Here is a 56,162-nt window from a genome sequence, read left to right on the forward strand (position 1 = left end):
GCCCCGGAAAGGTTTTGACCGCGCTGTAGGCCAACACAAGGTTCACGGTGATGATCACCCCAAAGGCCATCACAAAGATCGCCAGAGCGTGTTTCCCGGTAAATTTACGTTCAGCCATGATCAATCCCCTCGTCCGTTGAAGGTGGTGTCTTTGTAAGCGCGTTCACCGCTGCTCAGGTCCTCAACCCAGATCCGAACGGGGGTCGTATCAGCCCCGGCGGGTCCGGCGTCCCGGGACGCGGTAATATAGACACGCGTCAATTGTGCCGTATCGGCGGTGACATTCACAGTATCAATCGTGGTGCCCTCAATCTCCAGCTTCAGTGCCGGGTCTCCGGCCAGAGACAGTTTGAACAGCCGATCCTCGCCATGCTTGTTGCGCAGGCGCACATCATAGGTGTTGCGTATGGTGCCGTCGGACATAGTCACGTAGATCGGGTTACGCTCGGGCGCCACAGTCAGATCTATGTCCGACCGAATGAACAACGCGAATAACAGCGCAAAGCCTACCAGCGACCAAAGCGCGGTGTACATGATCGTCCGCGCGCGAAAGATGTGCTTCCAGACGCTTTTCGGCGGATGACCGGACCTCTCACGGGTTTCATCGCTCAGCGCCATGTAGTCGATCAGACCTCTCGGCTTGCCGATCTTGGCCATCATGTCGTCACAGGCATCAATGCACAGCGCACAGGTGATACACTCAAGCTGCTGCCCGTCCCGGATGTCGATCCCCACCGGGCAGACATTCACACACGCCATACAGTCGATGCAGTCCCCAAGCTCAGAATCCGCGTCCCGCTTACCTTTGCCCCGTGGTTCGCCGCGCCATTCGCGATAGCCGACCACCAGCGTGTCCTCATCCATCATCGCCGCCTGAATGCGCGGCCAAGGACAGGCGTAAATGCAAATCTGTTCGCGGGCAAAACCGCCAAAGAAAAACGTTGTGGCTGTCAGGATCAGCATCGTCGTATAGGCCACCGGATGCGCGTTTCCGGTGACCAGATCGCGTGCCAGCGTCGGGGCGTCTGCAAAATAGAACACCCAGGCCCCGCCTGTGGCCAGACCGATCAGAAACCATGCCATCCATTTCGACAGCCTGAGACGCGCCTTGCGGAAGTCGAGTTTTTCCTGACGATGCAGCCTCAGCCGGGCATTTCGGTCACCTTCAATCCAGCGCTCTACAAGAATAAAGAGGTCCGTCCACACGGTCTGCGGGCAGGCATATCCGCACCACACGCGGCCCAGTGCAGAGGTGAACAGAAACAGCCCCAGCCCGGCCATGATCAGCAGACCGGCGACAAAGTAGAATTCGTGCGGCCAGATCTCGATCCAGAAGAAGTAAAACCGACGATTTGCCAGATCCAGCAACACCGCCTGATCCGGCAGGCTGGGTCCGCGGTCCCAGCGGAACCAGGGCGTTACATAGTAAATACCCAGCGTGACCACCAGAATGATCCATTTCAGGTTACGAAACGGCCCGGATACGCGTCTGGGAAAGATGGGTTCACGCGCGGCATACAGGCTGGGGGCTGGTTCGGAATCGCTCACGGGCTGGCTCCAGATCTGGCTCTTCTGAGTGTGCTTTCTTCCAGATCACAGGCCTACAAACTTTGACATGGGTCAAAACGCGCATCGTACAGACACCTTTTATTTGTCAGCCGGCGCGTGCCATCCGCTTTAACCAGCTGACAAAAACCCTGACCGTGGGCCTGAGCGCCGTTTTTGAGGTTAAAACATGGTACCCGCCCAAGCCCGGCTCGGCGTAAAGCTCGACGATGCGCCCGGCCTCGATATCGTGCTCGACAAAATGCCGCACGGTGACGGTCACGCCCTGTCCTGTGCGCAGGCCATCCAGCACCAGATTGCCAGGCAATTTGGTGCGACCCGCGCCCCGATCCGGGACCGCGCCATGTTGCTCGAGCCAGGTGGTGGCCTCGGTGGTTCCGATTTCCTCCAGCCAAGGCAGTTTGGCCAGCTCAGACGGGGACCAATCCGATTTTCCTCCAAGCAACGCGGGGGCCGCCACGATCACCATGGGCGTCTCTAGCAACATATCCGATTGAACACCTGCCCAACCGCCCAATCCATACCGAATGGCCACGTCCACGCCCCCCGGCCGCAGTTCTACGAGTTCCGGCGTGGGATCAAGAACCAGATCCACCTCGGGGTGCGTCGCGCGAAAAGTCGGGAGGCGCGGCATCAGCCAGGATGCCGCAAATGATGAAGTCAGCGAGATATGCACCGGTCGATCCCCTCCGGCGCGCGTCAGATCCCGCACAGCGGTCTCAATCGCGTTGAACCCAAGATGCAAGGCGCGAGCCAAATGTTCCCCGTCCGCGGTCAGCGTCAATGATTTTCCTGAGCGGTCGACCAGCGAAACACCCATATGACTTTCCAGCACCCGCAATTGCTGACTTATTGCAGCGTGGCTGACATTCAGAGCTGCGCCGGCTTCGACGACGTTGCGCCTTTCCGCAAAGGCTGCAAAGGCCCGAAGGGATGCCAAGGATGGCAGAGTCAGCCAGTCCATATGTAATTCCTGATTACATGACCTAATGCCAATTGAGTCGCATCCGCGACGTTAAAGGTCAATCCTGAACTCAGTGATAGCAGCGTAGAGGAGAAAGACCATGCTGACCGTCTTTGCCCGATCCTTCATGACCGCGACCCGCATTAACCCACCCCGTCTCCGCGACCTGCCCGACCCAAAGGCCAAGAAACGGCGCTGGCTGCCCATGGGTCACTGGTGGTTGGAAAAACGGCGCGAGATCGATCTGAATGATCTGTGAACAGCGGAGTAGAAGCGGGGTTCTGGACCAATCGACGTCAACGGCCTAACTTAGCAAAAAAGACACCGGCTGTTCTGGAAACGCGCGAACAGATGGAACAGCCGGTGCCTCAACCTTCGGGCGGCAGACCGCCCGGAGGTATTCTTTTGTCTTTACTGACCGCCACCCAACTGGTGGACGTAGGCGGACACGGCGCGGATTTGCGCCTCGGTCAGGCGGGTATCCCAGGGCGGCATCACGCCAAAGCGGCTATTGGTCACCGATTCAGTCAATGCTTCCTCGCTGCCGCCATAGAGCCAGATCGCGTCGGTCAGATTTGGCGCACCCTGAAAGATGTCACCCTGACCGTTGTCACCATGGCAAACAGAGCAATTGTCTTCAAAGACAACCTGACCCGCCTGCGCCGCCGCATCATCGGTTTGTGCATTGGTCAGCGACATTACGTATTGGACGACCTGAGTGATCTCTTCAGACTCCAGGATGTCGCCAAAGGCCGGCATCTCGGAATAGCGCGTCTCATCGCTCTCCTCGCTCCGGATTCCGTAGCTGACGGTTGTCACGATGTCATCCAGCGTACCGCCCCACAGCCACGCGTCATCCAGCAGGTTCGGGAAACCCGACGCGCCCTGCGCACCCGAGCCATGGCACTGTGCGCACCAAGTCCGGAATACCGCGCCGCCTGCGTTAACTGCGTATTGCTGCAGTTCGGCATCTTTGGAGATGTCATCCAGCGGAGTTTCGACCAGTTTCGCGTTCCATGGCGCGTTGGATTCCTCGAACGCGACCATTTCCTCCTGAACCAGTGCCCGTGAAGACCAGCCCAGAACACCGGCGGTCGCCGACTGCACCAAGGGCCATGCCGGGTACATGATCGTGTAGATCACAGCCCAGATGATGGTGGCGTAGAAGGTCCACAGCCACCAGCGGGGCATTGGGTTATCGAACTCCTCGATACCGTCCCAGGTGTGGCCGGTGGTGTTTGGATCACCCGGCTGTTTTTCAGGTGTCTTGCTCATTTCCTCGCCTCCTCGGATTCGGCGGGTTTGTCTTGATGCCGGAACGGGATGTTGGCGGTGTCCTTGTATTCCTTGCTGGCACCGGGGCGGAAAACCCAGATCACGATACCAATGAAGAACAGAAACAAGAGCAGCAGCATCCAGCTATCCGCGAACTGCCTGAGGAATGTATATTCTTCCATCACACCCTCCTTTACCGGTTTGCAACCGGGGTGAAGGTCGAGAAGTCGACCAGTGTACCCAGCATTTGCAGATAGGCGATCAGCGCATCCGCTTCGGTCAGTTCGGGTTGACCATCAAAGTTGCGCACGTTGACCTTCTCGCCGTAGCGTTCCAGCAGACCGTCAAAGTCGCTGTCCGGGTCGGCCTGAGCGCGGAAGTCCGCTTGTGCGTTCTCCAGCATCTCATCGGTATAGGGCGTACCGACCAAGGCATTTGCGGCCATGATGTCACCGATATACTCACCATCCAGGATACGGTTTTCGAGGAAGCCATATTTCGGCATCACCGACTCCGGCACCACGGATTGCGCGTCCCGCAGGTGGTCCACATGCCACTGATCCGAGTAGCGACCGCCGACACGTGCCAGATCCGGTCCGGTGCGTTTGGACCCCCATTGGAACGGATGGTCATACATCGACTCGGCTGCCAGCGAATAGTGGCCATAGCGTTCGACCTCATCCCGCATCGGGCGGATCATCTGACTGTGACAGACATAGCAGCCTTCGCGCAGATAAATCTCACGACCCGCCATCTCGAGAGGGGTGTAAGGGCGCATGCCCTCCACCTTCTCGATTGTGTTCTCAAGATAGAACAGCGGGGTGATCTGAACGATGCCACCGATGGTTACGACCAGGAAGCTGAAGATCAGCAGGAGGGTCGCATTGGTCTCGAGGATTTTATGTTTGTCGAGAATTGCCATTGCTCCGGCCCTCCTTATTCAGCCGGGACCGCGACGGTCAGGCTGGCCTCTTTGGCCGGCGCTTTCCGCACAGTCATCCACAGGTTGTAGCACATGATCACTGCACCAGCGACGTAGAGAACACCGCCCAGCGCACGCACCACATACATCGGGAACTTGGCCGCCACGGTGTCGGCGAACGAGTTCACCAGGAAGCCGTTGGCATCCACTTCACGCCACATCAGGCCCTCCATGATACCGGTGACCCACATCGACGCGGCGTAGAGCACGATGCCGATTGTGGCGAGCCAGAAGTGCCAGCTGACCATCGGCAGCGAGTACAGGCGCTCGCGCTTCCACAGGACAGGCACCAGGAAGTACAGCGCGCCAAAGGTGATCATACCGTTCCAGCCCAGCGCACCTGAGTGTACGTGGCCAATGGTCCAGTCGGTGTAGTGGCTGAGGCTGTTCACAGCGCGGATCGACATCATCGGACCCTCAAAAGTGGACATGCCGTAGAAGCCGACCGAGATCACCATCATCCGGATGATCGGGTCGGTACGCAGCTTGTCCCATGCGCCCGACAGCGTCATCAGACCGTTGATCATACCACCCCAGGACGGCATCCACAGGACGACCGAGAACACCATGCCCAGCGTCGAGGCCCAATCAGGCAGCGCGGTATAGTGTAGGTGGTGCGGACCGGCCCAGATATACAGGAAGATCAGCGCCCAGAAGTGGATGATCGACAGTTTATAGCTGAACACCGGACGTTCGGCCTGTTTCGGGATGAAGTAGTACATCATGCCCAGGAAGCCCGCAGTCAGGAAGAAGCCGACAGCGTTGTGGCCGTACCACCACTGGATCATGGCGTCTTGCACGCCCGACCAGACGATAACCGATTTCGAACCCCAGATGCTGACCGGGATGGTCATGTTGTTGACCAGGTGCAGCATGGCAACGGTGACGATGAACGCCAAATAGAACCAGTTTGCCACATAAATGTGGGGTTCTTTCCGCTTGACGATCGTGCCGAGATACACGGCCAGATAGGCCACCCAGACGATAGTCAGCCACAGGTCAACATACCATTCCGGTTCGGCATATTCCTTGGACTGCGTTCCGCCCAGAACATAGCCGGTCGCCGCAAGTACGATGAACAGCTGATAGCCCCAGAAAACGAACCAGGCCAGGTTGCCACCCCATAACCGCGCGGCACTGGTGCGCTGCACGACATAGAACGAGGTCGCGATCAGGGCGTTACCCCCAAAGGCGAAAATCACCGCTGAGGTGTGCAGCGGACGCAACCGCCCGAAATTCATGTACCCTTGCGCCCATTCGAAGTTCAGCGCCGGGAAGGCCAGCTGAAACGCAATAAAGGTTCCTGCCAGAAACCCTATCACCCCCCAGAAGGCTGTCGCGATCACGCCATAACGGATCACGTCATCCATGTACTCCGCTGAGCGGTCGACACTGGTATCTGGCTCGTCGGTGTTTCGAAGCGTCCAGATGAACAACCCACCGGCGATTAACATCACCAGTAGAGCGTGCACCTGATACGCCAAATCCCGCGCATAGTTGGTTCCAATCGCGGCGAACACCACGACCAGACCAAGCGCGATCAGCTTGATGTAATTCGACATATTGCGTCCCTTTGCCATGCCCCGCACGATTCCACTGTCGCGCAGAACTTTTTTGACTGTCTGTTGTAATGTAGAAATGCGGCTCGGGCTGCTTTGATCTGAGTCAAGACAACAGCCCGATTTCTGTGACACGCATAAATGACTGAATGGGTTACCTGGTCACACGAAACCAAATGCCCGAATTATGAGGTCGAAATGGCGTACAAATCTCTTCTCACGGTCATGACCGAAACCAAGGCGGCTCGGGCGGCACTGGCTCAGATGGCAGCGCTGGCCGACGCGCAGGATGCCCATGCCGAAGCGCTCTGCCTCGGTGTCGATCGCAGTCAAACGGGATATTATTATGCTGGCGCAAACGCCCTGATCCTTCAGGAGACCCTAAGCCGGGCCAAGGCCGAGGCGGATGAGGTGCTGACTTTCGCTAAGGACTACCTGGGTAAAACCGGTGTTCGGTGGTCCGCAGAAAACGGCGTTGCACAAATTGCTGATATAGGGCGCCACGTGGCACACCGGGCACGTTTCTCTGATCTTGTTGTGCTACCGCACCCTTATGGCGAGGAACGCGGGGCTGAGGCCGAGCCCATTGTTGAGGCCGCCATGTTCGAGGGTCACGCGCCCGTTTTGGTGGTTCCGGATGATGCAAAGCCCATTTCTGTGCCGCAGACCGTCATGATCGGCTGGAACGAAAGCGTTGAGGCGATGAGAGCGGTTCGACGTGCCCTGCCGTTCCTCAAACAGGCAGAGTTGGTGCGCATCGTGGTGATTGACCCGCCGCGTCACGGGCCGGATCGTTCCGACCCGGGCGGTATGCTGTCGCAAACGCTGGCACGGCACGGGGTGAAATGCGAAATTGACGTGCTGAGCAAGACGATGACCCGTGTGTCCGACATCCTGAACCGCCACGCATCCGACACTGAATCGGATATGATCGTCATGGGCGCTTATGGCCATTCCCGGTTCAGAGAGGCCATCCTGGGAGGCGCGACACGGAACATGCTCGAAAAATCAGCCGTACCCGTTTTCCTGGCGCACTAGCGCTCCGAAACGCCAAGCATAAAGCCGCCCTATTGGGCGGCTTTCGTGATTAGCCGCGCCTGACCAAGCCGATCAGAAACAGCAGGATCACGGCACCAACGGTCGCGAAAAAGATCGATGACAACAGCCCGCCACCGACCGCGAACCCCAATGCCGGGAAAATCAACCCGGCCAGAAAGGCGCCCACGATACCGACAATGATGTTGCCGATCAGGCCAAAGCCGCGGCCTTCCATGATCTTGCCGGACAGCCAACCGGCGATTGCTCCGATCACCAACATCGCCAAAATACTACTGAATTCCATGCCCTGCTCCCGCAACCCTGTTCATGCGGGATCAGTAAATCACGGCCTGGGCGTCAGGTCACGCTGCAACACGGTCAGACCAGGAAACCACCATCCGAGTCATCACCAGCTTCTTCCATCAGGCGCCCCATATCCGGGATCGTCACATGACGCTTACCCTGCAGAGAGATCACACCATCCTTTTTCAACGCAGATATCTGACGGCTGACGGTTTCAAGTGTCAGGCCCAGGTAGTCCGCCATCGCCTCACGCGTCAGCGGCAGATCGAATACAATAGGACCGACAAGGCCCTTCTGACTGACCGAGGCATCCCTGCGCGCGATGATCGACAGAAGGCTTGCGATTTTTTCCCGCGCAGTCTTGCGTCCCAGAACCAGCATCCATTCGCGGGCCGCATCCAACTCGTCCAGAGTCATTTCCAAAAGGCGGTGCGCAATGTGCGGCGTGTTGTTCATCAGGTCTTCGAACGGTTTCTTGCGGAAACAGCACATCACCACATCCGTGGTGGCCTGCACATCGTAGGGTGCCGATTCCCGTCCCGGACGGCCAACGAAATCGCTGGGCAACAACAGGCCAACCATCTGGGTCCGGCCATCCTCCATCGTCTGTGTAAGGGATGCGATACCGGACACGACCGAGCCGACGAAATTCATCTGATCGCCCGACCAGATGATTGTCTGCCCCGCCTCGAAGCTCCTGTAATACTTAACACTTTCGAGCTCTTGGAGTTCGTCTTGTTCGCAGCGCGCGCACACGGCCCGATGTCGAATCGGGCAGTCCTCGCAATTGGCGTGGTCAAACTGAACTTTTACTGTCATCCGCGTTTCCACTTGATCTCTATCAAAGTCGCACTGTCATTTCCGAAATAAGGGTATCGCTATGATAGTGAAACCACAATTGGCCAAGCTCGGACTATTTGACGCGAAAGTGCCGCGCTACACGAGCTACCCGACCGCGCCCCACTTCAGTAATGACGTGGGCGCCGACCTGTTTGGGGACTGGATTTCCGGCATCAAACCCGGCAGCGCAATATCTCTCTACATCCATGTCCCCTTCTGCCGCAGGCTATGTTGGTTCTGCGCCTGCCGAACCCAGGGCACACAAACGGACAACCCGGTCATAGCTTATGTCGATGTACTGAAGGCTGAACTGGACCTGCTGGCCGCGCGGTTGCCGGACGGCGTCAAACTGTCGCGCCTGCATTGGGGTGGCGGCACGCCAACGCTTTTGAACCCGGACCTGATGCGCGATCTGGCGCGACACGTTCTTGGAATCGTCCCGATGGGGCCGGACGCGGAGTTCTCGGTCGAGATCGACCCCAACGAAATCGACGAAGCCCGTCTGGACGTTCTGGCCGAAGCTGGAATGAACCGTGCCTCAATCGGGGTTCAGGATTTCGACGATGAGATCCAAAAGACCATCGGCCGCATTCAAAGCTACGATACGACCCGTGACGCGATCGACATGATCCGGGCACGCGGCATCACCAGCCTGAACGCGGACATTCTTTTTGGCCTGCCCCATCAGACCAAGACAAGGATGACGGAAAGCGTACAGAAACTGCTGTCGCTTAACCCCGATCGCGTGGCGCTGTATGGCTATGCACATGTACCGTGGATGGCGAAGCGGCAACAGTTGATCCCATCGGATGCCCTTCCGACACCCGAGCAACGGCTGGACCTTTTTGATACCGCGCGTCGCCTGTTCATGTGGGACAACTATGCCGAAATCGGTATCGACCATTTTGCCACTCAGGATGACGGGCTGACACACGCCCTGCGCGCAGGTCGACTGAAACGGAACTTCCAGGGGTATACGGACGATCAGGCCGAAGCCCTGATCGGTGTCGGCGCAAGCTCGATCTCGCGTTTCCCACAGGGCTATGCGCAGAACGCCCCGGCTACGTCCGCACACACCAAGGCAATCCGCGACGGGCAGTTTTCGACCGCGCGCGGTCATGTGTTCAAAGGACAGGACGTCTTGCGCGCCCGGCTCATCGAAGCGTTGATGTGCGATTTCCAGATCAGCTCCGCCGAAATCCTGCGTGATCACGACATTACGGTCGAAGAATTGCAGGAGATGTATCAGACCGCCAACGCAACCTTTGACGGATTGTTGCGGATCACCGAAGATGGGCTGTACGTCCCGCATGAGGCGCGCGCTCTGACCCGTATGATTGCCCGCAGCTTTGATGCCTACGACCTGAGCAAGGCCGGTCACAGCTCGGCGATTTGACCAAGGCGGGTCGAACGGTTATCCGCCCGACCCATTCCAAAACTGAACGGGGGCTTGACGTACGCCGTGGGTTGTCCCCACACTTGCAGGGCGGGCGGCAGGCCGTTCCGCACGCGAGGCAGGGCAATTGACAGGCCGTCCGTGCCAGCGCATCTGCGCAGGGCAACCTTTTTCGTGCAGCCGTTCTGCAACCTGAAAGAGGGACAGCATCTATGCGCGTTTTCACCGTCCTCGGCCCCAGTCAATCGGGCAAATCTACCCTGGTCGAGGCCATCAGCCGCCTCGACGGACGCCCCACAACATTCGACATATCCGGAACCGTGCACTTGCACGGTTTTTCTTACTTGGGTGAGCCCTGGTGCGCTGTCGACGTCGATGGCGGCGGCGATGCGCTGGCCTATGTCGGCCCGGCCATGGCGATCTCGGATGCCGCTGTCGTAGTGGTTCCGCCGGACCCCGACGCTGCTGTTTTGTGCGCGCCTTACCTGCGGTTGGTCGAAGAAGCCGGTATTCCCTGTTTCCTGTTTATCAACCGGATGGACAATCCGAATGGTCGCATTCGCGACATCATCGCAGCGCTGCAGACCTATTGCACGCATCATATCGCACTGCGTCAGGTTCCGATCCGCGAAGGCGGCGCGATCATAGGCGCCGTCGATCTGATCTCGGAACGCGCGTGGAAGTATCAGGAGGGGCAGCCCTCTGCCCTGATCGAACTCCCCCAATCCGTCGAGGACCGTGAACAGGAAGCCCGCACGGAGCTTTTGGAAACCCTGTCGGATTTTGACGACCATCTGCTGGAGCAACTAATTGAAGACAAGCAGCCCCCGAGCGACGAAGTCTATGACCTTGCAGCACAGGTCTTGCAAAACCACCAACTGATCCCGGCCTGCCTTGGTGCGGCAAGTCACGGAAACGGCCTTACCCGTCTGATGAAGGCCCTGCGGCACGAGGCCCCTGAATTCGATATCGCCGCAGGTCGGGACGAGGCCGCAGACAATGCCCGCGCCATCGCGGGTTTTGCGGATGTCAAAAAACATATCGGAAAAATAGTCGTATTGCGGGGCCTGGGTGACGGCGTCAAGGCGCACGAAGCCCTTGGAGGGGAAACGGTCGGCAATCTGACGACGCTGGATGCAAAAACCCAAATCAGCGCGTTAGAGGCGGGACAGATCGGGCTCGCGGTGAAATCCGATCATCTCAATCCCGGGTATCTCTATGACAGCAACTCGGCCACTCCGCTTCCAGAATGGGCAGCCTCGCACCCGGTGGCCCATCGGCAGGTGGTTTCACCGTCGCATGAGCGCGACGACGTGCGCCTTTCGAACGCCTTGTCCCGCATGGCTGAAATCGACCCGGGGCTGCATTTGGCACAGGATGAACTCAGCGGCCACTCGGTGCTTGGATCACAGGGTCCGCAACATATGCGGCGGGTAAAGGCGAAACTGGCCGAGGATTTTGGGATCGAAATCGAGGCGGAACCGGTTGAAACCGCGTATCGCGAGACCATCAAGTCAACCATCGAACACCGGCACAGGCACCGCAAGCAATCTGGCGGCGCCGGGCAATTTGCGGATGTGGTGATTTCGATAGGGCCAATGCCGCGCGGTGCAGGGTTTCAGTTCGAGGAAGTCGTCAAAGGCGGTGCGGTCCCCAGAAACTACATTCCATCGGTCGAACACGGCGCCAAGGACGCGCTGATACAGGGACCTGAAGGATTTCCGGTCGTCGATGTCAAAGTCACGCTGAGCGATGGCAAACACCACAATGTCGACAGCTCGGATTATGCATTCCGCACGGCAGGCAAAAACGCCGTGCGCGAGGCGCTGCCGCAAGCCAAACCGGTTGTCCTGCAACCCATCCTGAACGCGGAAATCCACCTGCCTTCTGCCTTTGTGGGCGACCTTGTGCCAACGATCAGCTCACTTCAAGGTCAGGTTCTTGGATTTGAAGGGAATCCAAACGCATCAGGATGGGAGATCTTCAACGCCCTGCTGCCGGCGGTCGCCGAGGACGAACTGCACCGCACTTTGGCAAGTGCAACGCGCGGAACCGGTTGGGTAAAGCTGAACTTTGATCACTACGAAGAGTTGCGCGGGCCGGTGCCAAAATCAGCGGCGCGGGAAACGGCCAGCGCCTAGGGCGTTTTCGCAGGCGGGCTGTGTTCAGCCCGCCGCAGCAATCAGTTCACGGGTGTAGTCCGTCTGCGCGTTTTCGAACAGGTCCTCGGCAGCGCCCATCTCGATTACGTCGCCGTTTCGCATGACGATCACTTTGTGAGACATGGCCCGCACGACCTTCAGATCGTGACTGATAAACAGGTAGGCCAGCCCATATTTTCGCTGCAGATCCCGCAACAGGTCCACGATCTGGACCTGCACGGTCATATCCAGTGCGCTTGTCGGTTCGTCCAACACCAATAGCTTTGGACGCAAAACCATGGCGCGCGCAATTGCGATGCGCTGACGCTGGCCACCCGAGAACTCGTGCGGGTACCGGTCCATTGACGCGGGATCAAGGCCGACTTCGGTCATGACCTCGGCCACCAAATCTCGCGGAGCGCGATGTGGATCGACCTTGTGGATCGCCAGGCCTTCGGCAATGATCTGTTGGCATGTCATACGGGGGCTAAGGCTGCCGAATGGATCCTGGAAGACGATCTGCATATCCTTGCGCAGCCGCCGCAATTCGCGCGTCGACCAGCTTCGGACGTCCTGATCGCGGTATGTAATTTCGCCTTCGGATGCGATCAGCCGCATGATCGCCAAGGCCAGCGTCGTCTTCCCGGAACCGCTTTCACCGACAATGCCCAAGGTCTCCCCCGCACGCACGCTCAGGGTCGCATCGTTGACCGCCTTCACATAGCCTACGGTGCGTTTCAAAAGCCCACGCTGAATCGGAAACCAGACTTTCAGATGCTCGGTTTTGGCAACTTCCTCAGCATCGTTCGCCACCGGATCGGGGGCACCAGATGGCTCTGCCGCGAGCAGTTTGCGTGTGTATGGATGTTGCGGATTGTCGAAAATTTCGAGCGTCGGTCCTGTCTCGACGATCACACCGTCTTTCATCACGCAGACCCGATCGGCGATCCGCCTCACAATGCCCAAGTCGTGGGTGATGAACAGCATCCCCATGTTCTCGGACTTTTGCAATTCTGCCAGCAGTTCGAGGATCTGGGCCTGAATGGTCACGTCCAAAGCGGTTGTCGGTTCGTCCGCAATCAGGATATCCGGCTTGTTGGCCAAGGCCATGGCGATCATCACGCGCTGCCGCTGACCGCCAGACAGCTGATGCGGATAGCTGTCCAACCGCTCCTGCGGATCGCGGATGCCGACTTTGGTGAGTAGCTCGATGATCCTGTGCCGTGCGGTATCGCCTGTCACACTCTGGTGCAGCGCCAGGGATTCCGCCATCTGCTTCTGAATCGTGTGCAGAGGGTTCAGCGAGGTCATCGGCTCCTGAAAGATAAAGCTGATGTCGTTGCCGCGAACATCCATCAGATGCCGTTCAGAGGCGCCGATCATCTCTTTCCCGTCGTACTTTGCCGACCCTTCGACAATCGCACTTTCACCCAGCAAGGATACGGTCGACAGGGCCGTGACCGATTTGCCCGACCCGGATTCTCCGACCAACGCAACCGTTTCACCGCGATCAACGCTAAAGGACAAACCTTTGACAGCCGCAGAGACCTGCCCGTCCTGCCGGAAGGAAACCTTGAGGTTCTTTACATCCAACAGGCTCATGAAAAGGTCTTTCTCGGGTCAAATGCATCACGGACGCCTTCGAAAATGAAGACCAGCAGTGAGAGCATGATGGCGAAGGTAAAGAAGGCCGTGAACGCCAACCAAGGCGCTTGCAGATTCTGTTTGGCCTGAAGCGTCAATTCTCCCAGTGACGGGGCCGAGGACGGCAGGCCGAACCCCAGAAAATCCAGCGAGGCGAGCCCGCCGATCGTACCGGTCACGATGAATGGCATGAAGGTCAGTGTCGCGACCATCGCATTGGGCAGCATGTGGCGGAACATGATGGTCATGTTTCCCACGCCCAACGCCCGCGCGGCGCGCACGTATTCCAGGTTTCGGGCCCTCAGAAACTCCGCTCGAACAACACCGACCAGACCGGTCCAACTGAACAGGATCATCAGGGCCACCAGTAGCCAGAAACTTCGCCCAAGAATAGCGAACATGATGATAATGACGTACAGGGATGGCGTCGCCGACCAGATCTCGATGATCCGTTGAAAGATCAGGTCCAACCATCCGCCAAAGAACCCCTGAATGGCACCTGCAAAAATCCCGACCAGGCTGGCCGCGCCGGTGACGATCAAGGTGAACAAGATGGACAGGCGGAACCCATAGATGACCCGCGCCAGAACATCTCGTTTAGTGTCGTCCGTGCCCAGCAGGTTCTGGCCGTTCGGTGGCAGAGGTGCGGCACCGGGGCGGTCGACGCTGGTGTTGTATGAATACGGGATCAGAGGCCAGATGGCCCATCCGCGCTCATAGCCGTCGGCCTGAAAAGTTCCCGCGTCGATCTGCTCGATGATGCCTTCGGGATCATCGAAACATTGTTCAAGCCCACCGCTGTCAATCAGGCACTGCACCTCGGGATCGCGGTAGATCGCTTCGGTCTGAAAGTCGCCGCCAAATTCGGTTTCGGCATAGAAGTTGAAGAGCGGCGTGTAGAAATCGCCGCGATATTTCACCAGGATCGGTTTGTCATTGGCGATGAACTCGGCAAACAACGACAGCCCGAAGAGCACTGAAAAAATGATCAGCGCCCAAAACGCCCGGCCATTGCGTCGGAAGTTGCGCCAGCGGCGCTGATTGAGGGGAGACAGCGCCATCTACCCCTCCCGCTTTTCAAAGTCGATGCGGGGGTCGACCAGAACGTACATCAGGTCGCTGATAATGCCGACAACCAGACCCATCAGACCAAAGATGAACAGCGTACCAAAGATGACCGGGTAGTCTCGCGCCACGGCTGCTTCGAAACCGAGACGCCCCAAACCGTCCAACGAAAAGATAGTTTCGATGATGATAGAGCCGCCAAAGAACACACCGATGAACACGGCCGGGAAACCCGCGATCACGATCAGCATCGCGTTGCGGAAGATGTGACCATACAAAACCTTCCGCTCACTCAGCCCTTTTGCACGCGCTGTCATGACGTATTGCTTTTTGATCTCATCCAGAAAGGAGTTCTTTGTGAGAAGGGTCAGCGTCGCAAAGGCCGAGATTGTCAGCGCTATGATCGGCAGGGCAATATGCCAGAAATAGTCGGCGATTTTGCCAAACAGGCTGAGGCTTTCCCAATTGTCTGAGGTCAGACCGCGCAGGGGAAAAATCTGCCAATACGACCCACCTGCGAACAGCACCAGCAAAAGGATCGCGAAGAGGAAACCGGGAATAGCATAGGCCACGATAATGGCTCCGCTGGTCCACGTGTCGAACTGAGAGCCGTCCTTGACGGCTTTGCGGATACCCAGCGGGATCGAGACGAGATAGGCAATCAGCGTCGACCACAGACCCAACGAAATCGAAACCGGCATCTTTTCCAACACCAAATCGATCACACTGATCGAGCGGAAATAGCTCTCGCCAAAATCCAACGTCAGGTAGTTGCCCATCATCGTGAAAAACCGCTCGAGCGGCGGCTTGTCGAAGCCGAACTCTTTCTCAAGTTCTTCTATGAACTCTTTGGGCAGGCCGCGCGCGCCGATGTAGTCGCTGTCTGATCCAAAGGTTTCTTCGGTCTGCGCCCCTTCGCCGCCTGCAAACCCTGCAAAAACATCCCCTTCGCCCTGCATCTGGGCCAGGATCTGTTCGATTGGGCCGCCTGGAACAAACTGAACCAGAGTGAAGTTCACGACCATGATGCCGATCAGCGTCGGGATCACCAGCAAGAGCCGGCGGAGAATGTATGCGCCCAAAACCGGTTACCTCACCGCGCCTGCGGCCTTCAATTCCTGGAATTTCTCTTCGTTGAACCACCAGAAATCAAATTGACCAACGGCCAGCGGTGGCAGTTCTTCGGGATGCTCGAACATGTCGTAATACGCAACCCAGGTATCTGCGACATACCCTGTGGGGACCTGAATGCGCAGGTATCGCAATACGCGATCCAGCGATTTCAACGCAGCAATTTCTTCCTCGCGTGACTTGGTTTCCAAGGCCGCATCAATGATCGCGTCGACCAGAGGTTCCTGAAGGGATTGAGGATTGTAGGACGACACCACGGCTGTTTCGGAACCGTAAAACTGCTTCAGACCAGTACCCGCTTCCAGGAAAGGCTGGTTGCGGAAAAAGATCATGTCGAAATCTTTGTCGTAATAACGCTGAATCCACTGTGCACTGTCGGCTTTTTCCACTGTGACCGATATGCCAAAGCTTTCCAGGTTCGACGCATATGTCGTCACAATCGCCTCGACGGTGTCCGAAGAGGATGCGTTGAGCATGATTGTGATGGCCATCGGATTGCCTTCGGCATCTCTCAGCTTGCCGTCACCGGATACCGTCCAACCCGCTTCGGAAAACAGTTGCAGTGCCGTTCGTTTGTTTCGTCGGTCGACAGTCCGGCTTGGGCTGGAACTGTGCGCGCGCACTGCTTCCTGAGTGAATATCTCTTCGGGCACGATATCACCAAGCGATTGCAGGAACGCTTTCTCCTGCTCGGTGGGTAAACCATCCGCTGCAACTTCCGAGTTTTCGGCAAACGAATGGCGCTGCTCCGTCAGGCCGAATTGGAGCGATTCAGAGGTCCATTCAAAATTGAACGCAAGTCCCAGCGCTTCGCGGACTTTGATGTTGTCAAACGGCGCGCGCTGCATGTTGAAAATGAAACCCGAGGGCGATGGTGGCATCATCACGGGAATGCTCTCACGCTTCACATAGCCCTTCTGGACGGCAGGAAAATCGTATCCGGTTGCCCACTTCTTGGTGCTGCCTTCGGCGCGGAAGGTGTATATGCCGGCCTTGAAGGCTTCGAACTCGGCAGCGTCGTCTGCAAAGTACTCGACCCGCACGGTTTCAAAGTTGTGTCGGCCGACATTGATCGGCAAATGCCAGCCCCAGTAATCGGGGTTGCGGCGATAAATGATGTAGCGATTCAATTCGTAGTCATCGAGCACATATGGGCCGCTGCCCATGGGTGTCACGAGGCTTTGCTTGTCCAGCCGTTCTCCGGTTTCTTCATACCAGGCCTTTGAAAAGACAGGCGTACCGCCGACCTGAGAAATGAGAGATCGGCGCGATATCCCATCGACAAAGTCGTATTTGATCGTGTGATCGTCGATGATTTCATAGCCTTCTATGCGCTGCTTGACCCCTCGCGCATAGCTGCGGATGCCCTGTTCCAGGAACAGATCATGGGTAAAGGCGGCATCATGGGCCGTCAGCGGCGTGCCATCGGCAAACCGCGCCTCTGGGCGCATATAGAAGATGCACCACTCCTTGGTACTGGGGTACTCAACAGACTCGGCAAGCAGCCCGTAGGATTCAGTGATCGAGTCTGCGGGCGAGGCTGACCCGAACGGGCTGCTGCCAAACATGCTTTCCGCTATCAGCCCCGAATAAAGACCCGCCTTACCCTGCCAGTTAAAGCGGTTCATGCCATCAAACGTTCCCCGGGTGGAAACGGAAATCTCTCCGCCAACGGGTGCATTGGGGTTCACATATTCAAAATGCGGGAAGTCGGGCGGGTAGCTGAGATCTCCGAAATAGGAGTACCCATGCGCCTTGATAATCTCACTTCCTTCGACGCCTGCGGCAAATGCCCCTTTCAGACCGGGCGTCATCGCAGCCAGAGCGCTCCCACCCAAAAGCTGAAGGGCAGTGCGTCGCTTTAGCGTCGTCTGCGCTGGCCAAATGCGTTTATTCGTCATACCCGCCTCTCCTGCATAGTCCCGACCGTCTTCATGCGGCTAAACCTAGCTAAAGGTCCAGCACTGACTGTTTCAAGTTTAGAATGCATGAACGCTTTGTGAAGTTTTTCCGGAACAAAAAAAGCCGCTGCCTGCGGGCAGCGGCTCAGAATCACTTAGATTTGACCGGATATCAGTTACCGATGGTTTGAAGATACGCGATCAGATCGGCGCGCTCTTCGGGTTTTCTCAAGCCCGCAAAGCTCATGGAAGTGCCGGAAATGTAACCGCTGGGACGCTCGAGGAAGGCGTCCAGCGCCTCAGGTGTCCAGTTTCCACCATGCGCCTGCATGGCCGGAGAATACCCGGTGAACCCTTTGGCCGCCGCAATGGGTCGGTCAACGATACCGTACAGGTAAGGGCCGGTGCCATTGGCGCCATCTTCCAGTTTGTGGCAAGCCGTACACTTGCGGAACACGCGCGCACCTTTCTCGGGATCCGCTGCGGCCAGCATGTCCTCGAACACCACTTCTTCACCATCCGCGCTCTCGCCCGCGCTTTCGGTTTCGATGATGTATGCGAGCTCGCCGTCACCGTGGCCGCCCGCATGATATAGAATCTCGGCCCCCCATTTGGCCAAGAGCAGCACCAGGAAAGTGCCAAACAGGCCTGCTGCGGCCTTGGTAACTGTCATCGTGTCGAACATTGATCGCGTGTCCATTTCAGCTGTCTGGGCAGGTGTCTAAGGCTTCCCCTGACGAGAGGCAAGGTATAGACACCGCGACGAAACGCCCAATTCACGAACTTGTTGCACGGAATCGACCAAATGACCAAACGCATTGCATTCCAGGGGGAACCCGGCGCCTACAGTCACGAAGCCTGCCGCAACGCGCGGCCGGATATGGAGGCAGTGGCGTGCCGCACGTTCGAGGATGTCATCGAATCGGTCCGCACGGGCGACGCCGATCTTGCCATGCTGCCGGTTGAAAACACGACCTATGGGCGGGTGGCCGATATTCACCGTCTTCTGCCCCATAGCGGTCTGCAGATTATCGATGAGGCCTTTGTACGCGTGCATATCAACCTGCTGGGTGTCAAAGGCGCAAGGCTTGAGGACGTAACCGAAGCCCATTCGCACCTCGTGCTGTTGCCGCAATGTGCAGACTTTCTCAAAGAGCACGGCATTCGGGGTCGAGTCAGCCCGGACAACGCCCGCGCCGCCCGAGAAGTGGCCGAAATGGGTGAGGTCCACTCCGCCGCTTTGGCCAGCGAGCTGGCCGCAGAGATCTACGGGCTCGAAGTTCTGGCACGCCATATCGAAGACCGCGACGACAACACGACCCGCTTTCTCTTGATGTCACGGGAGGCGGACACTTCGCGGCGCGGAGATTACGAGATGATCACCAGTTTCGTGTTTCAGGTCCGCAACATTCCCGCCGCGCTGTACAAGGCGATGGGTGGATTTGCCACCAACGGGATCAACATGACCAAGTTGGAAAGCTACATGGTCGACGGGTCGTTCACCGCAACCCAGTTCTACGCTGACATTGTTGGTCACCCCGATGACCGCAACGTCAGGTTGGCGATGGACGAGTTGGAACACTTCACGACGAATGTGGAGATCCTGGGCGTGTACCCTGCAGCACACCCGCGAGGGTAGGCAACTCTACCAATCGGGACTCGAGGCAAACTCGGACCGGCGCAATCCGCTGTTCCAGGCGTGCAAAATGCGTTCTACGTTTGCTTCCACTCCGGCTTCGGAATGGACTTCGATGTCGTAGATTCTGCCCTTGTGGATCTCAAAATAGTCCTTTTGCGCGCTGCCCACGTGGCGATCTCTGCGCTCTTGCTCACGCGCATTCAAAACAGGAAGAGCACAGTGTACAGCCACAAACAGAACGTCGTGGGGCTCAAACAGACCTTTCAGCGTTTCCGTCCATCCCGCGGTATCGAGGATATGCTCCAGAATCAGATTGTTCCCGGCATCGGCATATGCTGCCACGGACCTGTGAAACCCATCAAAGACAGTTGACCTTGACGTCGACCAATCAAGCTCGCCCCGTCGAAATCGATCCATTGGCAGCACGCCTGTGTCCCGAAGGTGGTCGATGGAAACATGCCAGAACACCAATGGCAGCCGCTGTTGCAATTCTTTGGCAATTGTCGATTTACCGCTGCTCGACGCGCCGTGAAGGAATATGATCTGTGACACGATAAACCTGACTGCACCAATCCGGCCCCGACACTAATCCGCCTCAGGATGGCAATTGAAAAACCTTCGACACTGCACCATCGGGCTGTCGATATGCGCGAAAACCCATAGCTTCATAGTAGGCAATACCCTCGGCGTTTTCTGCGCCAATCGTAGCATCGATAGAGGTGAGGCCGAACTCCCGTGCTGCATCCAATGTCCGCGCAAACAACCCTCGCCCAATACCGCGCCGGGCTGCCGATGGCCGGATGTGAGTGCCGATGATGCCCCAGCCAACGGAAACGTCGTAAGGATTGCCTTCTACAGCATGCCGGAGTGACTGAAAGCCCAGAATCCTGCCACTTGGACCAACCGCAACCGTACATTGGATTCTGTCAAGATGGGCAATGTAGTGACCCAACACAAATGCGGCTGTACACGGTTTTCTTCGTTTTCCGGTATCAAAAAGGTCCTGCAAGACATTTGCGATCCCTTCGGCATCACGTTCTTGCGCAGCTCTAAAACTCACGACATCCAAATTCTTATTCCTGTTTACGCACACCAAACGGGTCTCAGGACCCGTGTATGTAGCGCTGCTCCAACTCTCTGGCAAAATCACTCAGCCGCATCTGAAACTGCCTGCGAAACCGGGATTGGCCCAGCTTCAGAGACTGCAGCAGGAGCCGTGCCGGCAATGACTTTGCTGCCAGTGACATTTCGATGCTCAGACGGGTCCTGCGCTGAGACAGCGCCAGAAAGTCAACTGTCGTGACCCCTGTCATACCTTTGCTGGTCGATTCGAACCGCATTTGCGCGGGTCGTTCGCAATCCGTCATCACGACGGTCATCTGCCGAGGCTTGCCGCGCAGTTTGAATTCGGTTTCCCATTCGGTTCCTGCCGCAACCGGTGAACCCAGTGCCATGCGCCGCACGTCAATTCCGCGCCGCATTGCCATCCGTTCGAACCGTTCAAAATCGGCAACCATGTCGAAGACCGAGTTGATGGGGGCTTCGATATCCTCCCGGGCTGAAAACTGCATGTCTGCCTTTGCCGTTCGTGGTTTTGATCCAGTGTTTCCTCAGTCCAAAGTATCTGCAAGCCAGTTCTGCAGCAGGAAGTGTGCAATCGCCCCTCTGCGGGCGGGCAACAGGTTCGGATGCTCCCCGGCAAACGCCTGCATCATCTCTGATTTGCCGACCCACATCGCCTCTTCAATCTCGACGGGGTCGATGTGGATGTCACGCGACAATGCTTCACCGGCGCATCCAACCATAAGCGACGCGGGAAATGGCCAGGGCTGGCTCGAAAGGTAAGAGACCGCACCAACAGGAACACCCGCCTCTTCCATGACTTCGCGCCGAACGGCGGCCTCAAGTGTTTCGCCCGGTTCGACGAAGCCGGCCAACAGCGAAAACATCCCTTCGGGCCAACCGGGCGACCGCCCCATCAGAACCGAATCTCCGTGCGTAATGAGCATGATAACCACCGGGTCGGTTCGCGGAAAATGCTGCCCGCCACAGGATGGACAACTGCGCTGCCACCCGGCCTGCGACGGAACGCTTGCGGCGCCGCACCGGGCACAAAACCGATGTGTCTCATGCCAGCCGATAACGGCTTTTGCCGTTGCGACCAGTTCTGCGTCCCGGGTGGAAAGGCGGGCCATGATCCGGCGCAATTCGGCAAAAACATACCCTTCCGGAAGATCCGGATGCTGTTGAACCGACCTGTCGACAAATTCACCCAGACCCGAAAGATCCTGACCCTCTGCGGTCCAGTTTGAGATATCTGCGGCAAAAAGTGGCGCCTTATCTGGATCGCACCCCAAAAGGATCGGGTCTTCGACAAACAGCTCTGCGCGTTCGCTGAAGAAAGCATGAGACATCGGGACCAATGCCAACTGATCCAGCGTCTCACCGCGCACCAATGGTTTTCCGCGCCAGACCAAGAGACACAAGGCTGCGGGATCTTTCAGAGCTTGGGAGATTTTGTCCGCGTCGCCACGAAGATACGCCGCCCGGTCCAGGCCCGAACCACCAAAAGTCACCGATTCCGCGTTTTTCATTGATCGTCCCTTGGGTCTTGCCGACAGGGCTGCCATGGCTGAAGCTGCGTTGCAATGGCATTTGCGGAATTTCCAGCGTGACAAGTGCCGTCGAAAGGCCGCATGGTCGCCCCGGAAATTTCACCTATTGTGCTTTTTGTTAAAATTGATTGAGCAATAGCACCCCAAAGTAGAAGATTGAAATTGGACCCAAAACCGTCACGGCCGGTTCAGACGCAGGTTTCCAGTGCACATATTCGCATATTGGCGACGACAGACCTGCATATGAACCTCAACAGTTTCGACTATTACGCGGACAAACCGGACCCGGCGATTGGCTTTACACGCACCGCAAGCCTGATCCGGGAGGCCCGTCACCAAGCACAGGACGCCCTCGTGATGTTGTTCGACAACGGCGACTCGCTTCAGGGCACGCCATTCGGCGACTGGGCGGTTCAGAACAACGGTTCTCACCCAATGATGCAGGCGTTCAAAGCCATGGGTTACGATGCCATCGGGCTCGGCAATCATGATTTTGGGTTTGGGCTTGAAACGATTGACCGTATCCTCGCCCAGTCTCCGTGTCCGGTTGTGTGCAGCAATCTCCACCGGATCGGCCAAACAGCCAGTTGGAGCGACCGCGCCATTCTCGACCGGACCGTGCGACTGGACGGGGTGAACAGGGCAATTCGGATCGGCGTTTTTTCCGTTCTGCCGCCACAAACGACCCGTTGGGAAGGCCGTTTCTTAAAAGGAAAGGTTTTTGCCGATGATATCCTGACATCGGCGCAAAAGATGACCGACGCATTGCGCGTCGAAGGGTGCCATCTGATTGTGGCGCTGGCGCATTCGGGCCTCGGCCCATCTCGGGCAGCCCCGGAGTTGGAAAACGCGATTATCCCCCTGGCCGAAATAGATGGGGTCGATGCGATCATTGGCGGTCATACACATCTCAGTTTCCCCGGAAAAACCGATGAAGACCGAGCGTATGTTGATCCCGAAGCCGGACGCGTTCACGGCAAACCGGTAATCCTACCCGGCGCTGCAGGATCTCAACTTGGCGTCATGGATTTATATGTCGCGCCCAAGCCGGGCAATGCGTGGCACATCACCACTCATCAAAGCGACCCGCGTCCGGTCTTTCCAGGCGCCCAGGGCCAATCATCTGCGGAAGATCCTGATATGGTGCGTCTTTTTGCAGTCGGCCATGCCGGCACACGAAGGATGATGGCCCAACCGGTTGCCAAAACTTCGTACGGGCTGCACAGCTATTTCAGTTTCTGTACACCGGATCGTGGATTAGCCTTGGTCGCGTCCGCTCAGGCGGCGGCCGTGCGTCCATACTTGACTAAATCTACCTGGAGCAATCTGCCGCTGCTGTCCGCCGTGTCACCTTGCAAAACGGGTGGGCGGAGCGGACCTCGGCATTACACAGATGTACCAGCCGGCGAAATATGCCAACGCCATGTCGCGGACTTGCATGTCTTTCCCAACGAACTGAGAACGCTCTTGATTACAGGCACCCAACTCCACGACTGGCTGGAAATGTCAGCGGGTGTTTTCAACCGACTGAAGCCGGGTGGCCAAACCGATCTGATGGATTCCCGTCGGGCCGGATACAATTTCGACGTCATTTTTGGACTGACCTACCAGATTGACCCGTCACAACCGGCTCGCTTTGACGCACAGGGAGACCTGTCCGACGCGGATCATCGCAGGGTGTGTGACCTCAGATGTCAGGGACGCCCCGTACAACCGGATCACCGCTTCATCGTCGCGCTGAACAACTACCGGGCCAGCGGCGGTGGGAATTTTCCAATAGGTCAGGAAGCCGAAAAGATCGACCTGCCGCCGCTGGATATCAAAGGCATTGTCGGGGACTATTTGTCCGGCCGACTGCCACGTGATCCGATGAGCGAGGCGCCCTATCCGTTTTCGTTGTTTCCGCAATCCGGAACCCAGGCGATCCTGAGAACGGGGCCCGGGGCGCTGAGGCATCTGTCGGACATCAGCGTGTATGCACCGCAGGTGCTGGAGCATGATTCCGAGGGGTTTGCGCAGATCCGCCTGACCCTTTGACGGGTTGTCTTTATCACCGGCATTCCCTATATCGGCGGTTGAGAGGTTGGCGCGGGCGAGCGCCTCGCCAACCTGGTCAGGTCCGGAAGGAAGCAGCCACAACGAGCCCCGCTTGGGTCGATGTCCAACCTCTCACTTGAAACGCCAATTCGGCGCATAGGAACCACCAGCCGCAGGAGGGCTTTTATGATTGTATCAATGACCCTTCGGGCAAAACGGTTCTGAGTTTCAAAGACCATTGACTGCCTGAAAACACCACCGACAGATGCGCGCATGGCCATCTGATGGTTTGCTGTACCTGAACACAGGCAGAACAATGTCCTTTACCCTTTCGGACCTGGGATGGTCCTCTCACTTTGCCGCGCAGCACGCGGCACATCCTTCATGCAATCCGTTTCGTATCTCGGCGGTTCACCGGGATCGGCTGGTCGGTCTTGACCCCTCCGGCGAAACGCCACTCCTGACCCTTGATCGTCCCACCGGCGATTTCGCGGTCGGAGACTGGGTGCTGGCAAACGGAAACAACTGCGTTCAGCATCTGTTGCAGCGGCGCAGCGTGCTCCAACGCCGCGCAGCGGGAACCGGTGCCACAACGCAGCTGATTGCCGCCAATGTGGACGTGCTGTTTATCGTCAGTTCCTGCAACGCCGATTTCAACCTGCCCCGGTTAGAGCGGTACCTTGCCCTGGCGCATCAGGCCGGATGCTATCCGGTTGTCGTCCTGACCAAGGCCGATGCCTCTGCCAATCCCGACGATTTCGAAGCACGCGCGCAATCGCTTGCACCGTTTCTTACCGTGCTGACGATCAATGCGCTGGATCCGGCGGACATTCATCAGGTTTTGTCCTGGTGCTCTGCCGGTCAGACCGCGGCGCTGGTCGGATCGTCCGGCGTTGGCAAGACGACCCTGGCAAACGGGATGACCGGGCAGAACGAGGCGACCGCCGGAATTCGCGAAGACGATGCCCACGGCCGGCACACCACGACGGTCCGCGCGCTGCGCCAGATGCGCAACGGCGGGTGGTTGATCGACACACCCGGAATGCGGGCCTTGCGGCTGCTGGACGCACAGGACGGCGTGGACGAAGTGTTTTCGGACATTCTGGGACTGGCGGAATCCTGCCGGTTTTCGGACTGCCAGCACGTCACTGAGCCGGGCTGCGCGGTGCAGGCGGCCATCGAAACCGGCGCGCTTGATTCGGCAAGGCTGGACCGATGGCGGAAATTGCGGCGCGAGGATCAGCGCAATTCGGAAACAGTCGCCCAGTCGCGCGCCCGCGACAAAGCCTTTGGAAAGATGGTGCGATCCGTGATGCAGGACAAATCCCACCGCAAACGGTTCTGACGAGAGGGGCGCCGAAATTCGGCGTCCCTCAACTTCAGGCGATCAGCCGGGGCCAGACGGCGGCATTGCGACGCGCGAACGCCCCGATATGGCCGATGCTGGACAAACCGAACTCTCTCGGAAGCAATAAGTGGCGCCTGGCTTCAGGGCCATACAGCTCCGCCAGACGCCAGACCGCGTCCGGCGGAACCATCTGGTCGTCTTCAAAGGTGAACAGATCAACCGGAACACCCGAGCCTGACCAGCGGGCATCCGGCAGTTCGACACCGATGTCCGGTACATAGTTCTGCGGGGCTGTGCACCACTTGCGCCATTGCCAGTAAACCGATGCGGGCAGGTCGGACCCGAAGCCTATTGCCTTTCCGGGCAGGTACCCCAAAGCACGCACAAACAAAGGGGCATGCCCGTGCCAGAACAGCCAGGCCAAAGCACGGTAGGGCCACGGGTGATCGGCTAAAGTCACGAGGCCCGAGCACACACAGATCATCCGATCGATCTGGGCGATATCCGGTTGCACCGGCCCCAACATTGCGCCGATTGAATGGCCAATGGTCCATTGTCTTGCATCAGGAAACCGACGCCGCATCTCGGTCCGTGCGGCCGGCATATCGACCAAAGCCCAATCCGCCATCGTGACCCGAGAATCTCTCAGATGTCCCGTTCGGGAATGGCCAAAATCCCGATAATCATAGGTCAGGCAAGCCATCCCTTGTTCCGCGGCCAGCCAGTGGGCGAAATGTTGATAGTAGTCGCGCGGCGCACCTGTCGCGCCGTTCAGAACAACAACCGTATCCACCTCGGACACTGGCCGATAAAGCCGCGCTGACAGCATCGCCGGCCCGGACGGGAATTGAAATTCTTCGGTCAGTACCGCCTGCTGCGTATCCAACATGGTGCCCTCGGACTCTACCTGAACCAACCAGTTCACTTTGGCAGGCACAAGTCAACACCGATCCGACTTGACCAAACGTCCGCTTGTGATCAGCTCAGGCACGCAAACGCGGGATCGTGGTTCGCCACGGATGCCAAGATCAACTTGACTCGGGCCGCATGTAACCGCTAGCGATTGTGTGATGGTTCTCGCGCCCCACAAGGGGTCGGGATGAAAAGGGAACACGGTGCGGTCCTGCCCGGTGGCAACCGGAACGGATCAAGGCCGCGACTGCCCCCGCAACTGTGAACGGTGAGCAAAGCCGAAACACCACTGGCCGAAAGGCTGGGAAGGTCGGCAAAGCGAAGACCCGCAAGTCAGGAGACCTGCCATCGGAACTGAAACCGAAACTCGGACGGGGTGTCCGGGCAGGTCCCGACAGCACATTGCCGTCCCGCCTGTTCCACGCCCTGTCTGCCGCGCGGAGGGCGCAGGATGATCTGGACAACTGAAACACATGAATTCGCCGCAACCGTATGCCAGCGGACAGGCAAACCCTGCCCTGCGCTCGCACGCATGGCGCGGACGATGGCCCAAGCCATGGTGCAGGCCACCTCTGCCACCACTGAGGCGTTTGAGATTGAAGGCGACAGTACGCTGACCCATTGCCCCGAGGGTTGCATGGCCCGGTTTCGAGCGCAGCGTGACCGGATCCGAATCTACTGCGGAGCCAACCCTGAAATCGGCATGGACCGTTTGGACACCTATGCCGATATGATCTTCGGCCTGGAGTTCAGCGCCATGCCGTCTGGCGCCATCTCCGACTCCCCTTGCGCCCTGCTTGAGGCAAAGACTCTGGTGCCTCGAACCGCAACGCGACCGCCGCAACACGTCCCGGCGTGACCTAGTGGTCTACTGTCGTCCGGGCGGGCTCGGCGGCCCAGTTCCTCTGCGCCTCTGTCTCGACGGCGCAGGGGCGTAGGGCCCGCAACCGCGCCAGAGCCTGACCTGGCTGTTCGCCACACTCGACCATCAGGCGCAAGACGACCATACCGGATCGTCCGCACCCACCTTTGCAATGGACCATAACGCGCCCGCCGCCCGACAAGGCATGCCGAATGGCAGCGCTGACCGAGGGCCATTGCCTGGCGATGGTTGGGGGCGGCGCATTGAAATCATCGACCGGCAGGTGCACCCATCGACTGGCGCGGCTCTGTATGTCGTGGCCGAAAGTCTGTGCGCCATATTGCACCATCTCGGCAGCGGTGGTCATTGAAAGCACAAGGCCGGGTTTCCAATCCGAGATTACATCCAGATCACCCGGATAGTCCCCCCCTCGCCCTGGCAGCGAGGTCAGAGCAAGCGTGCCACCGCCCACCTGCAATGCGTAGATCACCAGTTGAGACATGGATCGCTACCTCCCGATACTCCCCAGAACGAAACTGTCATGTGATATGCATCTGCCCAATCTACCCGCTGCGAGACACTTTCCAAACCGAAAATCCTGTCATCGCGCTGTGGACGCGGACGGCGGCGGGCCTTACGCTGCATCGAAGTTCCGAATCCGCCAGAGCAGACATGACCGACACCGCCAACCCCGCCTATCAGGTTCTCGCCCGCAAATACCGCCCGGAAACCTTTGCGGACCTGGTAGGACAGGACGCCATGGTGCGTACGCTTAAGAACGCGTTCGAAGCGGATCGGATCGCGCAGGCGTTTATAATGACTGGTATCCGGGGAACCGGAAAAACCACCACGGCGCGGATCATCGCGAAGGGCATGAACTGTATTGGCGTGGACGGTACCGGTGGACCGACGACCGAGCCTTGCGGGAAATGCGAGCATTGCGTTGCCATCATGGAAGGCCGCCATGTCGACGTTCTGGAAATGGACGCGGCCAGCCGCACCGGTGTGAACGATATTCGCGAAATCATCGACAGCGTCCGGTACCGCGCGGCCAGCGCGCGCTACAAGATTTACATCATCGACGAGGTTCACATGCTCTCGACCAGCGCCTTTAACGCGCTGCTCAAAACGCTGGAGGAACCCCCGGAACATGTAAAGTTCATCTTTGCCACCACTGAAATCCGCAAGGTTCCGGTCACGGTCCTGTCGCGCTGTCAGCGCTTCGATCTGCGTCGGATCGAGCCTGAGGTGATGATTGGCCTATTACGCAAAATTGCCGAAGGCGAGAATGCCCAGATTGCCGATGACGCTTTGGCACTGATCACTCGCGCCGCAGAAGGCTCAGCGCGGGATGCAACCTCGTTGCTGGATCAGGCTATCTCGCACGGCGCCGGTGAAACCACGGCCGATCAAGTGCGCGCCATGCTGGGTCTGGCAGATCGGGGCCGGGTTCTGGACCTGATGGACATGATCCTGCGTGGCGATGCGGCAGGCGCGCTGACTGAACTGAGCGGACAATATGCCGAAGGCGCCGACCCGCTGGCTGTTTTGCGCGATCTGGCCGAAATCACGCATTGGGTCTCGGTCGTCAAAATCACGCCCGATGCGGCCGAAGATCCGACAGTTTCCCCCGATGAACGCGCGCGGGGGCTGCAGATGGCCGAGGCCCTGCCGATGCGTGTGCTGACCCGGATGTGGCAAATGCTGCTGAAGGCTCTGGAAGAGGTGTCCGCCGCGCCAAATGCGATGATGGCTGCTGAAATGTCGGTCATCCGCCTGACCCACGTGGCGGATCTGCCCAGTCCGGAAGAACTGGTCAAACGGCTGCAGGATGCGCCGCAGCCACCCAGCGGAGGCGTTCCAACTCAACGGAACGGTGCGTCGAGTGTTCAGGCAAGCGCGACCACATCCCAGACTTACACCTCGGCGCCTCAAGGGTCCGGTGGTGCACCCGTTGCGGCGTTGGCTCAGGATGTTCAGGCCGCTTTGGCCCGGTATCCGACTTTCGAACATGTGGTCGAACTGATCCGGGCAAACCGGGACGTGAAACTGCTGGTCGAAGTGGAAAATGGTGTCCGCCTGATCTCTTACCAACCGGGTCGGATCGAATTCACACCGGCAGATCAGGCTCCGACGGACCTTGCCGCGCGACTGGGCTCGGCGTTGCAGCGCTGGACCGGCAACCGATGGGCGGTGTCCATCGTCTCGGACGGTGACGCGCCGACGATAGCCGAATTGCGAGACAAGGCAGAACTGGCTTTGAAAGCCGAGGCTGAACAACATCCGTTGGTTCAGGCCGTTCTGACTCAGTTCCCAAAGGCAAAGATCACCCGGATCGAAACACCGGAACAGCGCGCTGCCCAGGTCGAAACCGAGGCGTTGCCAGAAGTCGAAGATGAATGGGATCCGTTCGAGGAGGATTAGTCTGCCCTGCCTCTGAAAACTGGACAGTTCTTGGGCTCACCAACAAGAAAATTCTCGCCACAGACCATAGCGACCGATGGGAATGCCCACGGCTCTTGTGCAGCGCAGGCACGGCCCGTATCTAAGCAGCAAATCGACACACAGGAGAAAACAGATGCTCAAAGGACTCGGCGGTCTGGGTGACATGGCCAAGATGATGAAATCCGCGCAGGACCTTCAGACCAAGATGACCGAGATGCAGGACGAGTTGAACACCATCATGGTTGTCGGCGAATCCGGTGCCGGGCTGGTCAAAGCCACGGCTACAGCCAAGGGAGAGCTGAAAGGTCTGGACATCGACCCGTCGATCTTCAACGGCGACGACAAGGAAGTGGTCGAGGACCTGATCCTGGCGGCCATCAAGGATGCACAGTCCAAGGCGGCGGAACGCTCGCAGGAAGAAATGGGCAAGCTGACGGAAAGCATGGGTTTGCCGAAAGACATCAAGCTGCCGTTCTGATACACCGTCCTGACGGATCAATGGTCGGGCCACCTTGCTTGGCCGCTTTGCAGGAACACGCGCGGTGAGTTCGAACAGCGATATCGACAATCTGATCGACCTGATGGCCAAGCTGCCCGGCCTGGGTCCCCGCTCGGCCCGGCGTGCGGTGCTGCATCTGATCCGCAAACGCGCTCTGCTGCTGACGCCGCTCTCGGACGCGATGCAACAGGTGGCCATCACCGCCCGCGAATGTCTGAACTGCGGCAATGTGGGTACGACAGACATCTGCGACATCTGCAACAGCGAAGCCCGCGCAACCGGAGAGCTGTGCGTGGTCGAGGATGTTGCCGACCTTTGGGCGATGGAACGCGCCGGGGTTTTCAAAGGACGCTATCACGTTCTGGGCGGCACCTTGTCCGCACTCGACGGGGTCGGTCCGGACGAATTGCGCATTCCCCGGCTCAAGGATCGGGTGATGGCCGAAGAGATTACCGAAGTCATTCTGGCCCTGAACGCCACCGTCGATGGTCAGACGACAGCACATTACATCGCGGACCAGTTAGACGGTCAGGTGCGCCTGACCTCGCTGGCCCAGGGCGTACCGATTGGTGGCGAGTTGGACTATTTGGATGACGGGACCATCACGGCGGCCCTGCGCGCGCGTAAAGAGCTTTAGCGAAACAGAACAAGTGGACACCGGGTGTTGAACCCGACACACCATGCATTCGAGTGGGAAAATATGATGCGCGTTATTGCATTGATGTTGATCGTGACGCTGGCTGCAGCACTGTCCGGCTGCACCACCAAACCGACACCTGGCCCGTCAGATATCGACGACCTTGCCGCTGAAATTCGGGGACTTGGGCCGGACGTGGACCCCGAGGAGGCATCCCGCGCGGCCCATATTGCCTATACATATTCGCTGCAACTCGCACAGGAATACCGGGTCACGGACCCCCCGTTGATTCACAATGCCAAGGTTATGCATGGCTTTCGGGAACGTGGGCTTTGCAACGATTGGGCGCAGGATATCCAGAAACGTCTGAACCAGGAAAACTTTCAGACGCTGACACTGCACTGGGCCACGTCGCCACCCACGGATTTCAGGATCATCCATCATTCCGCCGTCATCAGCAGACGCGGCGACACGATGTATGACGGCATCATTCTTGATCCCTGGCGTTATGGCGGGGTGCTGTTCTGGTCAAAAACCAAAGCGGATGAGCGCTACAACTGGCGACCCCGGATGGAGGTCCGGGAAGAGCTGATAAACGCCAGCCGCGCCCGCCAAGCCAGCTAAGACGTGTTGAGATCAAACATAATCGCGCCCAACGGAACCAATAGGGCTTGGCCGTTTAGTCCATGATTGCTTTGGAATGGCCTGTCGTTAAGGCCAATCTGGAATGGAAACTGAAGATCAGGTTGGTCGCCAACTCAAAGAGGTCCGCAAGCTCAGATCGTTTGTGGTGCCCTGAATAGACCTTTCCAAGTCGCTTGACCTGTGGGCTTCGGAGAACTGGTGCCTTTGATGGCGCGCCGAACTACGTTAGAGACAAGCAAACTCAAGTATTTGTTTTGGGAGCTTGATTATGAACCGCCTTATCGCCTTCACCGTCGCCGCATTTACCGCAACGGCCGCTTTGTCACAGGAGTTGATCGACAAGGGCTTTGTCGAAGGGTGGAACATCATGATGGACCCCGCCCTCGGGAACGGATGCCTGATCCAGACGGTATATCAGGATCTGTCGGTCGTGCGATTGGGTTACGACGCGCTGGACAATCGGGGATACTTCGCCGTCTACAACAAGGCCTGGGGCGACATCAAACAGGGTCAGAGTTATCCGATCCGGTTCGAACTGGACGGCAAGAGCTATGATGCAACCGCCATCGGGTTCAATGAGCGCGACGTTCCGGGGGCGACCGTCTTTTTTACCGACCGGAGTTTCGTCAATGCGATTGCGCAGAACAAGACACTGACCGTTTACAACCCGGCGGGCGACGTGGTGATGGCGATCGACTTGAACGGCACCGCCAAGGCGCTGGAGTACGCCCGCGAGTGCCAGAACCGTGAGCTTTAACGAATCGGATCGAACAGCGCGTCTTTGGCGCTGCAGTCCCTGACGACGTCGCGACCGCAAAGGACCGGGTCAAGGTCGCGGGACAGACACAGGCGGACCTCTTCAATGTAGCCCTGCTTGCAGGTCACTGTGATCATGTCTCGCTCCAGCATCGGGTTTGCCTTGAGAAAGGCCTCCTCGACAACCGAGGCGGGCAGTTGCACAGACGAATCCAGCCTGCGGAAGACTTCCGGGCGCCTGACAGCTTCATACGCCTGACGTGACAGCGCGAGATAGTCGGGCGCACTCAGCCCCGTGCAGGTGCCGTGCTTTTTCCACTGGTGCCACGCGAGACCGGAACTGCCCTGAATGTCTTCCATTTCGCGGGTCATGCGCCGGGTCGGTGGCGCCTCGGGTGTGGCACAATAGGTCGGCCAGCCCTGATGGTATTGCGGCCATAGCCCATGCAGCACCCATCCATGGTCATGGCGTGCGTCGCATTGGTCAGACCCCCGGGCATCTCCTTCCCGCGCGCACCAGTTCGGCGACCAGCTGAGCGACAGGACATAATAGTCGAACTCGCCAGCCTTCTCACCATCGGCCAGTGCTGCCATTGCGCTAAACACCCACAAAACGACCCAGCGCATTCGCCTCTTCCCTTCTTGCCATTGCGCGACTATATACGGCGCAAGTTCCCCGACAACGGAAACCTGCCCCAACACCAAGGGGCCGCCGAATTCCGGCGACGGGACAAATGTATTCAAAGGAGACGGGCTGATGGCAAAACCGCTGATGGCCAAGGCAACAGCCGTATGGCTGGTGGACAACACCACGATCAGCTTCAAGCAGATCGCGGATTTCGTAGGCATGCACGAATTGGAGGTGCAGGGCATCGCGGATGGTGATGTTGCAACCGGCGTCAAAGGGTTCGACCCGATTGCCAACAACCAGCTGACGCAAGAAGAGATCGAAGCGGCGCAGGATAACCCGCTGCACAAGCTGACGCTGAAGTTCAATCCGGCGGCAACCGGCGAAGAGAAACGTCGCGGCCCGCGATACACCCCGTTGTCCAAGCGTCAGGATCGTCCGAACTCGATCCTGTGGCTGGTGAAATTCCACCCTGAACTCAGCGACGGCCAGATCGCAAAACTGGTTGGCACGACCAAGCCCACCATCCAGTCGATCCGCGAACGGACCCATTGGAACATCTCGAACATGCAGCCGATCGATCCGGTTGCGCTTGGCCTGTGCAAACAATCCGAACTGGACATGATCGTACAAAAAGCCGCAGCGAAAAAAGCCGCCGAGGGCGGGGTGATGAGCGACGACGAGCGTCGCAAGCTGGTGTCGACCGAGCAATCGCTTGAGATGGACGCGGCGCCGAAAATCCCGACCGCTATCGAGGGCCTGGAAACCTTCTCGCTGTCGGACGAGCCTGCGGAAGAGAAGGAAGACGAGCCCGTGGTCGATGCCGATAGCTTCTTCAACCTGCCCAAGGGTGGCGGTGAAGACGACGGTGATGAAGATCCGCGCCCCTAACCTTCAGGTGGCCCAGACCGGACCGGTCCGGGTCCTTTCTACGGAAAACCGATGCTGAGTATTCTGTCCGCCCTTTTTGGTCCGCACCGCGCCGTGTCGATTTACGCCTTCCTGAAAACATGGGGGCTGGGATTGGCGGGTGGCGCGTTCATGATCCTGATCGTGACCGGCTTGTTCTTACTTGGTGATGATGGTGAACACGAACATCATTCGTTCATGACCGTCCCGGTTTTGTCTGCGACAGCCATCAACGGAGATCTCAAAAACGGGGTGATCGCATCGGTTCGCCTGCCGGATGGAACCGCGACATCGATCACCTCGACCGAAGCTCCGATTTCGCAGACGGTTGGCACCAGCGCCTGTATTGAAAAGCGGGTTTACGTCGAAAGCGGGGAACCTCGCTACCGATTCAAGCTGCCTCGGTTCTGCGAAACGGGCTGACCCTCAGATTGAGTGAGAGGAAAACCGCCCGGTAGCAACACCGGGCGGTTTTGCGTTTCAGATCATCTGGAACAGGATGCCGGTGATGATCGCACCACCGACACCAAGACCCAGATAGGTCGCAAAGACGCGCGGTTTGACCAGTGACCAGACCGCAGCCATCGCCGGGATCGAGCTGACGGCCCCTGCCACCATGAACGACATTGCAGCGCCCGCGCTCATACCTTGCTCCATCAGACCGGCCAGCAGGGGCGGCGCGACGTAGGAATTCAGATATGCAGGCATCCCGACCAGCGCTGCGACGATGATCGGAAGAACGCCGTCGCCTCCGACCACACCGGCGATCAGGTCTGCCGGTACATAGTTTACCAGCAGGGCTTCCAGCACATAGGCCAATGCGAGCCACTTCAACAGGAACAGGCCGTTCTGCACGAACTCGGCCCGGAAACGCACCCGGCGTTCCGGTTCCTGCCAGAATTTCCAGACCGGTTTGTCATCCTGTTTGGGTCCACAGCCGCAACATCCTGCCGGCTTGTATTCGCGCAACGGTTGGGCAAAAGCACCGTGCCGCATCAAAAACCGAACAGCGAACCCACCGAACAAACCTAGGGCCACAGCAGAAACAGCCTTTCCGACCGCAAACGGCCAACCCAAAGCACCAGCCGTGATCAACAAGGTCGGCGGATCGATCAGCGGCGAGCTGAGCCAGAACGCCATGACGGCGGACAGCGGTGCCCCCAAAGCCAGCAGCCCGGCAATGAAGGGTATGACCTCACATGAACAAAACGGAGCCAATCCTCCGAACACCGCCGCCAGCAGGATCATCCGCGTTTCGCGGCCCTCAAATGCACGGGCCACCATAACCTCAGCCCCTGTGGCCTTGAGATATGACAGCAGGAGAACCGCAAACAGTATGTACTGACCGGTATGGGCCAGCGCTTTTGCCGCAAATGTGACGACTTCGATCCAGTTGCCGGGGTCCAGAACAGCAACCGCAGCGAGAATAGCGACGATCAGGGCCCACGGAGTCTTGATCAGTTCGAACGCGCCCTTGGACGTAAGTCTAGGATTTTGTATCAGTTCAGCCATCGTTCGCAGCCTTTGCAACTTCGTCAGCACAGCATTCGCTCAGAATAAACTGCGCGAGGTTCTTCAGTTCGCCGTAACATGCGCGATTGATCGTGCTGCGCCCGATTTTCTCTTGTTCCACCACACCACCTGCCGCCAGGAACCGCAGGTGATGGGCCAGGGTGGACGGGGCAATGCCCGTGCGGCTTTGAATTTCACCGACGGTCAATCCCGCTTCACCGGCACGCACCAGTGTTTTCAGCACCTTCAACCGTGCCTCTGAACCCATGGCCGAAAACCCAGCTGCCGCAGTTTCCCACATCTCATTCGCTCCATTAAACTATAATTCTAGTTATTTAGTTTACTTAAATCGATTGGTCAACTGCGTGTTCGCATGATTTTTGGGCAGTTTCGTAAGTCCAGATTGCCCATCTCATAAGTCCAGCCTATAAGGACCTATGGCAATATCGGTCGACACTTTCTTTCTTGAACTGAACGGGCAAGGCACGCTGCAGGCGCAGATTCAGCAGATGATCGCCGAGGGTATTCTGTCCGGCAGGTTTCACGTCGGGGAAAAGCTGCCCTCATCGCGCAAACTGGCCACACATTTGGGGGTCAGCCGGATCACGGTCACGCTGGCCTATACCGAGTTGTTGGCCAATGACTACCTGACCGCCAAAGGCCGATCGGGGTATTATGTGTCTCAGAACGCGCCGGTCCCTCCGAAATACTCTCCTGTACAGCGCGGCACTGAAACGGTGGACTGGGACAAAGCTCTGGCGCGGCGTTTCCTGGATGCGGATATATTGCCGAAACCCAGCAACTGGCGCGAGTTCAGCTATCCATTCATCTACGGACAGGCAGACCGGACCCTGTTCGACCATGCCAACTGGCGGCTGTGCGCGGTTCGTGCATTAGGGCACAAGGACTTCGACTCACTGACCGGTGATTACGTGGATCAGGATGACCCGTTGCTGGTAGAGTTCATCGCCCGGCACACCCTACCCCGCCGTGGTATCGCGGCCCGCCCCGAAGAGATTCTGATCACGCTCGGCGCACAAAACGCGCTGTGGCTGGCCTCACGGATATTGCTGACACACAATCGCACGGCTGCCATCGAAGACCCCTGTTACTACGCGCTGCGAAGTCTCCTAAACCACTGGGATTGCACGGTGACACCCTTGAGCGTGGATCGGGATGGCTTGCCGCCCGACACGCTGCCTGACAACACTGACGTCATCTTCACCACACCCAGCCACCAAAGTCCGACAACCGCGACTATGCCGGTCGAGCGCCGCAAGCAATTACTGGATCGCGCGCGCGAGTTGGACGCGATGGTGGTCGAGGACGACTATGAATTCGAGATGGCCTTTCTGGGTGCGCCCTCCCCCGCGCTCAAGTCCATGGATCGCGATGGCCGGGTGATCTATGTGGGCAGCTTCTCAAAATCTCTGTTCCCGGGATTGCGTCTCGGTTACATGGTTGGGTCCGAGCCTTTCATACGCGAAGCCCGGGCGCTGCGTTCACTGGTGCTGCGCCACCCACCGGGCCATATTCAGCGCACCGCGGCGTACTTCCTATCTCTCGGTCACTACGACGCGCAGATCCGGAGAATGTCCCAGGCACTGCGGCAGCGGCGCGATGCAATGGATCTGGCGATCGACGAAAACGGGCTGACAGTGGCCGGGCGCGGTGTGATGGGTGGCTCGTCGCTGTGGATGTCCGCTCCCGAACATATCGACACAACCCTGCTTGCGCAAAAACTGCAAAACCAAAGTGTTCATATCGAGCCGGGTGCACCTTTCTTCTCGGGACCCGACAGGCCCCGGAATTTCTACCGCCTCGGTTACTCGTCCATATCGACCGACCGCATCGCACCCGGCGTGAAGCTGATTGCCGATGCTATTCGTGCGGGGTAGTCCGTATCTGGACATAATCCGCAATTCGTTTTGGACCTAACGCAGACCTGCCCCATGGGCCAAAACCATATTCAAAGGCCGGACTGCCCGTCCGGCTCCAACCCCATATGCGCGGAGTACACACAGATGGAGATGACGACGGAAGAGGCCTTTGTAAAGGTATTGCAGAGACATGGCATTGAACATGCGTTTGGGATCATCGGGTCTGCGATGATGCCGATCTCGGATTTGTTTCCGACGGCTGGGATCATGTTCTGGGACTGCGCACATGAGGGCAGTGCAGGCATGATGGCCGATGGCTACACGCGCGCCACCGGCAAGATGTCGATGATGATTGCGCAGAACGGCCCCGGCATCACCAACTTCGTGACCGCCGTGAAAACCGCCTACTGGAACCACACCCCGCTGCTACTGGTCACGCCGCAGGCGGCCAACAAGACCATCGGTCAGGGCGGGTTCCAGGAGGTCGAGCAGATGAAACTGTTCGAGGACATGGTCGCCTATCAGGAAGAGGTCCGCGATCCGACCCGCGTGGCCGAGGTTCTGACCCGCGTGATCGCGCAGGCTAAGCGCCTGTCCGGTCCGGCGCAGCTGAACATCCCGCGCGACTTCTGGACCCAGGTGGTTGATATCGAGATCCCCGATCCGATCGAGTTCGAGCGCAGCCCGGGCGGTGAAAACTCGGTGGCCAAGGCCGCCGAGATCCTGTCGACCGCCAAGAACCCTGTCATCCTGAACGGTGCCGGTGTGGTCCTGTCCGAAGGTGGCATCGACGCGTCGATGGCCCTGGCCGAGCGTCTGGATGCCCCGGTCTGCGTGGGCTATCAGCACAATGACGCCTTCCCCGGCAAGCACCCCCTGTTTGCCGGCCCGCTGGGCTATAACGGCTCGAAAGCCGGGATGGAGTTGATCAAGGAGGCGGATGTTGTTCTGGCCCTCGGCACGCGTCTGAACCCGTTCTCGACCCTGCCCGGCTATGGCATGGAATACTGGCCCGCTAATGCAAAGATCGTTCAGGTCGACATCAACCCTGACCGCATCGGTCTGACCAAGAAAGTCAGCGTCGGCATCGTCGGTGATGCGGCCAAGGTGGCCAAAGGTATTCTGGCTCAACTGTCCGACACCGCAGGTGACGACGGCCGCGATGCACGCAAGGCGAACATAGCCCAGAAGAAATCGACATGGGCGCAGCAGCTGTCCAGCATGGATCACGAGGATGACGATCCCGGCACCACCTGGAACCAGCGCGCCCGCGACGCCAAGCCCGACTGGATGAGTCCGCGCATGGCGTGGCGCGCGATCCAGCAGGCGCTGCCGCGCGAGGCAATCATCTCGTCCGACATCGGCAACAACTGCGCCATCGGTAACGCCTATCCCGATTTCGACGAGGGCCGCAAATATCTGGCCCCCGGGCTGTTCGGCCCCTGCGGCTATGGCCTGCCGGCCATCGTGGGCGCCAAGATCGGCCAGCCGGACGTGCCGGTTGTAGGCTTTGCCGGAGACGGCGCCTTTGGCATCGCAGTAAACGAGTTGACCGCCATCGGCCGTTCCGAATGGCCTGCCGTGACCCAGATCGTCTTCCGCAACTACCAGTGGGGCGCGGAAAAGCGCAACTCGACCCTGTGGTTCGACGACAACTTCGTGGGCACCGAACTGGACACCCAGGTCTCGTATGCTGGCATAGCCCAGGCCTGCGGCCTCAAGGGCGTCGTCGCCCGCACCCAGGACGAGCTGACCGCCGCCCTGAATCAGGCCATCGTGGACCAGAAAAACGGCATCACCACCCTGATCGAAGCGATGATCAATCAGGAACTCGGTGAACCCTTCCGCAGAGACGCCATGAAAAAACCCGTCAAAGTCGCAGGGATCGAAGCGTCCGACATGGCCGCTCAATAATTTCAAAAATTACTGCGGGCGTGACGAAACGTCAGGCCCGCAGTTATCGCTAATGTCAAACGGGACCGTTATTGCTTGTCATGCCGTGCTTTATTCCAAAAAACGACATGAGCTGACCTATGTTCCCTTTTCTCTCGAAAACATCCCCTACGGTTTCTGCGCGCCTGCTGCGACAGGCCCAGAAACTGCCGACACCGCGTGTTGCGCTTGTCAACGCCAGTTCGACAACAGCGATGGCAGGCATCCAGGAAGCCGCCAAAGCTGATCTGGCCGAGCCTGTTCTGATCGGAAACCCGGCCAAAATCACCCAAGCTGCAGAGACCATCGGCTTTGACCTGAACGGGATCCAGGTCATCGATGCCCCGCATGAAATGGCAGCACCCGAGGCTGCGCGAATGGCGCGCGACGGCCAGGTCGATGCCATCATGAAGGGCCAAATTCACTCCTCGACTTTTTTGCAGGGATTGCTGCCATCCGCGGCGGGTCTTCGTGCGCCGGGCGCGCGCTGTGCGCATGTGTTCCACGTCACGGCACCGGGGTCTGATCGCCCGATCCTGCTGACGGACGCAGCATTGAACGTCAATCCTGATGTCGAAACGCGACAGGCCAGCCTCGCCCATGCCGTTCGGCTTGCGCATCTTTTGGGGATCGAACGGCCCAAGGCCGCCATCCTTGCACCCAGCGAAGACCCGACGCCCACCATCCAGAATACGATGGAAGCGGCCGAAATCGCTGCATGGGCCAAATCCGGCCTGCCCGGTGCGGATGTTGCCGGTCCGCTGGCGATGGACCTCATCCTGTCGCGTCAGGCGGCCGAGATCAAAGGGGTGGAAACTCCCGTCGCCGGCGACGCAGACATTATTCTGACGCCCAACATCACAACCGGAAACGCAGTGGTCAAACTGATGATCCTGGGAATGGGCTGTTGCGCCGGTGGTCTGATCCTCGGCGCAAAAGTACCCCTGCTGCTGACGTCACGATCACAGGGGTCCGCCGCACGGCTGGCCTCGGCGGCATTGGGCGCAATTGTTGCGAACGGAGGGTCGGCATGATCCTCGTCCTGAATGCCGGATCGTCGTCGATCAAAATCAAGCTTTTCACGCTTGATCTGGCCCCAATCCTGTCCGGGTCGGTCAGCGAAATCGGTGGCGACGCACAGATCAAACTGGGTTCCGAAAAATCACAGATCACAGCAGAAAATCACGGGGCCGCACTGGATGCTCTGTTGGCCGGACTGGTCGGAAAAGGGTACAACCTGACGGACCTGTCCGCTGCCGGTCACCGGATCGTGCATGGCGGTGCCGACCTGACTGAACCCACTGCGTTAACCCCGGACATATTGCGGCGGATTGAAGACTGTGTGACGCTTGCGCCGCTACACAACCCACACAACCTGTCGGCCATTCGCGTTCTGGCGGACCGGCTGCCGGATCTGCCGCAGTTCGGCTCATTCGACACCGCGTTTCATTCCGACAATTCCGCCGTTTCCGTCGCCTACGCCATTCCGGTCGAGGAACGCAGCAAAGGGCTTCGCCGCTACGGGTTTCACGGGCTCAGCTATGCGTCCATGGTCGAGTATCTCGGCGGCGACCTGCCCGAGCGGTTGTTGGGCCTGCATCTGGGGAACGGGTCCAGCCTGTGTGCCATTCTGAACGGAAAAAGCGTCGCCAGCAGCATGGGCTATTCCCCGCTGGATGGGCTGACGATGGGCACCCGCAGCGGGGCGATTGACGGAATGGTCGTGCTGCGGCTGGCCCGTGAGCACGGGTTGGATGATGCAAACCACTTACTGAACTTTTCCAGCGGCTTAACCGGATTAGCCGGAACCAACAATATGGCCGAACTGCTGCAGCGGGATGATGAAGACGCCCGATTTGCCGTCGATCATTTCTGCTACTGGGCGGCTCGTCATGCAGGCAGCGCGATCGTGGCCATGGGCGGCCTGGACGCCGTCGCCTTTACCGGGGGTATCGGTGAAAACGCACCGCCGATCCGCGATAGAATCATGCGGCACCTGTCCTTTCTGGGTCCAGTACCTGTACACGTGGTACCGGCTGACGAAGAAGGCCAGATAGCCCGGGACGTGCTGCGCTTGATAAATGGGAGGAAGGTTCTGAAGTTCAGAGCCTAGGGGAGGGACTACGTGAACAAGCAACCGCAAATCGACCTGTCGCCCAAGGTGTCTGACGAGATCCGTCGCACGACCTGTTATATGTGTGCCTGCCGCTGCGGCATCAACGTGCATATGAAGGACGGCAAGGTCGCTTACATCGAAGGCAATCGCGATCACCCGGTGAACAAGGGCGTTCTCTGCGCCAAAGGCTCGGCCGGGATCATGCAGGTCAATGCCCCGTCGCGCCTGCGCAAACCCCTGCGCCGGGTCGGCCCGCGCGGTTCGGGCGAGTTTCGCGAGATCGAATGGGACGAAGCGATCAGCACTGCCGTCGGGTGGTTGAACGAGCTACACGAAACCGCTCCACAAAAGCTGGCCTTCTTTACGGGGCGCGATCAGAGCCAGAGTTTCACCTCGTTCTGGGCGCAGAATTTTGGCACGCCCAACTACGCGGCCCATGGTGGGTTCTGCTCGGTTAACATGGCGGCTGGCGGCATCTACACGATGGGCGGTGCGTTCTGGGAGTTCGGTCAACCCGACTGGGACCACACCAAACTGTTCATGCTGTTTGGCGTTGCCGAGGATCATGACAGCAACCCGATCAAGATGGGCATTGGCAAGATCAAGGCACGCGGTGCGCGAGTCATTGGCGTTAACCCCATCCGCTCGGGCTATAACGCCGTGGCGGATGACTGGGTCGGGATCACACCCGGCACTGACGGTTTGTTCATCCTGTCGCTGATCCACGTACTGATGAAAGCCGGCAAGATCGATCTGGACTATCTCGGCCGCTATACCAACGCACCGGTTCTAGTGAACGCCGCCGAAGGCCCTGAGAAAGGGCTGTTCCTGCGGGACGAGGATGGCAAACCGCTGGTGATTGACCGCATGACCGGTGAACCCACAGCCTTTGACAAGCCCGGCGTCCGCCCCGATCTGGCTGCGACCTATGAAAAAGACGGTGTCACCCACCGCCCCGTCTTCCATCTGATGGCTGAAAAGTACCTGTCAGATGACAACGCGCCCGAGGCGGTCGCTGAAAAATGCGGTATTCCCGCCGAGCGCATCCGCGCCATCGCTGCCGAAATCGCCCGCGTCGCATTCGACGAAGCCATCGAACTGGATCAGGAATGGACGGATTTCCGGGGCGAGACACATTCGAAAATGACAGGCCGCCCGGTCAGTTTCCACGCCATGCGCGGTATCTCCGCCCATGCCAACGGCTTCCAGACCTGCCGCGCCCTGCATGTCCTGCAAATCCTGCTGGGCACGGTCGAAGTCCCCGGCGGTTTCCGCTTCAAACCCCCCTACCCCAAACCGGTAGAGGCCCACCCCACCCCACATGGCGACCGCCGCCCGGGCCGCCCCCTGGAAGGTCCACACTTGGGCTTTCCGCGCGGGCCCGAAGACCTCTTGCTGGACGATTGCGGTACGCCACAGCGGATCGACAAGGCGTTTACCTGGGAAAACCCGATGTCGGCCCATGGGCTGATGCATATGGTGATCTCGAACGCGGCAGCGGGTGACCCCTACAAGATCGATACGCTATTCATGTACATGGCGAACATGTCGTGGAACTCGACCATGAACACCAAGGGTGTCATGGAGATGCTGACCGCCCGCAACGAAGACGGCAAATATGTCATCCCGCATATCATCTATTCGGACGCCTATTCGTCCGAGATGGTTGCCTATGCCGACCTGATCCTGCCCGACACGACCTATCTTGAACGGCACGACTGTATCTCACTGCTCGACCGTCCGATCTGCGAGGCCGATGCCGCAGCCGACGCCATCCGCTGGCCGGTTGTTGAGCCTGACCGCGACGTGCGCGGCTTCCAGTCGGTCTTGATCGAACTGGCCAACCGCATGAGCCTGCCGGGGTTCACCAACGAAGATGGCAGCCCGAAGTGGAAGGACTATGCCGACTATATCGTAAATCATCAGCGCAAGCCGGGGATCGGTCCGTTGGCCGGGTTCCGGGGCGAAAACGGCGATCAGGAAGGGCGCGGAGAGGTCAACCCTGACCAGCTGAATCGCTACATCGAAAACGGCGGCTTCTACGTGGCACATATCCCCGAAGGCGCGGATTACTACAAACCCTGGAACACGGCGTATCAGGACTGGGCCGTGGGTATGGGGATTTATGACAGTCCACAGCCCTATCTGTTCCAGCTCTACTCGGAACCCATGCGCAAATTCCAACTGGCCGCCGAAGGCCATGGCGACCGCCAGCCGCCCGACCATCTGCGTCAGCGGATCAAGGACACCATGGACCCGCTGCCGATCTGGTACGAAACTGACCAGCAGGGCAATGAAGGGTTCACCGTCAACGCGCTGACTCAGCGCCCGATGGCCATGTATCACAGCTGGGGCACCCAAAACGCATGGCTGCGGCAGTTGCATGGGCGCAACCCGCTGTATGTACCGACCAAGCTGATGCGCGAACACGGGCTGCAGGATGGCGATTGGGCGAAAGTCAGCTCTCCGCACGGTGAAATCACCGTACCAGTGATGGAAATGGCCGCGCTGAATGAAAACACCGTCTGGACGTGGAACGCTATCGGAAAACGCAAAGGCGCTTGGGCTCTGCAGGATGACGCGCCCGAGGCCACAAAGGGTTTTCTGCTGAACCACCTGATCCATGAACTGCTACCGCCGAAAGGCGACGGGATGCGATGGGCCAACTCTGATCCCGTGACGGGTCAGGCCGCTTGGTTCGACCTGAAGGTCAGAATCGAAAAGACCGATGCGCCCAGTGACGCGGAAAGTCAGCCAGAGTTTGGCCCAATTAAGTCGCCGGTCGGAACCGGCCCCAAAGATCTGGCGTGGAAGGTAGGCAAATGACTCAACTCCCCCAATCCACCGACCGCAAGCTGGGTCTGGTCATCGATCTCGACACCTGTGTTGGCTGCCATGCCTGCGTGATCTCGTGCAAAGGCTGGAACACGGAAAACTATGGGGCCCCGCTGTCCGATCAGGATGCCTATGGCGCCAACCCGTCCGGCACATTCCTGAACCGGGTGCATTCTTACGAAGTTCAGCCGGAACAAGGCCAGGCCCAACTGGTCCATTTTCCCAAGTCTTGCCTGCATTGCGAAGATGCGCCCTGCGTTACCGTGTGCCCCACCGGGGCAAGCTACAAGCGGGTTGAGGACGGCATCGTTCTGGTCAACGAAAGCGATTGTATCGGCTGCGGTTTGTGCGCCTGGGCCTGCCCCTATGGCGCGCGTGAGATGGACATGGCCGAAGGCGTGATGAAGAAGTGCACGCTGTGCGTCGACCGCATCTACAACGAAAACCTGCCCGAAGTGGATCGCGTTCCCGCCTGCGTGCGCACCTGCCCGGCCGGCGCGCGCCATTTCGGCGATCTGGGCGATCCGGACAGCGATGTCAGCAAGCTGGTGGCAGAGCGCGAAGGCATGGACCTGATGCCTGAGATGGCGACCAAGCCGGTCAACAAATACCTGCCACCCCGGCCGAGGGACACGGTTGACGACCAGATCGACATCCTCGCGCCGCTGTTGGCCCCGGTGGCCGACGAGCCCAAAGGTTTCGTTGGCTGGCTCGATAAGGCTCTCGACAAACTGCCCGGAGGCGCGAACTGATGCATCCGGCCCCTTCAGTCATCATATTCACCACGTTTTCCGGATTGGGTTTTGGCCTGCTGTTCTTTCTCGGCCTTGGTCAGCCAGCCGTCACCGGAATGGTCGCCTTTGTATTCTATGCCATTGCCTACGCGCTGGCGGTCGGCGGCCTTATGGCTTCGACGTTTCATCTGGGTCATCCGGAACGAGCCTGGAAGGCTTTCAGCCAGTGGAAATCAAGCTGGCTCAGCCGAGAGGGTATCTGCGCCGTCGCGGCCCTGATCATCATGGGTCTGTATGCACTTGGCGCGGTCTTCCTGAACAGCCATTGGGCGCTTTTGGGCTGGGTCGGTGCATTGCTCAGCCTGGCGACCGTGTTCACAACCTCGATGATCTATACCCAACTCAAGACCGTTCCACGCTGGAACATGGGTCTGACGCCGCTGGTGTTCCTGTCCTTCAGCCTGGCAGGCGGTGCCTTGCTGGCCGGGGTTGAAAGCCTTGCGCCGTGGCTGCTGGTCGTCGCTGGCGCCGCTCAACTTGCCTATTGGGCCAAAGGCGACAGAGCGTTGGAAAATTCCGGGACAAACATGGGAACCGCCACCGGTTTGGGGAATCGCGGCGCGGTACGCGCATTCGAACCACCGCACACAGGCACCAATTATCTGCTTCGTGAATTCGTGCATGTGGTCGGACGCAAGCATGCACAGAAACTTCGGATCATGTCTTTCCTGCTTGCGTTTGCCCTGCCTCTGGCGCTGATCCTGACGCCGGTCGAAGGTTTCGTGATCAAACACGTCTTTGCGTTGTTTGCGGTTTTGTCGCATCTAGCGGGCGTTCTGGTCTCACGCTGGCTGTTTTTTGCACAGGCGGAGCATGTCGTGGGCCTGTATTACGGAAAACGTTGATAAGAAAAAATAGCGCCGGACGGGGCTCTTTTTTGTGCCGTGTCACAAACACGGTGGCTCGCGCGTCCTGTTTCTGTACAAGTCAAAAACAGGAGTACGCAATGTCCCCTCGGATAAATCACTTTTCCGTCGCCCCCGCCTTGATGCAGCCCATGCTGGATATGGAAGACCTCCTTATGGCGTCGGGGCTGGAGCACAGCCTGATCGAGCTTGTGAAACTGCGGGTGTCTCAGATCAACGGATGCGCCTACTGCATTCACATGCACACCCACGACGCCCGTGCGAGTGGGGAAACCGAAGATCGCCTGCACCTTTTGAACGCCTGGCATGAATCGTCGCTTTATTCGGAACGTGAACGGGCGGCTCTGGCCTGGGCAGAGGATCTCACACGGATCGAAACCAGCCGCGCGCCCGACACAACTTACAGGGCGGTCGCGGCGCAGTTTTCCGAACGGGATCAGGTGGCGTTGACGCTTGTTGTCACGACCATCAACGCCTGGAATCGTCTTGCCATCGGCTTTGCCGTGCCACACCCGGTTTCGGACGCGGTGTCGGCCGCGTGACCCGGGCCGGATCAGAGCCCGGCGATACCGCATTCGTCGATATGCAACCGCGCCTATTCGCGGTTGCATATCGCATGCTCGGGTCGGTGAACGATGCAGAAGACATCGTACAGGATGCCTATCTGCGCTGGCGACGGGTCGATCCCGCCACCGTGCGCGATGAAACCGGATTTCTGATCCGGGTTGTAACGCGCCTGTGTCTGGATCAATTGCGTGCGGCGCGCACCGTCCGAGAAACCTATCCCGGCGAGTGGTTGCCCGAGCCGCTGGTAACCGAAGACGCAACCGAGCGACTGGACCGAGACGTCTCGGTGGCCCTCTTGATGGCATTGGAGAGGTTGTCACCGCTGGAACGTGCCGCGTTCCTGTTGCATGACATCTTCGATCAAACCTATGACGACCTGGCCAAAGCTCTGAATCGAAACCCAACCACGTGCAGACAACTCGTCAGCCGCGCACGCAAACATGTCGAACAGGCCAAGCCGCGCTCAAACATCGACCCAGCGCTCAGCGAAGACCTTGCAAGGGCGTTTTTCCAAGCGGCCAAAAGCGGCGACACCCAAGGCCTGACCGATCTGCTGGCACAGGATGTTCGCCTGCATTCCGATGGCGGCGGCAAGGTCATTGCCACCCTGAACCCGATTTACGGGCGGGACAAAGTTATCCGGTTCTTCGCCGGGCTGGCGCGAAAAGCAGGTTCCGCACATGGGGAGGCCTGGGCCGTGTGCAATCTGAACGGGCAGCCAGCCATCATCAACCGGGAGCCTGACGGGATCGTGCAAGCCACGTCGCTTGGCGTCGAAGACGGTCGGATTGCAACAATCTACGTGGTTCGAAACCCCGACAAGACCCGCCATCTGGCGCATCTCCTGGCCTAATGGGCCCACCAAATGCAGTGGGCCCGAAGGTCTTGGTTCACACCAGCCCGGCGTGGGCCATGGCCGCGTCGATGGCCGATTTGGTGCTGTCTTCCAACGTGGTCAGGGGCGAGCGCACCTCTTCGTCGCATTTGCCCAGCTTGCTGAGGGCGTATTTCGCGCCCACGAGGCCAGGTTCGATAAAGAGCGTCTCATGCAGCGGCATCAGGCGGTCCTGATACTGAAGCGCCGTTTTGTAATCCCCAGCCAGCGTCGCCTGCTGGAATTCGGCACAGAGCTTCGGGGAGACATTGGCGGTGACCGAGATACACCCAACCCCGCCATGCGCGTTAAAGCCAAGCGCCGTCGCATCTTCGCCGGAAAGCTGGCAGAAATCCGGGCCGCACGCGGCGCGCTGCTGGCTGACCCGCGCCAGATCACCGGTGGCGTCCTTGACCCCAACAATACGCGGCAGCTTGGACAACTCCGCCATCGTTTCCGGTGCCATGTCGATGATCGAACGGCCCGGAATATTGTAGATGATGATCGGAATTTCGGCACAATCATGCAGAGTTGTGAAGTGCTGGATCAACCCGCGCTGCGTCGGTTTGTTGTAATAGGGCGTCACGACCAGAGCCGCACTGGCACCTACCTTCTGGGCAAACTGGACAAAGCGCACAGCCTCAACCGTGTTGTTCGAACCTGCGCCGGCAATGACCGGCACACGCCCGGCTGCCGCTTTCACGACCTCTTCCACCACGGTTTCATGTTCTTCGTGACTCAGGGTCGGGCTTTCGCCCGTTGTCCCCACAGGAACCAGACCGGTTGAGCCTTCCTGTATCTGCCACTCCACCAGATGTTTGAGCGTGCCCAGGTCCAACTCGCCGTTGCGGAACGGGGTGACGAGAGCTGGCATCGAGCCTGTGAACATGGAACGCTCCTTAAGGTGCAGTATGCTGTTTTTTGCGCACCAGTCCGTCACGATATTGGGTTTGTGAGTTGATCCCGGCGGCGCAAGGTTTATCCTCACAGGCTCTATCCTTGGTTGGTCGGGAAATGCAAGGGATGACACGCGTTCTAGCCTTAATGATGACGGTGATTCTGTGCGCGGCGTTTCAGCCGCAGGCTGCAAAAGCGGATGCTGCCGCAGATTTGCGTTCCGGTCTCAATGAGATGCGAAAAGGTGACTGGAACGAGGCCTTGCGGGTCTCGGGCGCACGCGGGTCCGTTTCCCGCGATATCATTGTCTGGCACTGGTTGCGCGAAGGGTTCGGAAGCTCGGGCGATGTTCTGGTATTTCTGGACCGGCGTCCGGACTGGCCCGGGCTGGCATGGCTGCGCCGCAAGAGCGAGCCGTCTTTCACTGGCGCCGATCCCGATCGCGCATTGAAATTTTATGCTGAATTGCCGCCACAAACGGCCGAAGGGGCGCTGAACTATGCCGTTGCGTTGATGTCCAAAGGCCAACAGGGCGAAGCGCAGGCGGATATCGTCACCGCATGGCGCACGATGCCGATGGGCTCGGGGCTGCAAAAGGATTACCTAGAAAATTTCGCTACACTGCTCAAGCCGCATCATGCCGCCCGGCTTGACCGGATGCTGTGGGATGGTCATTTGATTAGCGCCGGTCGGATGCTGCCATTGGTCAGCACCGATGAACGCAAACTTGCGGAGGCGCGCATTGCCTTGCAAAAACGGGAACCCGGCGTCGATGGCAAGGTTGCCGCTGTCCCCAAATCTCAGGTCGATGCACCAGGGCTGGCCTTCGACCGTTTCGTCTGGCGCGACAGAAAAGAGCTGGACGACAGTGCGATCGATCTGATGCTGGCACGGTCGACCGGACCGGATGCACTGGGCGAGCCAGACAAGTGGGCTGAAGGGCGGCGCAGGCTGGCGCGACTTGAAATGCGCAACGGCAGCGCGTCGCGTGCCTACGACATCGCTGCGAACCATCACATGACCCCTGAAATGGGATATGGCTATGCTGATCTGGAATGGTTGGCGGGGTTTCTGGCGTTGCGCAAACTGGATGATCCGGCGACCGCCGCACGGCATTTCAAAAATTTCTCGGCTGCCGTCCGGTCGCCTATTTCTCAGGGGCGTGGCGGCTATTGGCTCGGTCGGGCCTATGCAGCACAGGGCGAGGCCGAAAAAGCCTATCAAGCCTATGCAGCCGGGGCAGATCACCAGACTTCGTTCTATGGGCTGCTGGCAGCAGAACAAATCGGGCGACCGTTTGACACCGAATTGGCCAACCCCCGTCGCGCTCCGCATTGGAAACAGGCCGAGTTTGCCGATTCCAGCGTCCTGGAAGCCGGGTTGCTGCTTTTGAAAGCCGACGAAGACAATCTGGCGGAACGGTTCCTGACCCATCTGGTCGAAAGCCTCGATGCGGTGCAGGCCAACCAATTGGGCGATCTGGCGATTGAACTGAAAGAACCGCATCTGGCGGTGATGATAGCCAAGCGCGCGGCAACCAATGGTATCGTCCTTCCGGCTGCATACTACCCTGTACATCCGGTGGCCGACATGGGCCTGCCAATGGCCAAGGAAATGACATTGGCCATCGCGCGCCGCGAAAGCGAATTTGACCCGGTCGTGATCAGTGGCGCCGGTGCACGAGGGCTGATGCAGGTCATGCCCGCCACAGCCAAGCTGGTCGCGCAGGAACTGGGTATCCTCAGCCGACATCAGACGGGGCGCCTGACAACAGATTGGCAATACAACGCAAAACTCGGCGCCAGCTACCTCTCGGGTCTGGCCGCTGATTTCAACGGCAATATCGTGATGATGGCCGCCGGATACAATGCCGGACCAAGACGCCCGATCTCCTGGATGGAGCGCTACGGAGATCCACGTGCGGGCGACGTGGACGTGGTAGACTGGATCGAGACCATCCCATTCAGCGAAACCCGCAACTACGTGATGCGAGTGGCTGAAAGCCTGCCTGTGTATCGCTCTCGTTTGGGGCAACCGGCGTTACCGGTTCCGTTCTCGCAGGAACTGACGGGATCAACTCTGGCTGCGTTCGCGCCATAGGGTGAACAGCCCGGCCGCGACAACAAGAGCGGCCCCCAGCACGACCTCTGGCCGCAACGACTCGCCAAAGACTGAGATGCCCAAGATGGCGCTCCAGACGAGGTGAAAATAGGCAAAGGGCTGCACAGCGCTGGCCTCGGCCATTTCGTAGCATTTGATCAGCAACCAGTGGCCCAAGACGCCGAATACGGAAAGAACCGCCATCCAGCCCCAGTCGCGGCTGGCCATTGGCTCCCAGAACCACATTCCGACCAGAGTCATCGCAACAGCACCGGCGATACCCGTCCAGAAAAAACTTGTGGCCGCACTATCGCGGCGTGCGGCGTATCGGGTCAGCAATCCGTAGAGCGCGAACATCAATGCGGAAATCAACGGAATGATAGCCCAAGGATTAAAGACCCCTACACCCGGTTGCAGTATGATCAGAACGCCGACGCACCCGACGCCAATCGCCAACCATCGCCGCCAGCCGACCTTTTCCCCCAGAACCGGCCCGCTGAGGGCGGCGACCAGCAAAGGGTAACAGATAAACACCGCCATCGTGTCAATCAGGCCAAGAACCGTAAACGCAAAAACCGCGACACAGATTTCCGCCGCCAAGAGCACACCACGAAAAATCTGCAATCCCGGTTGGCTGGTTTGGGCGGCGGCCTTCAAACCTCCGGGCGCGCGCGCTGCCAGAGCGATGACAAAGGCCGCAAAGAACCAGTACCGGATCATCACAACCATATACGTGTTGTAGGTCGCCGCCAGATGCCGCGAGATGCCATCCTGCAATGCAAAAACAACCGTCGCAGCGATCATCAGCGCAATGCCGGCGCCCACGTTGTTCTGCTGAGTCATGGCTTGATTGCCATTGTCATGTGGCGCTTATGCCCGTAGCCGGGCGAACGGCTGACCGTGAAACCAGCCTGCTCCAAACCCCGACGTACAAATCCTGCAGCCGTGTACGTTGCGGCGCTTCCACCTGGCACAGTGTGATCCGCCACCTGCTGCATCAGTTCAACGCCCCAGAGCTCTGGGTTCTTGGCTGGTGAAAACCCGTCAAGGAACCACGCGTCCGCCATCCCTTGCCAGCCCGGCAGGGTTCGGCGCGCGTCCCCCTGGATGACGTTCAAATCAAGTGTCTCGAAGGTACAGCTATCACCTGTCCAATGCTTCAGAAACCGAACACTCCAGGGCTTTAGTTCAGGGAAGGATGCCAAAGCACGATCCATGTCCTCGACGGCCATGGGAAAGGCTTCGAAACTGGTGAAGCGCAACGGCCCGGGCTGACCCGATTTTTCCCATTCGGACCAGACTGTCAGCATATTCAGCCCAGTGCCAAACCCAAGTTCGGCGATATGAAAACCCGGCGCAAAGCGTGCCGGCAGATCGTTTCCCGCCAGAAACACGTGCCGGGTTTCTTCCAACCCATTATCCAACGAGTAATACGGATCATCGAAACGGTCCGAGACCGGTATCTGATCATCCGTCCACGTCAAACGGGCGCGCTGGTCTGCCATCGGGGAATCCTGTAGCTAAGCGGCGCGACACTGAACAAGGATAAGGGAATTGGCAATGGTCGATGTGACGGTGCGCGGTGCAGGCATTTTTGGCCTGTCTATTGCGTGGGTCTGCGCGCGGCGCGGCGCGCGGGTCACGGTTGTCGATCCCAATGGTCCCGGTTCGGGCTCCAGCGGGGGTCTGGTTGGCGCGCTGGCTCCACATGTGCCCGAAAACTGGAACTCGAAGAAAGCGTTTCAGTTCGACAGCCTGATCATGGCCGAGCCGTTCTGGACGCAGGTCGAGGCAACGGGCGGTGTCCCGGCGGGATATGGGCGATTGGGCCGCATTCAGCCTGTCCCGGATCAACGCAGTCTGGATCTGGCGCGGCAGAGGCAGACCGCTGCGCAGGAGTTGTGGCAGGGCCGAGCCGAATGGCGCGTGATCAAAGAAACCGAGGCGGGCGCGTGGTATCCGCCCAGCCCGACGGGGTACCTGATACACGACACGTTGACTGCCCGGATGCATCCACGGCGCGCCTGCGCCGCGCTCGTCGCTGCCCTGGCCGTGAGGGGAGTTGACGTCTTGGCAGATGCGCCTGACACAGGCCGCGTTGTTCACGCCACAGGCCTTGCCGGTCTGCGGGAATTGAACAAGGCATTCGGTAAAACCATCGGCAATGGCGTCAAAGGTCAGGCTGCGCTGTTGCGCTTTGACGCCGGAAACGTGCCGCAACTGTTTGCCGACGCGATCCACATCGTGCCTCATGCCGATGGAACCTTGGCCATCGGATCGACATCAGAGCGGGACTACGACGATCCGACCGGTACTGACAAAGCTTTGGACGATGTCATCGACCGGGTCATGCGCGCAGTGCCGGTGTTGCACGGTGCCGAGGTCATTGAACGCTGGGCGGGCGTCCGCCCGCGTACTAAGAGCCGCGCACCAATGCTGGGGTCACACCCGCTATACCCCGGTCAGTTCATCGCCAACGGCGGGTTCAAGATCGGGTTTGGCATGGCACCAAAAGTGGCCGATGTCATCGCCGATCTTGTTCTGGAAGACCGCGACACGATTCCGGATGAGTTCAAGCCCGAGGCGTCCTTGTGACAAGCACCGGCACGACCCCTGCCCGGTTGGCACCGGATAGCCCTGCAATCCCCAGGGTCCTGACCCTGATCCGAGATAGTTTCGCATTTATGGAGGGTCGGATCGATCCGCCGTCATCCATGCATCGCTTGTCCGAGTCGGACATGCGCCGGCAGGCTCGGGAAGGAGAAATCTGGGTTGTCGGCAGCCGGCCTGATGCCGTGGTGTTTCTAACGGCGAAACCCGAATGCCTGTATCTGAGCAAGCTCGCCGTTCACAAAGATCGTCGCGGCCTGGGTCTGGCCAGATCTTTGGTGGAACTGGCCGAAGTGCGGGCGACGGAAATGGGTCTGCCGGTTCTGGAACTGCGGACGCGGATTGAACTTGCAGAAAACCACGCGGCTTTTGCCCGTATGGGATTTCGAATAACCGGCGAGACCGCGCATCCCGGCTATGATCGGACAACCTCGATCACGATGCAAAAGCGACTAGGTTAGCGCACGGGCCTGCATGCACTGCCGTCCATCCGGCCCACGCACCCAAAGATCCTGATGATTGCGGCACAACGTGGCGGTTTCAAAATGCATCAACGGTGAGGTGGCACGGAACGAGAATTCGGTCAGATGCCCAATCACATCCTCGGCAAACAGCATCAATAGCTGTGCCAGCAATGGGCCATGGACAACCAACCCGGCATAACCTTCAACATCGCGCGCATAATCCTGATCATAGTGGATGCGATGTCCGTTGAACGTCAGCGCCGAATAACGAAACAGCAACGTGGAATCGAACCTGACTTCGCGTTTGTCTGTCTCATCGGCGCGGGCAATGGGCGGTGCTGGCTTTGCGGTCTCGCCAGACGGGTCCTTGCGATAAACCAGATCCTGCCATTCAGTCAGGCAATGTCGACTGTTCTGCCAAAACTCATGCCTCAGAGTGACAAAGCCGAGCGGTCCCGTTCTCCCGGTTTTGGATGTCGAGCTTTCCAGAAATGATCTTCGTTCGGCCGAAACGCCGGCCAGCATTGGCGTTTTGAATTCAAGACGCCCTCCCGCCCACATCCTGCGTGGCAGCCCCATGTCGGGGATCAGAGCTCCTCCGACCTTGGGATGCCCGTCCCGTCCCAGCTTATCAGGCACGCGTGGCGACCAGAAATACAGCTGGTGAAAAAACGGCGGCAGAGGCGACCCATTGGCAATCGTCGGACGTTGGCCAAGGGCCACCTGAAACGCGGCAGCCCGGGCGGGGTCAACGATGTCGGTCTGTGTTTCGTGTGTCATGCCGGTAACTTAGATTTAGAAACCAGCCTCGGCTCGCAGTTTCTGCATCAATGCATGCAGCGACTTCTCGTAACGTTCATTTATGAGCTTGCCGTGCTCGTCAAACTCGTCGGAACTGCTTGCAATGTGAATCTCCGGCCCTTGCAGAATACGCGGCTGGAACGGCACCATACAGGACCGCAGGATCATCTGGGCGCGTTCTCCGCCGGCACGACCGGCCGCAGCCGACATGACGGCAAGAGGTTTGTCCGCCCACGGATTGCCCTTGGTCCGGCTGACCCAGTCCAGTGCGTTTTTCAGAACGCCTGAGGGACCTTTGTTGTATTCCGGGGTGGAAATGATCACCGCATCGGCCTGCGCGATCTGGTCCGCCAGCGTGTGAACAGCGGCGGGGATGCCTTCGCCCTCTTCAACATCGCCATCATATAGGGGCATGTTCAGATCCGCCTCGACAAAGCTGGCGGGTCCAAACAGCCGGGCCGCTTCGCGCACGAGTTTGCGGTTGGTGGCGTTTTGACGCAAAGACCCGGACAGGCCAAGAAGGGTCGGTTCGGACATCAAAGGAAACTCCGTTTTTAAGTTTCCCAATAACTAGACCGAGATCTTCTCAATCCAAACCCTGTTTTACTGCACAGGTATCGCGCGAGACGGGGCCGCCTTTCGACCGCCCCGATCTGATGCTTTGGCCAGGATCAGGCGTTGCCGCTGGGCACCACGACGATTTCGACGCGGCGGTTCTGGGCCTTGCCCTCGGATGTCAGGTTCGACGCCACCGGATTGTTTTCGCCCTGACCAATCGTGGTGATGCGGTTGAAGCTTACGCCATTGGCCTGAAGGATATCGGCCACCGCATTGGCCCGGCGTTCCGACAGGCCCTGATTGTAGGTCGCATCGCCATCACTGTCCGTGTGCCCGATGATCTGAACGTTTGAATTGGGATAGTTGACAAGGTTCTGGCCGACTTTGACCAGATCGGCCCGCAGCGCCGGGCGTACGGTCGAGCTGTCGGTGTCAAAGGTGATGTCATTCGGCACGGTAACGATCAGACGGTCGCCTGCGTTGACGATTGTGATCCCGTCATTGGCCAGTTGCTGCCGCAGTTCGGCCGCCTGCCGATCCAGCTGATTACCGATGACGCCGCCGCCAGCGGCACCAATTGCGCCCCCTGCCAACGCGCCCAGAAGCGGGTCGGAATCGTTGGCAATCGCACCAACCCCGGCCCCGATCAGGCCGCCCAACAGTGCCCCCTGTTTGGCGTTCTGATTAGGATCGTTCTGAACGCTCAGCGTACCGGGGTCCGTACAGGCCGCCAGCGCCACGACCGAACACAGTCCAGCCGCCAGAATAAGCTTGGAAATCGTCATAATTTTACCTTCTGCTCCAGGGCCTGTTACCCAAGTATGCCTCTTGTCGCGTAGTATATCACCGCTCGCATAGGTGGGCTCAAGCAACAAAACGGTGAAATCGGCAAATACCTGCCATTCAGGCGGCGCCTGCAGGCTGAGGCACTTGGTTTTGTTGCTGCCACAGGTCCCGCAATGCCTCGCCCTGACCGCAGAAGTTTTCATCCGTTGGTTCACTGGCCCAGATCCTGTCCGTGCGGAAATGGCGAAAGCCGTTGCGCAATTCGCACCACCCGGCCAGCATCGTGCATTCGATATGATATGTCAGCGCGACAGGCCGCACGATCCGTTCCGTGCGCTGATCATTCGAATCTACGTAGGTGATCCGAATCTTTTGCTCGGCCCGGATTGCCTGCCTGAAATGTGCAACCGGGACGCATCCTTTGGCCGGATCGTCCGGTGGCGAGCCCCAAGGCGCGACCTGCAACCAGTCTGCCGGACAATGCAGTGCGTCAATCTTTTGGCAAATGCGTTTTGCAGCGCGTTGCAAGTGGCTGTCCCCGGTTCGCGCCAGCATGGATAAACCGACCCATAACGCCTCGACCTCTTCCGCATCGAAATTCAAGGGCGGAAGGTCATATCCGCGCCGCATCAGATATCCGACACCGGCCTCACCTTCGATAGGTGTTCGCTGCGCCTGTAATTCTGCGATGTCCCGATACACGGTCCGCACGGACACTTCGAGCTTTTCCGCCAACGACTCGGCCGTCACCGGTGCGCCTGAAGCCCGCAGAATCTGGATAATTTCAAACAAACGGGTCGAACGGCGCATGTCTGTCTCCTGTCAATCTGCTG

57 protein-coding genes, 1 other RNA gene and 1 riboswitch (1 of these 59 only partly in view) are annotated in these 56,162 nt (G+C 58.8%); of the genes, 28 read left to right on the forward strand and 30 right to left on the reverse strand.

Annotated features, from left to right (window positions below; translation table 11 throughout):
• From ACR3E0_RS18715 to ACR3E0_RS18725, 3 genes are all read right to left on the reverse strand, one after another.
• Window positions 1-118, reverse strand: partial view of a FixH family protein gene (locus ACR3E0_RS18715; protein ID WP_480480394.1) — the start only. Its footprint begins 341 nt before the window's first position; 118 of the gene's 459 nt are visible here — the first part of the coding sequence; its start codon is at window positions 116-118; its stop codon lies beyond the left edge, outside the window.
• Between the two features lie 2 nt (window positions 119-120).
• The gene (gene ccoG / locus ACR3E0_RS18720) at window positions 121-1,548 is read right to left on the reverse strand and encodes a cytochrome c oxidase accessory protein CcoG (protein WP_480480396.1); all 1,428 of its coding nucleotides are present in this window, start codon (window positions 1,546-1,548) and stop codon (window positions 121-123) included.
• Between the two features lie 106 nt (window positions 1,549-1,654).
• Window positions 1,655-2,530 carry a LysR family transcriptional regulator gene (locus ACR3E0_RS18725; RefSeq protein WP_480480398.1) on the reverse strand — a complete coding sequence of 292 codons (876 nt, stop codon included), beginning with the start codon at window positions 2,528-2,530 and terminating at the stop codon, window positions 1,655-1,657.
• A gap of 100 nt (window positions 2,531-2,630) precedes the next feature.
• Here ACR3E0_RS18725 and ACR3E0_RS18730 point away from each other — a divergent pair, with 100 nt between their 5' ends.
• The gene (locus tag ACR3E0_RS18730) at window positions 2,631-2,789 is read left to right on the forward strand and encodes a hypothetical protein (protein WP_480480400.1); all 159 of its coding nucleotides are present in this window, start codon (window positions 2,631-2,633) and stop codon (window positions 2,787-2,789) included.
• Window positions 2,790-2,941: 152 nt separating this feature from the next.
• Here the strand turns inward: ACR3E0_RS18730 and ccoP are convergent, their stop codons facing one another.
• The 4 genes from ccoP to ccoN are packed head-to-tail and all read right to left on the reverse strand — an operon-like array spanning window position 2,942 to window position 6,349.
• Complete coding sequence (gene ccoP / locus ACR3E0_RS18735) at window positions 2,942-3,805, reverse strand: cytochrome-c oxidase, cbb3-type subunit III (RefSeq protein WP_480480402.1); 864 nt, start codon at window positions 3,803-3,805, stop codon at window positions 2,942-2,944.
• A complete protein-coding gene (locus tag ACR3E0_RS18740; protein WP_170431168.1) occupies window positions 3,802-3,987 on the reverse strand; it encodes a cbb3-type cytochrome c oxidase subunit 3 in 186 nt (61 codons plus the stop codon). The genes ccoP and ACR3E0_RS18740 overlap by 4 nt, the downstream gene beginning before the upstream one ends.
• Before the next feature lie 11 nt (window positions 3,988-3,998).
• Window positions 3,999-4,727, reverse strand: coding sequence for a cytochrome-c oxidase, cbb3-type subunit II (gene ccoO, locus ACR3E0_RS18745; protein ID WP_480480404.1), 729 nt, complete (start codon window positions 4,725-4,727; stop codon window positions 3,999-4,001).
• A 14-nt stretch (window positions 4,728-4,741) separates the two neighbouring features.
• A complete protein-coding gene (gene ccoN, locus ACR3E0_RS18750; RefSeq protein WP_480480406.1) occupies window positions 4,742-6,349 on the reverse strand; it encodes a cytochrome-c oxidase, cbb3-type subunit I in 1,608 nt (535 codons plus the stop codon).
• 195 nt (window positions 6,350-6,544) lie between these two features.
• On the opposite strand from ccoN, the gene ACR3E0_RS18755 reads away from it, so the two are divergent.
• On the forward strand, window positions 6,545-7,384 hold the full coding sequence (locus ACR3E0_RS18755) for a universal stress protein (protein ID WP_480481092.1): 840 nt from the start codon (window positions 6,545-6,547) through the stop codon (window positions 7,382-7,384).
• A 49-nt stretch (window positions 7,385-7,433) separates the two neighbouring features.
• Here the strand turns inward: ACR3E0_RS18755 and ACR3E0_RS18760 are convergent, their stop codons facing one another.
• The gene (locus tag ACR3E0_RS18760) at window positions 7,434-7,688 is read right to left on the reverse strand and encodes a GlsB/YeaQ/YmgE family stress response membrane protein (RefSeq protein WP_480480408.1); all 255 of its coding nucleotides are present in this window, start codon (window positions 7,686-7,688) and stop codon (window positions 7,434-7,436) included.
• Window positions 7,689-7,762: 74 nt separating this feature from the next.
• Window positions 7,763-8,506, reverse strand: a complete 744-nt coding sequence (gene fnrL / locus ACR3E0_RS18765; RefSeq protein WP_480480410.1) for a transcriptional regulator FnrL — start codon at window positions 8,504-8,506, stop codon at window positions 7,763-7,765.
• A gap of 61 nt (window positions 8,507-8,567) precedes the next feature.
• Between fnrL and hemN the strand changes: the two genes are divergently transcribed.
• Both hemN and ACR3E0_RS18775 read left to right on the forward strand, forming a co-directional pair.
• Complete coding sequence (hemN, locus tag ACR3E0_RS18770) at window positions 8,568-9,923, forward strand: oxygen-independent coproporphyrinogen III oxidase (RefSeq protein ID WP_480480412.1); 1,356 nt, start codon at window positions 8,568-8,570, stop codon at window positions 9,921-9,923.
• Between the two features lie 212 nt (window positions 9,924-10,135).
• On the forward strand, window positions 10,136-12,064 hold the full coding sequence (locus tag ACR3E0_RS18775) for an elongation factor G (protein WP_480480414.1): 1,929 nt from the start codon (window positions 10,136-10,138) through the stop codon (window positions 12,062-12,064).
• A 24-nt stretch (window positions 12,065-12,088) separates the two neighbouring features.
• On the opposite strand, the gene ACR3E0_RS18780 is transcribed toward ACR3E0_RS18775, so the two are convergent.
• From ACR3E0_RS18780 to ACR3E0_RS18800, 5 genes are all read right to left on the reverse strand, one after another.
• Window positions 12,089-13,666: an ABC transporter ATP-binding protein gene (locus ACR3E0_RS18780; protein WP_480480416.1), complete on the reverse strand. Its 1,578-nt coding sequence runs from the start codon at window positions 13,664-13,666 to the stop codon at window positions 12,089-12,091.
• Window positions 13,663-14,769, reverse strand: a complete 1,107-nt coding sequence (locus tag ACR3E0_RS18785; protein WP_480480418.1) for an ABC transporter permease — start codon at window positions 14,767-14,769, stop codon at window positions 13,663-13,665. Before ACR3E0_RS18785 ends, ACR3E0_RS18780 begins: the two co-directional genes overlap by 4 nt.
• Window positions 14,770-15,855: a microcin C ABC transporter permease YejB gene (locus tag ACR3E0_RS18790; RefSeq protein ID WP_480480420.1), complete on the reverse strand. Its 1,086-nt coding sequence runs from the start codon at window positions 15,853-15,855 to the stop codon at window positions 14,770-14,772.
• A 6-nt stretch (window positions 15,856-15,861) separates the two neighbouring features.
• The gene (locus ACR3E0_RS18795; protein ID WP_480480422.1) at window positions 15,862-17,805 is read right to left on the reverse strand and encodes an extracellular solute-binding protein; all 1,944 of its coding nucleotides are present in this window, start codon (window positions 17,803-17,805) and stop codon (window positions 15,862-15,864) included.
• A gap of 172 nt (window positions 17,806-17,977) precedes the next feature.
• The gene (locus tag ACR3E0_RS18800; protein ID WP_480481094.1) at window positions 17,978-18,490 is read right to left on the reverse strand and encodes a c-type cytochrome; all 513 of its coding nucleotides are present in this window, start codon (window positions 18,488-18,490) and stop codon (window positions 17,978-17,980) included.
• Between the two features lie 120 nt (window positions 18,491-18,610).
• On the opposite strand from ACR3E0_RS18800, the gene ACR3E0_RS18805 reads away from it, so the two are divergent.
• Complete coding sequence (locus tag ACR3E0_RS18805) at window positions 18,611-19,444, forward strand: prephenate dehydratase (RefSeq protein WP_480480424.1); 834 nt, start codon at window positions 18,611-18,613, stop codon at window positions 19,442-19,444.
• A 6-nt stretch (window positions 19,445-19,450) separates the two neighbouring features.
• Here the strand turns inward: ACR3E0_RS18805 and ACR3E0_RS18810 are convergent, their stop codons facing one another.
• From ACR3E0_RS18810 to nudC, 4 genes are read right to left on the reverse strand one after another with little or no spacing between them, the layout of a single operon-like run.
• A complete protein-coding gene (locus ACR3E0_RS18810) occupies window positions 19,451-19,996 on the reverse strand; it encodes a chloramphenicol phosphotransferase CPT family protein (RefSeq protein WP_480480426.1) in 546 nt (181 codons plus the stop codon).
• A 43-nt stretch (window positions 19,997-20,039) separates the two neighbouring features.
• Window positions 20,040-20,504 (reverse strand): N-acetyltransferase family protein, encoded by a 465-nt coding sequence (locus ACR3E0_RS18815; protein WP_480481096.1) that lies wholly within the window; start codon window positions 20,502-20,504, stop codon window positions 20,040-20,042.
• Between the two features lie 43 nt (window positions 20,505-20,547).
• Complete coding sequence (locus tag ACR3E0_RS18820) at window positions 20,548-21,015, reverse strand: SRPBCC family protein (protein ID WP_480480428.1); 468 nt, start codon at window positions 21,013-21,015, stop codon at window positions 20,548-20,550.
• A gap of 39 nt (window positions 21,016-21,054) precedes the next feature.
• Entirely contained in the window at window positions 21,055-22,038 is a 984-nt protein-coding gene (nudC, locus tag ACR3E0_RS18825; protein WP_480480430.1) for an NAD(+) diphosphatase, read from the reverse strand.
• 177 nt (window positions 22,039-22,215) lie between these two features.
• On the opposite strand from nudC, the gene ACR3E0_RS18830 reads away from it, so the two are divergent.
• The 3 genes from ACR3E0_RS18830 to rsgA all read left to right on the forward strand — a co-directional run bounded on the left by ACR3E0_RS18830 (window position 22,216) and on the right by rsgA (window position 25,441).
• Window positions 22,216-24,096 carry a bifunctional 2',3'-cyclic-nucleotide 2'-phosphodiesterase/3'-nucleotidase gene (locus ACR3E0_RS18830; protein WP_480480432.1) on the forward strand — a complete coding sequence of 627 codons (1,881 nt, stop codon included), beginning with the start codon at window positions 22,216-22,218 and terminating at the stop codon, window positions 24,094-24,096.
• 39 nt (window positions 24,097-24,135) lie between these two features.
• Window positions 24,136-24,234: signal recognition particle sRNA small type (gene ffs, locus ACR3E0_RS18835), an RNA gene on the forward strand.
• 178 nt (window positions 24,235-24,412) lie between these two features.
• On the forward strand, window positions 24,413-25,441 hold the full coding sequence (rsgA, locus tag ACR3E0_RS18840) for a ribosome small subunit-dependent GTPase A (protein ID WP_480480434.1): 1,029 nt from the start codon (window positions 24,413-24,415) through the stop codon (window positions 25,439-25,441).
• Window positions 25,442-25,475: 34 nt separating this feature from the next.
• On the opposite strand, the gene ACR3E0_RS18845 is transcribed toward rsgA, so the two are convergent.
• Window positions 25,476-26,333, reverse strand: coding sequence for an alpha/beta hydrolase family protein (locus ACR3E0_RS18845; RefSeq protein WP_480480436.1), 858 nt, complete (start codon window positions 26,331-26,333; stop codon window positions 25,476-25,478).
• A 166-nt stretch (window positions 26,334-26,499) separates the two neighbouring features.
• A riboswitch (cobalamin riboswitch) is annotated at window positions 26,500-26,720 on the forward strand.
• Between the two features lie 87 nt (window positions 26,721-26,807).
• Here ACR3E0_RS18845 and ACR3E0_RS18850 point away from each other — a divergent pair.
• On the forward strand, window positions 26,808-27,215 hold the full coding sequence (locus ACR3E0_RS18850) for a hypothetical protein (RefSeq protein WP_480480438.1): 408 nt from the start codon (window positions 26,808-26,810) through the stop codon (window positions 27,213-27,215).
• 1 nt (window position 27,216) lies between these two features.
• Here ACR3E0_RS18850 and ACR3E0_RS18855 read toward each other — a convergent pair whose 3' ends face one another.
• Window positions 27,217-27,720: a protein-tyrosine phosphatase family protein gene (locus ACR3E0_RS18855; protein WP_480480440.1), complete on the reverse strand. Its 504-nt coding sequence runs from the start codon at window positions 27,718-27,720 to the stop codon at window positions 27,217-27,219.
• A gap of 170 nt (window positions 27,721-27,890) precedes the next feature.
• On the opposite strand from ACR3E0_RS18855, the gene ACR3E0_RS18860 reads away from it, so the two are divergent.
• From ACR3E0_RS18860 to ACR3E0_RS18880, 5 genes are all read left to right on the forward strand, one after another.
• On the forward strand, window positions 27,891-29,642 hold the full coding sequence (locus tag ACR3E0_RS18860; RefSeq protein ID WP_480480441.1) for a DNA polymerase III subunit gamma/tau: 1,752 nt from the start codon (window positions 27,891-27,893) through the stop codon (window positions 29,640-29,642).
• A gap of 154 nt (window positions 29,643-29,796) precedes the next feature.
• The gene (locus tag ACR3E0_RS18865) at window positions 29,797-30,141 is read left to right on the forward strand and encodes a YbaB/EbfC family nucleoid-associated protein (protein ID WP_480480443.1); all 345 of its coding nucleotides are present in this window, start codon (window positions 29,797-29,799) and stop codon (window positions 30,139-30,141) included.
• Window positions 30,142-30,205: 64 nt separating this feature from the next.
• A complete protein-coding gene (recR, locus tag ACR3E0_RS18870) occupies window positions 30,206-30,799 on the forward strand; it encodes a recombination mediator RecR (protein ID WP_480480445.1) in 594 nt (197 codons plus the stop codon).
• A 63-nt stretch (window positions 30,800-30,862) separates the two neighbouring features.
• Entirely contained in the window at window positions 30,863-31,423 is a 561-nt protein-coding gene (locus ACR3E0_RS18875) for a hypothetical protein (protein ID WP_480480447.1), read from the forward strand.
• A gap of 289 nt (window positions 31,424-31,712) precedes the next feature.
• Window positions 31,713-32,201: a hypothetical protein gene (locus ACR3E0_RS18880; protein ID WP_480480449.1), complete on the forward strand. Its 489-nt coding sequence runs from the start codon at window positions 31,713-31,715 to the stop codon at window positions 32,199-32,201.
• Here ACR3E0_RS18880 and ACR3E0_RS18885 read toward each other — a convergent pair.
• Complete coding sequence (locus ACR3E0_RS18885; protein ID WP_480480451.1) at window positions 32,198-32,827, reverse strand: ribonuclease T2 family protein; 630 nt, start codon at window positions 32,825-32,827, stop codon at window positions 32,198-32,200. The genes ACR3E0_RS18880 and ACR3E0_RS18885 overlap by 4 nt on opposite strands.
• Before the next feature lie 130 nt (window positions 32,828-32,957).
• On the opposite strand from ACR3E0_RS18885, the gene ACR3E0_RS18890 reads away from it, so the two are divergent.
• Complete coding sequence (locus ACR3E0_RS18890) at window positions 32,958-33,719, forward strand: DUF1013 domain-containing protein (RefSeq protein WP_480480453.1); 762 nt, start codon at window positions 32,958-32,960, stop codon at window positions 33,717-33,719.
• A 51-nt stretch (window positions 33,720-33,770) separates the two neighbouring features.
• Window positions 33,771-34,160 carry a hypothetical protein gene (locus ACR3E0_RS18895; RefSeq protein ID WP_480480455.1) on the forward strand — a complete coding sequence of 130 codons (390 nt, stop codon included), beginning with the start codon at window positions 33,771-33,773 and terminating at the stop codon, window positions 34,158-34,160.
• Between the two features lie 57 nt (window positions 34,161-34,217).
• Here ACR3E0_RS18895 and ACR3E0_RS18900 read toward each other — a convergent pair whose 3' ends face one another.
• Both ACR3E0_RS18900 and ACR3E0_RS18905 read right to left on the reverse strand, forming a co-directional pair.
• Window positions 34,218-35,249, reverse strand: coding sequence for a permease (locus ACR3E0_RS18900; protein WP_480480457.1), 1,032 nt, complete (start codon window positions 35,247-35,249; stop codon window positions 34,218-34,220).
• Window positions 35,242-35,550 (reverse strand): ArsR/SmtB family transcription factor, encoded by a 309-nt coding sequence (locus ACR3E0_RS18905; protein ID WP_480480459.1) that lies wholly within the window; start codon window positions 35,548-35,550, stop codon window positions 35,242-35,244. Before ACR3E0_RS18905 ends, ACR3E0_RS18900 begins: the two co-directional genes overlap by 8 nt.
• Before the next feature lie 136 nt (window positions 35,551-35,686).
• Between ACR3E0_RS18905 and pdxR the strand changes: the two genes are divergently transcribed.
• From pdxR to ACR3E0_RS18950, 9 genes are all read left to right on the forward strand, one after another.
• Window positions 35,687-37,147, forward strand: coding sequence for a MocR-like pyridoxine biosynthesis transcription factor PdxR (gene pdxR / locus ACR3E0_RS18910; protein WP_480480461.1), 1,461 nt, complete (start codon window positions 35,687-35,689; stop codon window positions 37,145-37,147).
• Between the two features lie 126 nt (window positions 37,148-37,273).
• On the forward strand, window positions 37,274-39,043 hold the full coding sequence (gene xsc, locus ACR3E0_RS18915) for a sulfoacetaldehyde acetyltransferase (RefSeq protein WP_480480463.1): 1,770 nt from the start codon (window positions 37,274-37,276) through the stop codon (window positions 39,041-39,043).
• Window positions 39,044-39,162: 119 nt separating this feature from the next.
• Window positions 39,163-40,095, forward strand: a complete 933-nt coding sequence (locus ACR3E0_RS18920; protein ID WP_480480465.1) for a phosphate acyltransferase — start codon at window positions 39,163-39,165, stop codon at window positions 40,093-40,095.
• Window positions 40,092-41,174 carry an acetate/propionate family kinase gene (locus ACR3E0_RS18925; RefSeq protein ID WP_480480467.1) on the forward strand — a complete coding sequence of 361 codons (1,083 nt, stop codon included), beginning with the start codon at window positions 40,092-40,094 and terminating at the stop codon, window positions 41,172-41,174. Before ACR3E0_RS18920 ends, ACR3E0_RS18925 begins: the two co-directional genes overlap by 4 nt.
• 12 nt (window positions 41,175-41,186) lie before the next feature.
• Window positions 41,187-44,003, forward strand: a complete 2,817-nt coding sequence (locus tag ACR3E0_RS18930; RefSeq protein WP_480480469.1) for a molybdopterin oxidoreductase family protein — start codon at window positions 41,187-41,189, stop codon at window positions 44,001-44,003.
• Window positions 44,000-44,764 carry a 4Fe-4S dicluster domain-containing protein gene (locus tag ACR3E0_RS18935; RefSeq protein ID WP_480480471.1) on the forward strand — a complete coding sequence of 255 codons (765 nt, stop codon included), beginning with the start codon at window positions 44,000-44,002 and terminating at the stop codon, window positions 44,762-44,764. Before ACR3E0_RS18930 ends, ACR3E0_RS18935 begins: the two co-directional genes overlap by 4 nt.
• On the forward strand, window positions 44,764-45,651 hold the full coding sequence (locus tag ACR3E0_RS18940; protein WP_480480473.1) for a dimethyl sulfoxide reductase anchor subunit family protein: 888 nt from the start codon (window positions 44,764-44,766) through the stop codon (window positions 45,649-45,651). Before ACR3E0_RS18935 ends, ACR3E0_RS18940 begins: the two co-directional genes overlap by 1 nt.
• Window positions 45,652-45,752: 101 nt before the next feature.
• Window positions 45,753-46,214, forward strand: a complete 462-nt coding sequence (locus ACR3E0_RS18945; protein WP_480480475.1) for a carboxymuconolactone decarboxylase family protein — start codon at window positions 45,753-45,755, stop codon at window positions 46,212-46,214.
• Window positions 46,211-47,092 (forward strand): sigma-70 family RNA polymerase sigma factor, encoded by an 882-nt coding sequence (locus ACR3E0_RS18950; RefSeq protein ID WP_480480477.1) that lies wholly within the window; start codon window positions 46,211-46,213, stop codon window positions 47,090-47,092. Before ACR3E0_RS18945 ends, ACR3E0_RS18950 begins: the two co-directional genes overlap by 4 nt.
• Window positions 47,093-47,129: 37 nt before the next feature.
• Here the strand turns inward: ACR3E0_RS18950 and dapA are convergent, their stop codons facing one another.
• Window positions 47,130-48,002, reverse strand: a complete 873-nt coding sequence (gene dapA, locus ACR3E0_RS18955) for a 4-hydroxy-tetrahydrodipicolinate synthase (RefSeq protein ID WP_480480479.1) — start codon at window positions 48,000-48,002, stop codon at window positions 47,130-47,132.
• Window positions 48,003-48,136: 134 nt separating this feature from the next.
• On the opposite strand from dapA, the gene ACR3E0_RS18960 reads away from it, so the two are divergent.
• The gene (locus ACR3E0_RS18960) at window positions 48,137-50,110 is read left to right on the forward strand and encodes a lytic transglycosylase domain-containing protein (RefSeq protein WP_480480481.1); all 1,974 of its coding nucleotides are present in this window, start codon (window positions 48,137-48,139) and stop codon (window positions 50,108-50,110) included.
• Here the strand turns inward: ACR3E0_RS18960 and ACR3E0_RS18965 are convergent.
• Both ACR3E0_RS18965 and mnmC2 read right to left on the reverse strand, forming a co-directional pair.
• Window positions 50,084-50,953, reverse strand: coding sequence for a DMT family transporter (locus ACR3E0_RS18965; RefSeq protein WP_480480483.1), 870 nt, complete (start codon window positions 50,951-50,953; stop codon window positions 50,084-50,086). The two genes, ACR3E0_RS18960 and ACR3E0_RS18965, sit on opposite strands and share 27 nt — an antisense overlap.
• Entirely contained in the window at window positions 50,950-51,615 is a 666-nt protein-coding gene (gene mnmC2 / locus ACR3E0_RS18970; protein ID WP_480480485.1) for a tRNA (5-methylaminomethyl-2-thiouridine)(34)-methyltransferase MnmC2, read from the reverse strand. The genes ACR3E0_RS18965 and mnmC2 overlap by 4 nt, the downstream gene beginning before the upstream one ends.
• A 55-nt stretch (window positions 51,616-51,670) precedes the next feature.
• Between mnmC2 and ACR3E0_RS18975 the strand changes: the two genes are divergently transcribed.
• Window positions 51,671-52,705: an NAD(P)/FAD-dependent oxidoreductase gene (locus ACR3E0_RS18975; RefSeq protein ID WP_480480487.1), complete on the forward strand. Its 1,035-nt coding sequence runs from the start codon at window positions 51,671-51,673 to the stop codon at window positions 52,703-52,705.
• Between the two features lie 26 nt (window positions 52,706-52,731).
• Window positions 52,732-53,181, forward strand: coding sequence for a GNAT family N-acetyltransferase (locus ACR3E0_RS18980; protein ID WP_480480489.1), 450 nt, complete (start codon window positions 52,732-52,734; stop codon window positions 53,179-53,181).
• Here ACR3E0_RS18980 and ACR3E0_RS18985 read toward each other — a convergent pair.
• The 4 genes from ACR3E0_RS18985 to ACR3E0_RS19000 form a co-directional block, all read right to left on the reverse strand.
• On the reverse strand, window positions 53,173-53,964 hold the full coding sequence (locus ACR3E0_RS18985) for an HTD2 family dehydratase (protein ID WP_480480491.1): 792 nt from the start codon (window positions 53,962-53,964) through the stop codon (window positions 53,173-53,175). The two genes, ACR3E0_RS18980 and ACR3E0_RS18985, sit on opposite strands and share 9 nt — an antisense overlap.
• Window positions 53,965-53,979: 15 nt before the next feature.
• On the reverse strand, window positions 53,980-54,522 hold the full coding sequence (locus tag ACR3E0_RS18990) for an NADPH-dependent FMN reductase (RefSeq protein ID WP_480480493.1): 543 nt from the start codon (window positions 54,520-54,522) through the stop codon (window positions 53,980-53,982).
• Window positions 54,523-54,656: 134 nt separating this feature from the next.
• The gene (locus ACR3E0_RS18995) at window positions 54,657-55,328 is read right to left on the reverse strand and encodes a YiaD family glycine zipper/OmpA-like lipoprotein (RefSeq protein ID WP_480480495.1); all 672 of its coding nucleotides are present in this window, start codon (window positions 55,326-55,328) and stop codon (window positions 54,657-54,659) included.
• Between the two features lie 118 nt (window positions 55,329-55,446).
• Window positions 55,447-56,139: a helix-turn-helix transcriptional regulator gene (locus tag ACR3E0_RS19000; RefSeq protein WP_480480497.1), complete on the reverse strand. Its 693-nt coding sequence runs from the start codon at window positions 56,137-56,139 to the stop codon at window positions 55,447-55,449.
• Window positions 56,140-56,162: the final 23 nt, after the last annotated feature.

This window comes from Ruegeria sp. AJ12 (assembly GCF_056536245.1).

Bases quoted from the DNA above. Each gene is read 5' to 3' on its own strand.
- ACR3E0_RS18755 (WP_480481092.1), top strand. From the start codon at position 6,545: ATGGCGTACAAATCTCTTCTCACGGTCATGACCGAAACCAAGGCGGCT.
- ACR3E0_RS18855 (WP_480480440.1), bottom strand. From the start codon at position 27,720: ATGTCTCAACTGGTGATCTACGCATTGCAGGTGGGCGGTGGCACGCTT.
- ACR3E0_RS18890 (WP_480480453.1), top strand. From the start codon at position 32,958: ATGGCAAAACCGCTGATGGCCAAGGCAACAGCCGTATGGCTGGTGGAC.
- ACR3E0_RS18995 (WP_480480495.1), bottom strand. From the start codon at position 55,328: ATGACGATTTCCAAGCTTATTCTGGCGGCTGGACTGTGTTCGGTCGTG.
- ACR3E0_RS18895 (WP_480480455.1), top strand. From the start codon at position 33,771: ATGCTGAGTATTCTGTCCGCCCTTTTTGGTCCGCACCGCGCCGTGTCG.
- ccoO (WP_480480404.1), bottom strand. From the start codon at position 4,727: ATGGCAATTCTCGACAAACATAAAATCCTCGAGACCAATGCGACCCTC.
- ACR3E0_RS18985 (WP_480480491.1), bottom strand. From the start codon at position 53,964: ATGACACACGAAACACAGACCGACATCGTTGACCCCGCCCGGGCTGCC.
- ACR3E0_RS18900 (WP_480480457.1), bottom strand. From the start codon at position 35,249: ATGGCTGAACTGATACAAAATCCTAGACTTACGTCCAAGGGCGCGTTC.
- ACR3E0_RS18945 (WP_480480475.1), top strand. From the start codon at position 45,753: ATGTCCCCTCGGATAAATCACTTTTCCGTCGCCCCCGCCTTGATGCAG.
- ACR3E0_RS18740 (WP_170431168.1), bottom strand. From the start codon at position 3,987: ATGGAAGAATATACATTCCTCAGGCAGTTCGCGGATAGCTGGATGCTG.
- ACR3E0_RS18795 (WP_480480422.1), bottom strand. From the start codon at position 17,805: ATGACGAATAAACGCATTTGGCCAGCGCAGACGACGCTAAAGCGACGC.
- ACR3E0_RS18920 (WP_480480465.1), top strand. From the start codon at position 39,163: ATGTTCCCTTTTCTCTCGAAAACATCCCCTACGGTTTCTGCGCGCCTG.
- ACR3E0_RS18760 (WP_480480408.1), bottom strand. From the start codon at position 7,688: ATGGAATTCAGTAGTATTTTGGCGATGTTGGTGATCGGAGCAATCGCC.
- ACR3E0_RS18780 (WP_480480416.1), bottom strand. From the start codon at position 13,666: ATGAGCCTGTTGGATGTAAAGAACCTCAAGGTTTCCTTCCGGCAGGAC.
- ACR3E0_RS18820 (WP_480480428.1), bottom strand. From the start codon at position 21,015: ATGCAGTTTTCAGCCCGGGAGGATATCGAAGCCCCCATCAACTCGGTC.
- ccoN (WP_480480406.1), bottom strand. From the start codon at position 6,349: ATGTCGAATTACATCAAGCTGATCGCGCTTGGTCTGGTCGTGGTGTTC.
- ACR3E0_RS18990 (WP_480480493.1), bottom strand. From the start codon at position 54,522: ATGTCCGAACCGACCCTTCTTGGCCTGTCCGGGTCTTTGCGTCAAAAC.
- ACR3E0_RS18965 (WP_480480483.1), bottom strand. From the start codon at position 50,953: ATGACTCAGCAGAACAACGTGGGCGCCGGCATTGCGCTGATGATCGCT.
- ACR3E0_RS18845 (WP_480480436.1), bottom strand. From the start codon at position 26,333: ATGTTGGATACGCAGCAGGCGGTACTGACCGAAGAATTTCAATTCCCG.
- ACR3E0_RS19000 (WP_480480497.1), bottom strand. From the start codon at position 56,139: ATGCGCCGTTCGACCCGTTTGTTTGAAATTATCCAGATTCTGCGGGCT.
- hemN (WP_480480412.1), top strand. From the start codon at position 8,568: ATGATAGTGAAACCACAATTGGCCAAGCTCGGACTATTTGACGCGAAA.
- ACR3E0_RS18865 (WP_480480443.1), top strand. From the start codon at position 29,797: ATGCTCAAAGGACTCGGCGGTCTGGGTGACATGGCCAAGATGATGAAA.
- ACR3E0_RS18800 (WP_480481094.1), bottom strand. From the start codon at position 18,490: ATGTTCGACACGATGACAGTTACCAAGGCCGCAGCAGGCCTGTTTGGC.
- ACR3E0_RS18885 (WP_480480451.1), bottom strand. From the start codon at position 32,827: ATGCGCTGGGTCGTTTTGTGGGTGTTTAGCGCAATGGCAGCACTGGCC.
- dapA (WP_480480479.1), bottom strand. From the start codon at position 48,002: ATGTTCACAGGCTCGATGCCAGCTCTCGTCACCCCGTTCCGCAACGGC.
- ACR3E0_RS18850 (WP_480480438.1), top strand. From the start codon at position 26,808: ATGATCTGGACAACTGAAACACATGAATTCGCCGCAACCGTATGCCAG.
- mnmC2 (WP_480480485.1), bottom strand. From the start codon at position 51,615: ATGGCAGACCAGCGCGCCCGTTTGACGTGGACGGATGATCAGATACCG.
- ACR3E0_RS18785 (WP_480480418.1), bottom strand. From the start codon at position 14,769: ATGGCGCTGTCTCCCCTCAATCAGCGCCGCTGGCGCAACTTCCGACGC.
- ACR3E0_RS18875 (WP_480480447.1), top strand. From the start codon at position 30,863: ATGATGCGCGTTATTGCATTGATGTTGATCGTGACGCTGGCTGCAGCA.
- ACR3E0_RS18960 (WP_480480481.1), top strand. From the start codon at position 48,137: ATGACACGCGTTCTAGCCTTAATGATGACGGTGATTCTGTGCGCGGCG.
- ACR3E0_RS18860 (WP_480480441.1), top strand. From the start codon at position 27,891: ATGACCGACACCGCCAACCCCGCCTATCAGGTTCTCGCCCGCAAATAC.
- rsgA (WP_480480434.1), top strand. From the start codon at position 24,413: ATGTCCTTTACCCTTTCGGACCTGGGATGGTCCTCTCACTTTGCCGCG.
- ccoP (WP_480480402.1), bottom strand. From the start codon at position 3,805: ATGAGCAAGACACCTGAAAAACAGCCGGGTGATCCAAACACCACCGGC.
- ACR3E0_RS18905 (WP_480480459.1), bottom strand. From the start codon at position 35,550: ATGTGGGAAACTGCGGCAGCTGGGTTTTCGGCCATGGGTTCAGAGGCA.
- ACR3E0_RS18725 (WP_480480398.1), bottom strand. From the start codon at position 2,530: ATGGACTGGCTGACTCTGCCATCCTTGGCATCCCTTCGGGCCTTTGCA.
- xsc (WP_480480463.1), top strand. From the start codon at position 37,274: ATGGAGATGACGACGGAAGAGGCCTTTGTAAAGGTATTGCAGAGACAT.
- ACR3E0_RS18975 (WP_480480487.1), top strand. From the start codon at position 51,671: ATGGTCGATGTGACGGTGCGCGGTGCAGGCATTTTTGGCCTGTCTATT.
- nudC (WP_480480430.1), bottom strand. From the start codon at position 22,038: ATGAAAAACGCGGAATCGGTGACTTTTGGTGGTTCGGGCCTGGACCGG.
- pdxR (WP_480480461.1), top strand. From the start codon at position 35,687: ATGGCAATATCGGTCGACACTTTCTTTCTTGAACTGAACGGGCAAGGC.
- ACR3E0_RS18940 (WP_480480473.1), top strand. From the start codon at position 44,764: ATGCATCCGGCCCCTTCAGTCATCATATTCACCACGTTTTCCGGATTG.
- ACR3E0_RS18775 (WP_480480414.1), top strand. From the start codon at position 10,136: ATGCGCGTTTTCACCGTCCTCGGCCCCAGTCAATCGGGCAAATCTACC.
- ACR3E0_RS18730 (WP_480480400.1), top strand. From the start codon at position 2,631: ATGCTGACCGTCTTTGCCCGATCCTTCATGACCGCGACCCGCATTAAC.
- ACR3E0_RS18805 (WP_480480424.1), top strand. From the start codon at position 18,611: ATGACCAAACGCATTGCATTCCAGGGGGAACCCGGCGCCTACAGTCAC.
- ACR3E0_RS18935 (WP_480480471.1), top strand. From the start codon at position 44,000: ATGACTCAACTCCCCCAATCCACCGACCGCAAGCTGGGTCTGGTCATC.
- ACR3E0_RS18880 (WP_480480449.1), top strand. From the start codon at position 31,713: ATGAACCGCCTTATCGCCTTCACCGTCGCCGCATTTACCGCAACGGCC.
- ACR3E0_RS18925 (WP_480480467.1), top strand. From the start codon at position 40,092: ATGATCCTCGTCCTGAATGCCGGATCGTCGTCGATCAAAATCAAGCTT.
- fnrL (WP_480480410.1), bottom strand. From the start codon at position 8,506: ATGACAGTAAAAGTTCAGTTTGACCACGCCAATTGCGAGGACTGCCCG.